This is a genomic window from Polaromonas sp., assembly GCF_039932935.1.
Classification (GTDB): Bacteria; Pseudomonadota; Gammaproteobacteria; order Burkholderiales; family Burkholderiaceae_C; genus Polaromonas.
Window position 1 is genome coordinate 56,994 of the sequence record NZ_JBDTPB010000050.1, and the last position, 44,515, is coordinate 101,508.

The 44,515-nt window shown below is 61.3% G+C and carries 46 protein-coding genes and 3 tRNA genes (1 of these 49 running past the window's edge); 27 read left to right on the forward strand and 22 right to left on the reverse strand.

Annotated features, from left to right (window positions below):
• Positions 1-660: the 3' portion of an I78 family peptidase inhibitor gene (locus ABI546_RS09710; RefSeq protein WP_348046388.1), read on the forward strand. 627 nt of this gene lie to the left of the window's left edge; the window shows 660 of its 1,287 coding nt (coding positions 628-1,287); its start codon lies beyond the left edge, outside the window; its stop codon occupies positions 658-660.
• Between the two features lie 18 nt (positions 661-678).
• On the opposite strand, the gene ABI546_RS09715 is transcribed toward ABI546_RS09710, so the two are convergent.
• The 6 genes from ABI546_RS09715 to ABI546_RS09740 all read right to left on the reverse strand — a co-directional run bounded on the left by ABI546_RS09715 (position 679) and on the right by ABI546_RS09740 (position 5,527).
• Positions 679-906, reverse strand: coding sequence for a hypothetical protein (locus ABI546_RS09715; protein WP_348046389.1), 228 nt, complete (start codon positions 904-906; stop codon positions 679-681).
• 21 nt (positions 907-927) lie between these two features.
• A complete protein-coding gene (gene hemW / locus ABI546_RS09720) occupies positions 928-2,118 on the reverse strand; it encodes a radical SAM family heme chaperone HemW (protein ID WP_348046390.1) in 1,191 nt (396 codons plus the stop codon).
• Between the two features lie 13 nt (positions 2,119-2,131).
• On the reverse strand, positions 2,132-2,740 hold the full coding sequence (rdgB, locus tag ABI546_RS09725; protein ID WP_348046391.1) for an RdgB/HAM1 family non-canonical purine NTP pyrophosphatase: 609 nt from the start codon (positions 2,738-2,740) through the stop codon (positions 2,132-2,134).
• Positions 2,741-2,785: 45 nt separating this feature from the next.
• Positions 2,786-3,514 (reverse strand): ribonuclease PH, encoded by a 729-nt coding sequence (gene rph, locus ABI546_RS09730; protein WP_348046392.1) that lies wholly within the window; start codon positions 3,512-3,514, stop codon positions 2,786-2,788.
• Positions 3,515-3,620: 106 nt separating this feature from the next.
• Positions 3,621-4,523: a PP2C family serine/threonine-protein phosphatase gene (locus ABI546_RS09735; protein ID WP_348046393.1), complete on the reverse strand. Its 903-nt coding sequence runs from the start codon at positions 4,521-4,523 to the stop codon at positions 3,621-3,623.
• Positions 4,520-5,527, reverse strand: coding sequence for a serine/threonine-protein kinase (locus tag ABI546_RS09740; protein WP_348046394.1), 1,008 nt, complete (start codon positions 5,525-5,527; stop codon positions 4,520-4,522). The genes ABI546_RS09735 and ABI546_RS09740 overlap by 4 nt, the downstream gene beginning before the upstream one ends.
• 69 nt (positions 5,528-5,596) lie before the next feature.
• Between ABI546_RS09740 and ABI546_RS09745 the strand changes: the two genes are divergently transcribed.
• From ABI546_RS09745 to ABI546_RS09760, 4 genes are all read left to right on the forward strand, one after another.
• On the forward strand, positions 5,597-6,514 hold the full coding sequence (locus ABI546_RS09745) for a YicC/YloC family endoribonuclease (protein WP_348046435.1): 918 nt from the start codon (positions 5,597-5,599) through the stop codon (positions 6,512-6,514).
• Positions 6,515-6,559: 45 nt separating this feature from the next.
• Positions 6,560-7,180, forward strand: coding sequence for a guanylate kinase (gmk, locus tag ABI546_RS09750; RefSeq protein WP_348046395.1), 621 nt, complete (start codon positions 6,560-6,562; stop codon positions 7,178-7,180).
• 39 nt (positions 7,181-7,219) lie between these two features.
• Positions 7,220-7,423, forward strand: a complete 204-nt coding sequence (rpoZ, locus tag ABI546_RS09755) for a DNA-directed RNA polymerase subunit omega (protein WP_348046396.1) — start codon at positions 7,220-7,222, stop codon at positions 7,421-7,423.
• A gap of 109 nt (positions 7,424-7,532) precedes the next feature.
• Positions 7,533-9,779: a bifunctional (p)ppGpp synthetase/guanosine-3',5'-bis(diphosphate) 3'-pyrophosphohydrolase gene (locus ABI546_RS09760; protein ID WP_348046397.1), complete on the forward strand. Its 2,247-nt coding sequence runs from the start codon at positions 7,533-7,535 to the stop codon at positions 9,777-9,779.
• Here the strand turns inward: ABI546_RS09760 and greB are convergent.
• The 3 genes from greB to ABI546_RS09775 form a co-directional block, all read right to left on the reverse strand.
• Positions 9,776-10,342, reverse strand: coding sequence for a transcription elongation factor GreB (greB, locus tag ABI546_RS09765; protein ID WP_348046398.1), 567 nt, complete (start codon positions 10,340-10,342; stop codon positions 9,776-9,778). The genes ABI546_RS09760 and greB overlap by 4 nt on opposite strands.
• Positions 10,343-10,386: 44 nt before the next feature.
• The gene (locus ABI546_RS09770; protein ID WP_348046399.1) at positions 10,387-10,641 is read right to left on the reverse strand and encodes a hypothetical protein; all 255 of its coding nucleotides are present in this window, start codon (positions 10,639-10,641) and stop codon (positions 10,387-10,389) included.
• A 198-nt stretch (positions 10,642-10,839) separates the two neighbouring features.
• Positions 10,840-10,916 (reverse strand) — tRNA-Arg (locus tag ABI546_RS09775).
• Between the two features lie 162 nt (positions 10,917-11,078).
• Here ABI546_RS09775 and ABI546_RS09780 point away from each other — a divergent pair.
• The 9 genes from ABI546_RS09780 to ABI546_RS09820 all read left to right on the forward strand — a co-directional run bounded on the left by ABI546_RS09780 (position 11,079) and on the right by ABI546_RS09820 (position 19,122).
• Positions 11,079-11,789: a FadR/GntR family transcriptional regulator gene (locus ABI546_RS09780; protein ID WP_348046400.1), complete on the forward strand. Its 711-nt coding sequence runs from the start codon at positions 11,079-11,081 to the stop codon at positions 11,787-11,789.
• A gap of 222 nt (positions 11,790-12,011) precedes the next feature.
• The gene (locus ABI546_RS09785; protein WP_348046401.1) at positions 12,012-13,589 is read left to right on the forward strand and encodes a sugar ABC transporter ATP-binding protein; all 1,578 of its coding nucleotides are present in this window, start codon (positions 12,012-12,014) and stop codon (positions 13,587-13,589) included.
• Entirely contained in the window at positions 13,586-14,569 is a 984-nt protein-coding gene (locus ABI546_RS09790; protein WP_348046402.1) for an ABC transporter permease, read from the forward strand. The genes ABI546_RS09785 and ABI546_RS09790 overlap by 4 nt, the downstream gene beginning before the upstream one ends.
• Positions 14,570-14,628: 59 nt before the next feature.
• Positions 14,629-15,573, forward strand: a complete 945-nt coding sequence (locus ABI546_RS09795; RefSeq protein WP_348046403.1) for an ABC transporter substrate-binding protein — start codon at positions 14,629-14,631, stop codon at positions 15,571-15,573.
• A gap of 51 nt (positions 15,574-15,624) precedes the next feature.
• Positions 15,625-15,765, forward strand: coding sequence for a hypothetical protein (locus tag ABI546_RS09800; protein WP_348046404.1), 141 nt, complete (start codon positions 15,625-15,627; stop codon positions 15,763-15,765).
• Positions 15,766-15,772: 7 nt separating this feature from the next.
• Positions 15,773-16,609 carry an amidohydrolase family protein gene (locus tag ABI546_RS09805; RefSeq protein WP_348046405.1) on the forward strand — a complete coding sequence of 279 codons (837 nt, stop codon included), beginning with the start codon at positions 15,773-15,775 and terminating at the stop codon, positions 16,607-16,609.
• Positions 16,610-16,628: 19 nt separating this feature from the next.
• Positions 16,629-16,958, forward strand: coding sequence for an L-rhamnose mutarotase (locus ABI546_RS09810; protein WP_348046406.1), 330 nt, complete (start codon positions 16,629-16,631; stop codon positions 16,956-16,958).
• A 21-nt stretch (positions 16,959-16,979) separates the two neighbouring features.
• Positions 16,980-17,990: a zinc-binding alcohol dehydrogenase family protein gene (locus tag ABI546_RS09815; RefSeq protein WP_348046407.1), complete on the forward strand. Its 1,011-nt coding sequence runs from the start codon at positions 16,980-16,982 to the stop codon at positions 17,988-17,990.
• Positions 17,991-18,003: 13 nt separating this feature from the next.
• Positions 18,004-19,122, forward strand: a complete 1,119-nt coding sequence (locus ABI546_RS09820) for a mannitol dehydrogenase family protein (protein ID WP_348046408.1) — start codon at positions 18,004-18,006, stop codon at positions 19,120-19,122.
• A 135-nt stretch (positions 19,123-19,257) separates the two neighbouring features.
• Here the strand turns inward: ABI546_RS09820 and ABI546_RS09825 are convergent.
• Positions 19,258-19,334, reverse strand: a tRNA-Ile gene (locus ABI546_RS09825).
• Between the two features lie 34 nt (positions 19,335-19,368).
• Complete coding sequence (gene hrcA, locus ABI546_RS09830; RefSeq protein WP_348046409.1) at positions 19,369-20,388, reverse strand: heat-inducible transcriptional repressor HrcA; 1,020 nt, start codon at positions 20,386-20,388, stop codon at positions 19,369-19,371.
• A gap of 49 nt (positions 20,389-20,437) precedes the next feature.
• Between hrcA and ABI546_RS09835 the strand changes: the two genes are divergently transcribed.
• Genes ABI546_RS09835 through rapZ form a run of 3 tightly spaced genes read left to right on the forward strand, consistent with a single transcriptional unit; the run spans position 20,438 to position 23,841 of the window.
• Positions 20,438-21,313: an NAD kinase gene (locus ABI546_RS09835; protein ID WP_348046410.1), complete on the forward strand. Its 876-nt coding sequence runs from the start codon at positions 20,438-20,440 to the stop codon at positions 21,311-21,313.
• Positions 21,314-21,331: 18 nt separating this feature from the next.
• Positions 21,332-22,975 (forward strand): DNA repair protein RecN, encoded by a 1,644-nt coding sequence (gene recN / locus ABI546_RS09840; protein ID WP_348046411.1) that lies wholly within the window; start codon positions 21,332-21,334, stop codon positions 22,973-22,975.
• The gene (gene rapZ / locus ABI546_RS09845) at positions 22,975-23,841 is read left to right on the forward strand and encodes an RNase adapter RapZ (protein ID WP_348046412.1); all 867 of its coding nucleotides are present in this window, start codon (positions 22,975-22,977) and stop codon (positions 23,839-23,841) included. The genes recN and rapZ overlap by 1 nt, the downstream gene beginning before the upstream one ends.
• A gap of 44 nt (positions 23,842-23,885) precedes the next feature.
• Here the strand turns inward: rapZ and mutY are convergent, their stop codons facing one another.
• From mutY to mutM, 3 genes are all read right to left on the reverse strand, one after another.
• On the reverse strand, positions 23,886-24,965 hold the full coding sequence (mutY, locus tag ABI546_RS09850) for an A/G-specific adenine glycosylase (protein ID WP_348046413.1): 1,080 nt from the start codon (positions 24,963-24,965) through the stop codon (positions 23,886-23,888).
• A gap of 50 nt (positions 24,966-25,015) precedes the next feature.
• On the reverse strand, positions 25,016-26,989 hold the full coding sequence (locus ABI546_RS09855; protein ID WP_348046414.1) for a dynamin family protein: 1,974 nt from the start codon (positions 26,987-26,989) through the stop codon (positions 25,016-25,018).
• Positions 26,990-27,060: 71 nt separating this feature from the next.
• Entirely contained in the window at positions 27,061-27,876 is an 816-nt protein-coding gene (gene mutM / locus ABI546_RS09860) for a bifunctional DNA-formamidopyrimidine glycosylase/DNA-(apurinic or apyrimidinic site) lyase (protein WP_348046415.1), read from the reverse strand.
• A gap of 129 nt (positions 27,877-28,005) precedes the next feature.
• On the opposite strand from mutM, the gene ABI546_RS09865 reads away from it, so the two are divergent.
• From ABI546_RS09865 to pth, 7 genes are all read left to right on the forward strand, one after another.
• Positions 28,006-29,778 (forward strand): tetratricopeptide repeat protein, encoded by a 1,773-nt coding sequence (locus ABI546_RS09865; RefSeq protein ID WP_348046416.1) that lies wholly within the window; start codon positions 28,006-28,008, stop codon positions 29,776-29,778.
• 146 nt (positions 29,779-29,924) lie between these two features.
• Complete coding sequence (locus tag ABI546_RS09870) at positions 29,925-30,329, forward strand: outer membrane lipoprotein LolB (protein WP_348046417.1); 405 nt, start codon at positions 29,925-29,927, stop codon at positions 30,327-30,329.
• Positions 30,330-30,413: 84 nt separating this feature from the next.
• Positions 30,414-31,349, forward strand: a complete 936-nt coding sequence (ispE, locus tag ABI546_RS09875) for a 4-(cytidine 5'-diphospho)-2-C-methyl-D-erythritol kinase (protein WP_348046418.1) — start codon at positions 30,414-30,416, stop codon at positions 31,347-31,349.
• A gap of 86 nt (positions 31,350-31,435) precedes the next feature.
• Positions 31,436-31,512 (forward strand) — tRNA-Gln (locus ABI546_RS09880).
• Positions 31,513-31,739: 227 nt separating this feature from the next.
• The gene (locus tag ABI546_RS09885; protein WP_348046419.1) at positions 31,740-32,714 is read left to right on the forward strand and encodes a ribose-phosphate pyrophosphokinase; all 975 of its coding nucleotides are present in this window, start codon (positions 31,740-31,742) and stop codon (positions 32,712-32,714) included.
• Between the two features lie 125 nt (positions 32,715-32,839).
• A complete protein-coding gene (locus ABI546_RS09890) occupies positions 32,840-33,535 on the forward strand; it encodes a 50S ribosomal protein L25/general stress protein Ctc (protein WP_348046420.1) in 696 nt (231 codons plus the stop codon).
• A 156-nt stretch (positions 33,536-33,691) separates the two neighbouring features.
• Positions 33,692-34,306, forward strand: a complete 615-nt coding sequence (pth, locus tag ABI546_RS09895) for an aminoacyl-tRNA hydrolase (protein WP_348046421.1) — start codon at positions 33,692-33,694, stop codon at positions 34,304-34,306.
• Positions 34,307-34,464: 158 nt separating this feature from the next.
• Here the strand turns inward: pth and ABI546_RS09900 are convergent, their stop codons facing one another.
• From ABI546_RS09900 to ABI546_RS09920, 5 genes are all read right to left on the reverse strand, one after another.
• Positions 34,465-34,734, reverse strand: coding sequence for a YfhL family 4Fe-4S dicluster ferredoxin (locus ABI546_RS09900; protein WP_348046422.1), 270 nt, complete (start codon positions 34,732-34,734; stop codon positions 34,465-34,467).
• 1 nt (position 34,735) lies between these two features.
• Positions 34,736-35,245: a pantetheine-phosphate adenylyltransferase gene (gene coaD, locus ABI546_RS09905; RefSeq protein ID WP_348046423.1), complete on the reverse strand. Its 510-nt coding sequence runs from the start codon at positions 35,243-35,245 to the stop codon at positions 34,736-34,738.
• 90 nt (positions 35,246-35,335) lie between these two features.
• On the reverse strand, positions 35,336-35,992 hold the full coding sequence (gene rsmD, locus ABI546_RS09910; RefSeq protein WP_348046424.1) for a 16S rRNA (guanine(966)-N(2))-methyltransferase RsmD: 657 nt from the start codon (positions 35,990-35,992) through the stop codon (positions 35,336-35,338).
• Positions 35,989-37,350 carry a pitrilysin family protein gene (locus ABI546_RS09915; protein WP_348046425.1) on the reverse strand — a complete coding sequence of 454 codons (1,362 nt, stop codon included), beginning with the start codon at positions 37,348-37,350 and terminating at the stop codon, positions 35,989-35,991. Before ABI546_RS09915 ends, rsmD begins: the two co-directional genes overlap by 4 nt.
• Before the next feature lie 35 nt (positions 37,351-37,385).
• Positions 37,386-38,756 (reverse strand): pitrilysin family protein, encoded by a 1,371-nt coding sequence (locus ABI546_RS09920; protein WP_348046426.1) that lies wholly within the window; start codon positions 38,754-38,756, stop codon positions 37,386-37,388.
• A gap of 174 nt (positions 38,757-38,930) precedes the next feature.
• Here ABI546_RS09920 and ftsY point away from each other — a divergent pair, with 174 nt between their 5' ends.
• Positions 38,931-40,061, forward strand: coding sequence for a signal recognition particle-docking protein FtsY (gene ftsY / locus ABI546_RS09925; protein ID WP_348046427.1), 1,131 nt, complete (start codon positions 38,931-38,933; stop codon positions 40,059-40,061).
• Positions 40,062-40,095: 34 nt separating this feature from the next.
• On the opposite strand, the gene ABI546_RS09930 is transcribed toward ftsY, so the two are convergent.
• Genes ABI546_RS09930 through ABI546_RS09940 form a run of 3 tightly spaced genes read right to left on the reverse strand, consistent with a single transcriptional unit; the run spans position 40,096 to position 42,708 of the window.
• Positions 40,096-41,109 carry a putative sulfate exporter family transporter gene (locus ABI546_RS09930; RefSeq protein WP_348046428.1) on the reverse strand — a complete coding sequence of 338 codons (1,014 nt, stop codon included), beginning with the start codon at positions 41,107-41,109 and terminating at the stop codon, positions 40,096-40,098.
• A 7-nt stretch (positions 41,110-41,116) separates the two neighbouring features.
• Entirely contained in the window at positions 41,117-41,953 is an 837-nt protein-coding gene (locus tag ABI546_RS09935; RefSeq protein WP_348046429.1) for an inositol monophosphatase family protein, read from the reverse strand.
• Between the two features lie 2 nt (positions 41,954-41,955).
• Entirely contained in the window at positions 41,956-42,708 is a 753-nt protein-coding gene (locus ABI546_RS09940) for a GntR family transcriptional regulator (protein WP_348046430.1), read from the reverse strand.
• Positions 42,709-42,867: 159 nt separating this feature from the next.
• On the opposite strand from ABI546_RS09940, the gene ABI546_RS09945 reads away from it, so the two are divergent.
• The gene (locus ABI546_RS09945) at positions 42,868-43,149 is read left to right on the forward strand and encodes a UxaA family hydrolase (protein WP_348046431.1); all 282 of its coding nucleotides are present in this window, start codon (positions 42,868-42,870) and stop codon (positions 43,147-43,149) included.
• Between the two features lie 104 nt (positions 43,150-43,253).
• Entirely contained in the window at positions 43,254-44,429 is a 1,176-nt protein-coding gene (locus ABI546_RS09950; protein WP_348046432.1) for a UxaA family hydrolase, read from the forward strand.
• Positions 44,430-44,515: the final 86 nt, after the last annotated feature.

Below are 44,515 nucleotides of genomic sequence, written 5' to 3' on the forward strand. Positions count from 1 at the left end.
CCTATGTGGGGTGGCAGCATGGAAGAAATTCGGGATTTCGCCAAAAATGCTGTAAAGCGAACTGCCTCGACAGAAGGCAAGGGAATGTACGCACGTATTTACTGGGCCATGTCGCACCGTATAGCACCGGCTCAGTTCCTCGCAGGATCTGGTGAGAGTGCTACTTGGGCTGACATGCGAGCTGGATTTAGAGATGTGATCAAAAGTTATCCCAGCGATTTCAATAAGAATGCGTTCGCGCAATACGCATGCCGATTCGGCGACGTGGATACATTTTTAGCTGTATTCAATAGCTTCCAAGGCCGACTTGACGACGTTATATGGACCGGCAACACCTTTCAAGAATGCAAAGAGTGGGCTGCAAAGCTGCGACCAAACCGGCTGCTTACCTCTACAGGAGAGAGAGACCTCGCAGGAATTGCTGCCGTATCAGAACCAGCACCTTCGCCGTCAAGCGGGCGTTGCAACGCCGCACCTGCTCAATTTACGTTAGGCCGCAATGCCAACGCAGCACTTGAAGACGAAGCGCGAACACGTGCTGGCGCTAAAACCGTCCGGGTGCTCAAGCCCGGGCAGATCGTGACCATGGAGTTCAATGCCGAGCGGCTGAGCTTGACTGTGGATGATGCTGGCCGCGTGACGCGCGTCAGCTGCGGCTAAAACCGCAGTGAAGGCCCGTCAGCGTTTGCGGCCTTGGGCTTCTTCTTTTTCAAGCTGCTGAAGCTGGCGCTTGCGCTTGGCCTTGTTGAGGGACTCGGGCTCTGGGGGACGGTTGCGCAACGCTTCGGCTTCACGCGCTTGGGACTTTTCTTTGCGCTTTTTGTCGCGGAAGTGCACAAACAGCCGGCCCAGCCCGAAGCTGACGGCGCAGCTGATCACCAGAAAAATAATGCCTGAAGTTTCCATAAGATCGTGTGGGCGTTTTCGCTAGTCTGCCAAGAACAATGATTGGAGGTCGTTCAAAAAATCGAAGCCTCGCTCGGTTGGCTTGACGCTTACGAAGTCGCGTTCGATCAGGCCTTTTCGCTCGGCTTCTTCCAGGCCACGCTGGATGGCTGTAATCGGTAGGCCGGTTTTTTCGGTGAAGTCTTGCAGCTTGAAGCCGTCGCGCAGGCGCAAGGTGTTGAGCATGAATTCGAACGGCAAGTCAACGCGGCTGACTTCGCTTTCCTGCGTGATGGCATCACCGGCCAGGGCCTTTTCCATATACAGCTTTGGCTCGCGGTAACGCACCTGGCGGACCACGCGGTGCGCGAAACTGAGCTTGCTGTGGGCGCCGGCGCCTATGCCGAGGTAGTCGCCAAACTGCCAGTAGTTAAGGTTGTGAAAACAACGGTGGCCGGGCCTGGCGTAGGCCGACACTTCATAGCGCTGCAACCCGGCGGCCTGCGTGATCTCGGTGATTTTGTCGAGCATGGCGTAGGCGGTGTCTTCTTCGGGGACCACGGGCGGAAATTTGGCGAAGTAAGTATTGGGTTCGATGGTCAGGTGGTAAATCGAGATGTGGGGCGGCTGTAGCGCCAGCGCCTGCCGCATGTCCTGCTCCAGGCCTTCCATGGTCTGGCCTGGCAGTGCGTACATGATGTCGAGGTTGAAGGTGTCGAAGGCTTGCGCGGCTTCTTCGACCGCGGCGATGGCCTGGGTGCGGTCGTGCACGCGGCCAAGGGTTTTGAGGTGCTTGTCGTCAAAGCTCTGCACACCGACGGACAGGCGCGTGACGCCGGCACTGCGAAAGGCCTTGAAGCGGTCTTTCTCAAAGGTGCCGGGGTTGGCTTCGAGCGTGATTTCGCAATCGGCTTCGAGCCTGAGGCGCGCACGGATATCGGCCAGTAGACGGTCTATGGCCTGCGGCGAGAACAAGCTGGGCGTGCCGCCGCCAATGAAAATGCTGTGCACCATGCGGCCCCAGATCAGGGGCAGCGCTGCCTCGAGGTCGGCCACCACGGCGTCGATGTAGCGTTGTTCGGGCATCTCGCCGGCAACCTCGTGCGAATTGAAGTCGCAATAGGGGCATTTCTTGAGGCACCAGGGTAAGTGCACATACAGAGACAGCGGCGGCAACGCGGCGAGCTGCAGTGTGCCGCTGCGCATGTAGTGCTGGATGTCTTGCTGAGCCATGAGGGAAGAGTGGTTACAGCCAACGCTCGCGCATGAGCTCGATCATCTGGCGTGCGGCTTTACCGCGATGGCTGTTGGCGTTTTTGACTTCAGTGGGCAACTGCGCGAAGGTCTTGCCGAACTCGGGGATGTACATCACCGGGTCAAACCCAAAGCCGTTGCTGCCGACGGGTGCGGGCGCGATTTCTCCGGCAACGCGGCCGGAGGCGATCAAGGGCTCCGGGTCTTCAGCAGACCGTACCGCCACCAGCGTGCTGACCAGCGCCGCGCGCCGCTGGGCGGGCTGCGTCAGGCCGGCCATTTGCTCCAGCAAGGCTTTGACGTTGTTGTCGTCGCCCTTGGCATAGCCAAACTGGGTTGCGTAAAACGCGGTGTCGACGCCGGGCAGGCCGCCAAAAGCATCGACGCACAAACCGGCGTCATCTGCGAGCGCGGGCAGGCCACTGAGGCGTGACGCTTGGCGGGCCTTGGCCAGTGCGTTTTCTACAAAGGTACGAAAGGGCTCTTCCGCTTCCGGCAGGTTCAGCTCGGCCTGGCTTACCAGCGCCAAGCCCAGGGGTGCGAGCATGGCGCGGAGTTCGGCGAGTTTGCCCTTGTTATTGGATGCGAGTACGATTTTCATAAACAAAAAGCGCTCTAGCCCAATAAGGACGAGCGCGAGCAGCTATTAATTTGATAGCGATTGTTTTTGCATCGCGACCAGTTCCACAATGCCTTTTTCGGCCAGCACCAGCAACGCGTCCATTTCCTTGCGTGAAAATGCCGCGCCTTCGGCGGTACCCTGCACTTCCACGTAATTGCCGGCGCCGGTCATGACGACGTTCATGTCGGTGTCGCAGGCGGAGTCTTCGGTGTATTCGAGGTCCAGCAGTGGCACGCCCCGCACGATGCCGACCGAAATCGCCGCCACGTGGTCGATGATGGGGCTTTGCTGCAGTTTGCCGCTGGCGAGCAGGGTGTTCACTGCGTCTTGCGCGGCCACAAATGCGCCGGTGATGCTGGCGGTGCGGGTACCGCCGTCAGCCTGGATCACGTCGCAATCAAGATGGATGGTGCGCTCGCCGAGTTTCTTCAGGTCAAACACCGACCGCATCGACCGGCCGATGAGGCGCTGGATTTCCTGGGTGCGGCCGCTTTGTTTGCCTCGGGCGGCTTCGCGGTCTCCGCGGGTGTGCGTGGCGCGGGGCAGCATGCCGTATTCGGCCGTGACCCAGCCTTCGCCGCTGCCCTTTTTGTGGCCCGGGACTTTTTCTTCAACGGAGGCGGTACACAAAACCTTGGTGCCACCAAATTCGATCAACACCGAGCCTTCAGCATATGCGGTGTAGTGGCGGGTAATGCGCACGGGACGCAAGGCGTCGGCAGCGCGTGCGCTGCTTCGTTCAAACTGACTCATGATGAATGGCTTTCTGGCGGGCGGCCGCATTGAGCGGCGATGATGAATAGATGTGAAAAGGGGCAAGCGGCACCGAAGGCGCCAGCTGCCCCAAGCGGAATCGGCGTCAGGCTTTTCTTGCGGCCGAGCGGCGTATGGCTTCGTTGATTTCGGCGATAGATCGTTCAATCGTCGCCTCATCGAGGTCGTCAACCACCGTGTCCAGCACGCCGGCCTGGATGGTCGACGCGAAGACGCCATCCATGATGCTGTCGGTGGACACCCCTCGGGTGGACTCGAAAGCATCAGGGGTTTCCCACTCCATGGCCAGCACGGTGACGTTGTCGCTGTGTTCGCCGCCAACACGCAGGGCATTTTCGACGAGGTCGGGAACGGCGTCGGATACGCCCTTACCGGCCAGATGGCGAACGATCTCTTCATCGCTCAGGCTGCCCCACAGACCGTCAGAGCACAACAGCAGCTTGTCGCCCTGCTGCAGGGTGACGGGGCCCGTTATGTCAAAGACCGGCTTTGTTGGCGAGCCCAGGCAGGTGAAAAGAATGTTGCGGTTGATGCGTTCAAGCTTGATGACGCCCGCGCTCTGCTGCTCCAGGTACGAATGGTCGCGGGTGCGCGTGAGCAATTCGCCATCGCGCACAACATAGAGGCGCGAATCACCGCAGTGAACCCACGTAGCGCCCGTGCCCTGCAAAATTGCCGCCACAAGCGTGGTGCGTGGCGTGTCGAGCATGCCTTTTTCACTCGCGTAGCGAATGATCTGGTGGTGAGCCGCCATCAGCGCGGTTGAAAGAAATTCAGTGGTGTCTTCGATGACCGGGCGCGCTTCCTTCTGGTACAGCGCGGAAATGGTCTGCAGCGCGAGCTGTGCTGCCACCTCGCCCTCAGGATGGCCGCCCATGCCATCGGCCAGCACAAAGAGGCCCGACTCGCGCGTGTAGCAATAGCCCATGCGGTCTTCGTTTTTCTCGCGCCCGCCTTTTCGGCTTACCTGAAAGACTGAGAATTTCATTTGAATTTCGTCGCATAGCCCGTGGCCTTGCGCGCGGTTTTTTTCGTGTCAGACACCATGTTGTCAAACTGAAGGCGAACCTTTTCGCTGACGGTGAGTTTGGTGTAACGACGCTCACCTTCCCTGCTCAATTCTTTTTGTAGCGCAAATACCGACTGAGGCCGCGACAGCGGATCAAGGGACATACACCACTCTACAACCTCGATCAGGTTGTCGGAATACACGCCACGCAGACGGGACAGTGCAAGCGACAGACGGTCTTTTTCAAGGCGCTGCGGCGCATCGTTGGGAGGGTAGCCCTGCATGGTGGCGTAAATACACGCGCCAATGGCGTAGATGTCGGTCCAGGGTCCCATGGAAGAGTCTCTGCGGTACATCTCGGGTGCAGCAAAACCTGGCGTGTACATCGGGCGGATGAAATTGCCTTCCTTGCTCAGCACTTCACGGGCAGCGCCGAAGTCAATCATCACGGCTCGGTTGTCGTCGGTGATGAAAATATTGGCGGGCTTGATGTCCAGGTGGAGCATCTTGTGCTGGTGCACGATGCGCAAGCCGCGCAGGATTTCGTCGAACAACGAGCGGATGGTCGACTCGCGAAACACTTTCTGTTTTTTGAGTTCACGGGCCGTGATGATGAAATCCTGCAGGGTTCCACCCTCCAGGTAATTCATGACCATGTAAACGGTCTCGTTTTCGCGGAAGAAATTCAGCACGCTCACCACGGAGCCGTGCGAAATCTGGGCCAGCGAACGGCCTTCTTCAAAGAAACTTTTGAGCCCGAGGCGGTAAAGCGAGAGTTTTTCGGCTTGGACCTGGGGGAGCAGCTCGCCCGGTGAACGGCTGGCGAGGGAGGACGGCAGGTACTCCTTGATAGCGACTTGTTGACCCTCGTTGTCGACGGCCAAGTAAACTACGCCAAATCCACCGGCTGAAAGCTTTCGCACAACACGATAGCCACCAATCACGGTGTCGGGCGGCAACGGTGCGGGCTTGACCTTTGACATAATTTGGGATGCGCCAGAATGACATTGACATTCTGGTCTTGTTCTCTCTCTAGTAAAGCGTATTTACAAATGTCAGTTTACAGCATGACGGGTTATGCAGCCGTGCAATCGAGCACGGCGCAATCCGCCCCGGAAACTGAATCGGGCGTGGATGCCAATTCCCGGCTGGGCGTCGAAATACGATCCGTCAACAGCCGGTTTCTTGATCTGGCCTTTCGCCTACCCGACGAATTGAGGCAGGCCGAACCTGCATTGCGCGAATTGCTCACCGGCAAACTCAAGCGAGGCAAGGTGGAAGTAAGGGTTTCTCTGGAAAGCACTTCTTCCAGCAGCTTGCGAGCGCCGTCATCGGCTACCTTGCAAAGGCTCGGGTCACTGGAAGACAGCATCAAGTCCTGGCTGCCGCAGGCACCTGCGCTCAGCGTCGCGGATATTCTGCGGATAGCCACCAATGAGGACAAAAAGCCACACGATTACAGCGACGAGTTGCTCAAATTGGCGAAAAAAGCATTGAAAGAGCTGATGGCCGCCCGCGAACGCGAGGGAGCACGGCTGGCCGAGATGCTGCTTGACCGCACGGCGCAGCTGCGTGCGCTGGCAGCTCTGGCGGTCCCCCTCGTACCCAAACTGGTGGAGCTGCAGAAAACCCGCTTTCTGGAACGCTGGAAGGAGGCCATGGCCCTGTCCGACGGTGCCGCACTGCCGGAAGTCGCGCAGGACAGGGCATTGACAGAGGCTACCGCCTTTGCCATCCGTATTGATGTCGCGGAAGAAATCACCAGACTGTCGTCTCATTTAGACGAAATTGACCGCCTTCTGGCGAACGGCGGCGAACTGGGCAAGCGCCTGGATTTCCTGATCCAGGAACTGCATCGGGAAGCCAATACACTGGGGTCCAAATCGGCGTCGCTCGAGCTGACACGCATTTCTGTGGACATGAAAGTACTGATCGAACAGATCCGCGAGCAGGTCCAGAACATTGAATAGGCCCACCAGCCTTCCCAAAAACACCAAAAATTTCGCCCAGGACGCATGGACTACCCCGGAAACCTCTTTGTTGTTGCCGCCCCCAGTGGGGCAGGTAAATCCAGCTTGGTCAAAGCCCTTCTGGAGCTCGATTCACGCATCCAGCCAGCGGTGTCACACACCACCCGCCCCCCCCGCGGGCAGGAAAAACACGGCAGGGAATACTTCTTTCTCTCGCCCGAGGATTTTGACGGCATGGTGTTGCGCGACTCTTTCCTGGAATGGGCGCATGTGCACGGCCACCGGTACGGCACCTCGCGGCAGACCATAGAAGAACGCATTGCCACCGGCGCCGACGTGATCCTGGAGATTGATTTTCAGGGCGCCATCAATATCAAGCGGATTTTTGCCAATGCGGTACTGATTTTCATCCTGCCGCCGAGCTGGGAAGAACTGCGCTCCCGCCTGCAGCGACGTGGCGAAGACACAGCTGAAGTCATCGAACTAAGGCTCAAAAACGCTGCCAGCGAGATGGCCCAAGCCCGGGAATTCGACTTCGTTATAATCAACGAGTTGTTTGAGCGGGCAGTTTTCGACCTGAAAACCATAGTGCATGCCCAGCGGCTCAAGTTTTCGGCCCAGCGGCGAGCCCGCGCCGAGACCTTTCAGGCCCTTCAAATTCCCTGATTCACTGCTTTCACGTTACCGATCACACCGGAGATCACCATGGCCCGCATTACCGTTGAAGACTGCCTCGAAAAAATCCCGAACCGATTCCAGCTGGTTCTGGCTGCTACTTATCGTGCACGCATGCTCAGCCAGGGGCACGCTCCAAAGATTGAAAGCAAGAACAAGCCTGGCGTCACTGCCTTGCGCGAAATTGCCGACGGCAAGATCGGCCTGGAAATGCTGAAAAAAGTGCCTTCCTGAGCCCGACCCGACCCCGCAAAAAAGCACCGCCATGCGGTGCTTTTTGCATTTCCGGCTGTATAAAGTCCATGTTTTTCACGATTTATTCATGCCGCGATACATTTAAGGCATGAGCGCCCTGCTTTCGCCCGTTGTTTTGGGCAAATCAACCCCCGCCGCCGCCAACGCTGCGGCCGCGAGTTTTGCCGCGCTCACAGCCAAGCTCGACTACATGAGCGCCGGCGACATCGACAATGTCCGCCGCGCCTATCGCTTTGCCGATGAGGCCCATTTGGGCCAGCTGCGCAACAGCGGCGAGCCCTACATTACCCACCCGATAGCCGTTGCACAGCAATGTGCCGAATGGAAGCTCGACGCCCAGGCGCTGATGGCGGCCTTGCTGCACGATGCGATCGAAGACTGCGGCGTCACCAAGCCGGAGCTGATAGAGCGGTTTGGCGCTCCCGTGGCTGAGCTGGTGGACGGGCTGACCAAGCTGGAAAAACTGGAATTCAACACCCGGGAAGAAAACCAGGCGGAATCCTTTCGGAAAATGCTGCTGGCGATGGCCCGCGACGTTCGGGTCATTTTGATCAAGCTGGCCGACCGGACCCACAACATGCGCACGCTGGGCGATGTCCCGCGTACCAAATGGACCCGCATTTCAAGCGAAACCCTGGATATTTATGCCCCCATTGCGCACCGACTGGGGCTAAACACCACTTATCGCGAATTGCAGGACCTGTCATTCCAGCATTTGCACCCTTGGCGCTACGCCACCTTGACCAAGGCCCTGCAGCGCGCGCGCGGGCGCAGGCGCGACGTGATCAAGCGGGTGCAGGCGGAAGTCGAGTCGGCATTCACCAACGCCCGCGTGCCGGTGATGATCTCGGGGCGTGAAAAGACGCTGTATTCCATCTACCGAAAGATGGATGAAAAGCACCTGTCGTTTGCCCAGGTGACCGACCTCTACGGGTTTCGGGTGATCGTGCAGGATCTCACGGCGTGCTACACCGCCATGGGGGTCTTGCACCAGCTCTACAAGCCCCTGCCGGGCAAGTTCAAAGACTACATTGCCATCCCGAAGATCAACGGCTACCAGTCCTTGCACACCACGCTGGTCGGCCCTTTCGGCACCAATATCGAGTTTCAGATGCGCACCGAGGCCATGCATGTCGTGGCGGAATCCGGCGTAGCGGCCCACTGGCTTTACAAGGCAACGGACCCCGACAGTGATGCTTCTCAACGACTGGGAACGCAATGGTTGCAGTCGCTGCTCGACATCCAGCAGGAAACACGTGACGCCGCTGAATTTTGGGATCACGTCAAGATTGACCTGTTTCCCGAGGCGGTTTATGTCTTTACGCCGAAAAGCCAGATCATGGCCATGCCGCGTGGTGCGACGATCGTGGATTTTGCCTATGCCATCCACAGCGACGTGGGGCATCGCGCGGTGGCGGCCAAAGTCAACGGCGAGCAGGTTCCGTTGCGTTCCGAATTGCACAACGGCGATGTGATCGAAATCATCACGGCCTCCGTCTCCAGCCCCAATCCGGGTTGGCTTGGATTTGTCCGCACGGGGAAGGCCCGCTCCAAGATCCGTCACCACCTGAAAACCATGGCGCTTTCGGAGTCGCAGGACCTCGGGGAAAAAATGCTCGCCCAGGCACTGCGCGCAGAGGGCATAGAGCGAGACCGTCTCCCCGAGGACGACGAAGCCCATCACGCCATCTGGGAAAAAATCCTGCGCTTCACCGGAAATCGCTCGCGAGCGGACCTGCTGACCGATATCGGGCTGGGCAAGCGAATTGCCAGCATGGTGGCCAAGCGTATCGTAACCCTGCTCGCCGAGACGGGTGAAAAACCCAATGCCTTGCTGATGAGCCGTGAGCGTTACACCGCTCATGAGTCCGTGTCGCAAGGCGGCCTCGTCATCGATGGCAGCGAAGGTGCGTCGGTGCAATTTGCGCCCTGCTGCCGGCCCATTCCGGGCGACGACATCGTGGGCTATCTGGGTCGGGGCGAAGGCCTGGTGATCCATACTGACGACTGCGCCGTCGCCAAGCGGCTGCAGCACCGCGACAGCGAGCGCTTCATCGCAGTGGACTGGTCGGACGAGCCGGTGCGCACCTTTGAGACAAACCTCTTGGTCACTGTTTCGAACGGAAAAGGTGTACTGGCACGCGTGGCGGCGGCACTGGCCAGCGCCGAGGCGGACATCACTCACGTGGACATGGGGCAGGAGCCTTCGCATGACGCCACGGATCTCCGCTTTGGTGTGGCGGTGCGAGACCGCATACATCTGGCATCGGCCTTGCGCAGTGTGAAACGCACGCCCTCAGTACTTCGGGTGCAACGCGCCAAATCGTCCGGCTAAGCGGCTGGCGGTTTCTCAGGCGCCGGATAGTCCACATTCAGAACCTCGAGCGTCTGGACACCCTGCGGCGTGACAAGGTTCACCTCATCGCCCACTCGTGATTTAAGCAAAGCCCTTGCAACAGGCGATATCCAGCTGATTTGTCCCATGGCACTGTTGGCTTCGTCAATGCCCAAAATGGTCACGGTCCGTTCGACGCCCTGACCATCAACAAATCCCACTGTTGCGCCGAAAAAAACCTGGTCACTGCCATGGTGTATCGATGGGTCGCTGATTTCCGCAATTTCCAGTCTTTGGGTCAAAAACCGGATACGCCGGTCAATCTCTCGCAGGCGTTTTTTGCCGTAATGGTAGTCGCCATTTTCCGAACGATCCCCGTTGCTGGCGGCCCAGTGGACCACTTCCACCATTTTGGGGCGCTCGTTGTCGATCAAGTCCAGCAACTCGCTGCGCAGCCGCTCGTAGCCTTCTGGCGTGATGTAGTTTTTCCCACCAACGGGCAGCGGCGCGAGGGCCGGCTCATCGTCTTCCGGCTCGGTTTCTTTGGTAAAGGCTTTGTTCATGCGCGGGCCACCTTAGCACGCATGGCCAATGGTTGCGAATGCCTCTAGAAATCTTCCATGTTCAGCACCAGGGGATTGTCAGCCGTGTAGCTCACACCTGGAACGACAAGGTCGGCAGCCCGGGCTTGAATCATTTCGGCATCGCGTGCATAGGCTTTTTTCAGAGACTCCGGCTCCTGAACGGCGCCAAAGTATTCCTCCATCGCCTCGCGCGAAATCCTGACTGGAATGGTAGTGCCCGCGTGCGGCAGGCCAAACCCCAGCCAATCACCATGGTCTTCGACATCCTGTGATTCCATGCTTATTTCTCCTCCGCAATGAGCTTCCAGAATAACGGAGCTCGCGGCGGGCGTACAGCCCGTCCGGCGTCATACCAGCCTAGGAAAAACCACTACCGCCCGGAAACACCAAGGACCAGGGGCTCTTAAAAGAGCCCCACAAAGAAAAATAGCCTAGAGGGGTGAGCCTCTAGGCTATTGAAATACATCAGAAATGTATGGTGCGGCTGGCAGGAATTGAACCCACGACCCCTTGGTTCGTAGCCAAGTACTCTATCCAACTGAGCTACAGCCGCTAAGCCTCAAATTATAGCTCATTTGGATGGACGGGGATAAAAAGCCTCCGCTGGAAAATCGGTAAGGCCAATGTAGCAAAAAGGCAAATTGGCCTGACCTTTTGGCGCGCATTGCCATGTCTTATGCCACGGTCGCGTAAACTGCAGTCACGCGGAGGACTCATGCTGGACCAACTCAAGCAAGTCGATAACCGTCGGCTATACCAACAAATTGCCGACCAGATACGCACCTTCATAGACAAAGGCAACTACACCGCCGGCATGCGCCTGCCGCCTGAGCGCGACCTGGCCCAGCAGCTGGGCGTATCACGCCCCTCGGTGCGCGAGGCCCTGATTGCCCTGGAAATTGAAGGCAGTGTAGAAGTCCGCATGGGCGCTGGCGTGTACGTGTGTAACGCAGCGCAACGCAAGCCCCAAGCCTTGGCCACCATGGGCGAAAGCCCCATCGAACTCATGCGGGCGCGGGCCGCCATTGAGGGCACAGTCGTGCAACTGGCCTGTGCAAAGGCTACACCCCAGGCCCTGGCAGCACTGCGCCAGATCCTGGACAACATGCTCGCGGCCGTGGCGCAAGATCGATCCCCTTTGGTGTTTGACCGCCAGTTTCACGAGACCATTGCCGCCATGACGGATAACGCCGTGCTGGAGCGCATTGTGGGTGAGCTGTTTGACGAGCGGCACAGCCCGATCGCCACGCGGGTGAGTGCACACTCTGAAACGGGCCAAACCTGGGCCGTCGCGTTGCTGGAGCACGAGGCCATTTTGCGTGCACTGGAAAACCGCGACGTGCTGGCAGCGCAAACGGCGCTGCGCATGCACCTGCTGGCCTCTGAACAGCGCTGGGTGGAAAACAACAGCCGCGAATGGTCTTGAGCTAAGCCCCACGCTTCTAACGCCCACTGGTCAGGCCTGTGCCCTGCACAGGCTTTTTTTCGCCGTTTCGGCCTGGTTTTAGCTCAACATTGCGGGTAAATCCCAGTGCACATCAGCATCTTGGTAAGGCCAAATACGCCAATCGCGTCAGGTGGCCTTACCAATTTGCAATCCAGCAAATACCTCCTTCCGCCGTCCTTGACCGCCAACAGGAGCCCTGCATTGTTGCCATCCGTGTCCGATCGCGTGCATTCCGAAGCACCCAGCCCCTCGGCCGTGCTGCTACGGTTGGAAGGTATTACCAAACGCTTCCCCGGAGTGCTGGCGCTGGACGGGGTGAGCTTTGAGGTGCTGCGCGGAGAGGTTCATGCGGTGTGCGGCGAAAACGGTGCCGGCAAATCCACCCTGATGAAGGTCGTCAGCGGGCAGTACCAGCCAGACGCGGGCGCCCTGCACTACCGCGGCGAGGTCTGCACCTTTCACTCCACCGCCGAGTCCGAGGCCGTGGGCATTGCCATCATTCACCAGGAGCTGAATCTGGTGCCCCACCTGTCGGTGGCCGAAAACATATTCCTGGCACGCGAACCGCGCAAGGGCTGGCTGATCGACCGCGCTGCGCTGCGCCGCAATGCCCAGCAGTGCCTGGACCGGCTGGGCCTGGACATCGCGCCGGATGTGCTGGTCAAGACCCTGTCGGTGGCGCAGCAGCAGATGGTGGAGATTGCCAAGGCCCTGTCGCTCGACGCACAGGTGCTCATCATGGACGAGCCCACCTCGTCGCTGACCGAATCGGAAACCGAAAAGCTCTTCGCCATCATCCACGAGCTCAAGCGCGCGGGCGTGGGCATTGTCTACATCTCGCACCGGCTCGATGAGTTGGCCCAGATCGTGGACCGCGTCACTGTACTGCGCGACGGACGCTATGTGAGTACCGACCGCTTTGTCGACACCAGCGTGGAGCAGATCGTGGCCAAAATGGTGGGGCGATCGCTGGACGATGTGTTCCCCAAGCGCAACTCGGCGCCCACACCGGAAGTGTTGCTGCGCGCGCAGGGGCTGACACGCCAAGGCGTGTTCCACGACGTGAGCTTCGAGCTGCGGCGTGGCGAGATTCTGGGTTTTGCCGGCCTCATGGGCGCAGGCCGCACCGAGGTGGCGCGCGCCATCTTTGGTGCCGACCCGCTGGACGCCGGCGAAGTGCTGCTGGGCGAACAACGGCTTGTCATCCGCTCGCCACGCGATGCGGTGCGCCACGGCCTGGCCTACCTGTCGGAAGACCGCAAACACGACGGCCTGGCGCTGAAGATGACGGTGGCGCAGAACATTACGCTGGCCAATATGGACGCGGTGTCCAACCGTGCCGGTATGATCCGCTTCGACCAGGAGCAGGCCGCCGCCGCCCGCTACATCGAGGCTCTGGGCATCCGCACCCCCAGCAGCAGCCAGATCGTGCGCCTGCTCTCGGGTGGCAACCAGCAAAAGCTGGTGATCAGCAAATGGCTGTTCCGCGAATCGCGCATTTTGTTTTTCGACGAGCCCACGCGCGGCATTGACGTGGGTGCCAAGTACGCGATTTACCAACTGCTGGACCAGCTCGCGGACCAGGGCATCGGCGTCGTGATGATCAGCTCGGAGCTGCCCGAAATCATGGGCATGACCGACCGCGTGGCGGTATTCCACGAAGGGAGCCTGGTCACCACGCTTACCACCCGCGAGACCAGCCAGGAGGAAGTCATGCACTACGCCTCGGGCCGCAGCATTCCATCCAATCCTGAGTTCTCTCCCCGCACCGACCTATGACTGAACAACAAAAAGACCTGCTCCAGAAATTTACCGCGCTGGCCAGCCTGCTGGGCCTGATCGTGATTTTCTCGTTCACTAGCAACGCCTTCTTCAGCGTGGGCAACGGCATGACCGTGGCGTTGCAGGTCACTTCCATCGCCTACCTGGGCATTGCGGCCACTTGCGTGATCATCACCGGCGGCATTGACCTGTCGGTGGGCGCCATCCTGGCGTTGGCGGGGGTGGTTGCCGCCATGGCCGTGAAGGCCGGCGCACCCGTGCCGCTGGCCATGCTGGCAGGCTTGCTGGTGGGTGCGGGCTGCGGCCTCATCAACGGACTGTGCGTGACGGTGCTGAAGCTGCCGCCCTTTATTGCCACGCTGGGCATGATGCTGGTCGCCCGCGGCGTGGCGCTGCAGATCACCGATGCCAAGGCCATTGGCGGCCTGGGCGACAGCTTTGCCGAGCTGGGTAACGGCTCGCTGTGGCGCGTGGTGAAGATGGGGGCGGACGGTTTCCCGGACGTGGTGTTCGTCGGCATTCCCTACCCCGTGCTGCTGATGATCGTGCTCGCGGTGGCCGTGTCCATCCTGCTCAATCGTGCCACGCTGGGCCGCCATCTGTATGCGGTGGGCTCCAACCTGGAGGCCGCACGCCTCTCGGGCGTGAACGTGCAGCGCGTCACACTGTTTGCCTATGTGTTCTCGGGCCTGCTGGCCGGCCTGACAGGTTGCGTGCTGATGTCGCGCCTGGTCACCGCGCAGCCCAGCGAAGGCCTGATGTACGAACTCGACGCCATTGCGGCCGCCGTCATCGGCGGGACCTCGCTCACCGGTGGTGTGGGCACGATCTCCGGCACCGTGATTGGTGCCTTTGTGATCGGCATCCTGCGCAACGGTTTGAACATGGCCGGCGTCTCCGCCTTCACCCAACAAATTCTGATTGGCCTGGTCATCCTGCTCGCGGTATGGATAGACCAGATGCGCCATCGCAAGTGATCCCTACCGGCAGGGCTTACCGGGACATTCACAACAACCCATCGACAAAGAGGAATGACATGAAACAACTGCTGAGTACCCTGATTGCGTCGGCCCTGGTGGCCGCATCGTCCCTGGCCATGGCGGCTGACAAGGAAATTGCAGTGATCGTGAAGACGACCAACTCCGACTTCTGGCAAAACGTGAAGAAAGGCTCGAACGACGCCGCTGGCAAGTCCAAAGGCTATACCGCGACCTTCCAGGGCGCGGCATCTGACACCGACCTGGCCGGCCAGGTGGCGCTGGTGGAAAACGCCGTGAATCGCAAGGTGGCCGGCATTGTGTTGGCCCCGTCCGACCCCGACGCGCTGATCCCCGCCATGAAGAAAGCCTGGGAAGCCAAGATTCCCGTGGTGCTGATTGACTCCGCCGCCTCCGACGCCGGCAAAGCCTACTACCAGTCCTTCCTGGCAACCGACAACAAGGTCGCGGGAGAAATGTCGGCCAAGACCCTGATCGAAAAAATCGGCACCACCGGCAAGATCGCCGTGATGTCCTATACCGCCGGTTCGGGCTCTGAAATCGGACGTGTGGGTGGTTTCATCGACTATGTGAAGGCGCACTCCAAGCTGCAGATCGTCGGCCCCTTCTATTCCAACTCGCAAATGGGTACAGCACTGAACCAGACCACCGACGTGCTGGCTGCCAACCCTGATCTGAAGGGCATCTTCGGCGCCAACGAACCCACCGCCATCGGCATGGGCCGTGCGCTGTCGCAAGCAGGCAAGTCCGGCAAGGTCGTGGCTATCGGTTTTGACGGCAACGCTGATCTGCAAGGCTTTGTGAAGGACGGCACGATTGAAGCGATTGCCGTGCAAAGCGCCTACGAGATGGGCAACCTGGGCGTGAAGACCGTGGTGGAACTGGTGGAGGGCAAGAAGGTTCCCCGCTTCCGTGACACCGGTGTGTTGATGGTGAACAAGAAAAACATCGACAGCCCCGCTGCCAAGAACGTTCTCTACTAAATCCCCCTTCTCCTGAAGCACCCCTCCGGCGCCACGCCGGAGGATGGCCTTATGCACACCACGGATCTCAAAAAATCTCCCGCGTTGACATGCAACTCACGGCCCTGGCTGCAGCAGCCCCTTCCCGCCGCCCTGTGGCAAACCCTGCGCACACGCGGGCTGCCGCACCCGGACGCGCCGGTCCCCGCCTGAGGCTGCCATGCTGATCGACGCCCATCAACACTTCTGGCGCCTGGCCGACCGCGTGGGCCACTGGCCACCGCCCGCGCTGGTGCCCATCCACCGGGACTTTGACCACGCCGACCTGGAGCCGCTGCTGGCGCAATGCGGTGTCACCGGCACAGTGCTGGTGCAGTCGCTGCCTACGGTGGCCGACACCCTGCAACTGCTTCAACTGGCCACCCAGCACCCCGTGGTGAAGGGCGTGGTGGGCTGGGTGGATTTGCTGGCGACGGACGCACCCGCGCAGATTACGGCGCTGGCCCACCACCGAAAGCTCAAGGGCCTGCGCCCCATGCTGCAGGACCTGCCCGACACTTACTGGATTGCCCAGGCCGCGCTCACCCCCGCCATCACCGCCATGCAGGCGCACGGCCTGGTGTTTGACGCGCTGGTGCTGCCCCAACACCTGGGCGCCCTGCTGGCCTTTGCGCAGCGGCATCCCGATCTTTCCATCGTCATCGACCACGCGGCCAAGCCGGAAATCGCGCTGGGTCGGCTGGATCCCTGGCGCCAGGACATGGCGGCCCTGGCCGCCCTGCCCCAGGTGCAATGCAAGCTATCGGCTCTGCTGACCGAAGCCGGCGTACACGCCCGGGCCTCGGCGCTGGAGCCCTACGTCGCGCACCTGTTTGCCACCTTTGGCGCAGAGCGCCTGATCTGGGGCAGCGACTGGCCGGTACTGAACCTGGCCGCCGGATACGCCGACTGGTTGGCCATGGCACAGGCGCTGTGCAAGGGCCAGCCCGGCATGGATGACACACGCATCGACGCCATTTTTGGCGGCAACGCGCGGCGCATTTACCGCCTTGACTAGAACGCATCGGGAGATTGTCATGCAACGAATGGGCTGGGTCATCGGCATAGACCCTCAACACATCGCCGAGTACATGCGTCTGCATGCGGCCGTCTGGCCCGCCGTGCTGCAACGCATCCACCAATCACAGATGCGCAACTACAGCACCTTCCTGCGCGAACCCGAAAACCTGCTGTTTGGCTACTGGGAGTACCACGGCCAGAACTTCGACGCAGACATGGCCGCCATCGCTGCTGATCCGCAAACCCAGCGCTGGTGGTCCCTGTGCGGCCCCTGCCAGCGCCCTCTGGAATCCCGCAGCCCGGGGGAGCACTGGGCAGCCATGAAATCCATATTCCACACCGATTAACCCTACTCCCCAAGGAACACTATGTTGACAGTTATTTGCGAAACCCCCGGCGTACTGCGGGCACAGGAGAACCCCCGCCCCACGCGCCAGGCCAACGAGGTGCTGATACGCGTGCGGCGTGTGGGCGTGTGCGGCACGGACCTGCACATTTTCACCGGCAATCAGCCCTACCTGGCCTACCCGCGCGTCATGGGTCATGAGATCTCCGGTACCGTGGAAGAAGCGCCAGAGGGCAGCAAGCTTACCGCTGGTGACCCGGTGTTTGTCATGCCCTACCTGTCCTGCGGCGACTGCATTGCCTGCCGCCAGGGTAAGACCAATTGCTGCGTCAACATCCAGGTGCTGGGCGTGCACCGCGACGGCGCCTTTACCGAGTACCTGTGTGTGCCTGCGGCCTTTGTGCACAAGGCCGAGGGCGTGAGCCTGGACCAGGCCGCCATGGTGGAGTTCCTGTCCATCGGCGCCCATGCGGTGCGCCGCGCCGAGGTAAAGCCCGGCCAGCGCGTGCTGGTGGTGGGCACGGGGCCCATTGGCATGGCAGCCCTGTTGTTTGCGGGCCTGCGTGGCGCGCAGGTGACGGCACTGGACACACGCACCGAACGCGTGGAATTTTGCACACGGCACCTGGGTGCACACGCGGGCGTGCTCATCGGCCCCAAGGACGTGGAGGAACTGAGCGCCCTGACGCAGGGTGAGTTCTATGACGTGGTGTTTGACGCCACCGGCAATGCGCGTGCCATGGAGCGCGGCTTTCAGTTCATCGCCCATGGAGGCAAGTACGTCATGGTGTCAGTGGTGCGGGACAACATCACCTTCTCGGACCCCGAGTTCCACAAGCGCGAGACCACGCTGCTAGGCAGCCGCAATGCCACCATGGAAGACTTCGAGACCGTGCTGACTGCCATGCGTGCTGGCAAGATCCCCACGGATGCGCTCAACACCCACCGCATTCCACTGGCCGAAGTGCCCGCCAGCTTCGAGACCCTGCTGGACCCCACGCAGGGCGTGGTCAAGGCACTCATCGAATGCTGAAGTGGGGGCGCGTGTGAGCCATTCCATTCTGCAGTTCGGCACGGGCCGGTTTTTGCAGGCGCATGTGGATCTGTTTGTGTCCGACGCGCTACGCCAGGGCCAGGCGCTGGGCCGCATAACCGTAGTGCAAAGCACGGGCAGCCCGCAGAGCAGCGCGCGCGCTGCCGTACTGGCACATGGCTACCGGGTGGAGGTGCGCGGCATGCAGCAAGGCCGGCCCCTGCAGACCACGGTGGAGGTGAATTCCATTGAAACGGTATGGCACGCAGACCGCGACTGGGCACTGCTGTGCGATGCCATGGCGAACGGTGTGCAAGTCATAGTCTCCAACACCGCGGACGCGGGCTATGTGCTGGACGCGGCCGACACCTCCACGCTGCTGCACGCGCCCCAGGCCACACCACGCAGCTACCCCGCCAAGCTGCTGGTGCTGCTGCACCACCGCTGGCAGCGCCGGCCCGAGGCACCGCTGACGCTGTACCCCTGCGAGCTGGTGAGCCGCAATGGCGAGACGCTGCGCGCCATCGTGCGTGATCTGGCGCTGGACTGGGGCGCCCCGCCCGCCTTCATCCATTACCTGCAAACGCATTGCGTGTGGGTGAACTCCCTGGTGGACCGCATCGTTTCATCTCCGCTGCAGCCCGCAGGTGCTGTAGCCGAGCCGTATGCACTGTGGGCGCTGGAACAACAAGACCGCATGGTGCTGCCCTGCAACCACCCGGCCATCGTGCTGACTGACGACCTTGCCATCTTTGAACAACGAAAGCTCTGGCTGCTGAATCTGGGCCACACCTTTCTAGCCGAGCGCTGGCAGCTGCTGGGCGGCCCGGCCGACATGACGGTGATGCAGGCCATGCACACGTCGGCACTGCGCAACCCGCTGGAAACCGTGTGGGCGGACGAGGTGCTGCCGGTGCTGGACGCCGAGGGGCGCGGCGCCGCAGCCCGCCTCTACCTGGAAGAGCTGCGCGACCGGTTGCTCAACCCGTTTCTGGAACACCGCCTGGCCGACATCGCCAAGAACCACGGCGAGAAAAAGCAACGGCGCCTGGCGCCGGTGGTACAGCGCGCTGAGGAACTGGTGTTGCCTCTTGCGCAGCTGCAACTACGCAGTGCATTGTCTAGAAAATAGGATGTTGAATTCCGTCGTCCGCCCCCTCCAGCGCAACAAAAAGAGCACTGACTGGCGGCAAACTGGCAATGAAGCGTTTCGGCGGCACCGGCAGAATCCGAAAACCACCTAAGCCATTGTCAACGTTAAAGAAAATGGTAGGGCGTGAGTGACTTGAACACTCGACCAAAGGATTATGAGTCCTCTGCTCTAACCAACTGAGCTAACGCCCCACACAAGAGGGGGATTGTAATGGTCTCGGAGACCCTACTTGCTGTGGCTGAGGGCCGTGCTGACCAGTTTGGAGGTGATATCGACAATCTGGATCATTTTTTCATAGGGCATGCGCATGGGGCCAATGACGCCCAGCGTGCCCACCACCTGGCCGTCTACCTCGTAGGGTGCGGTCACCACCGAGAGCTCCTGGTAGGGAATGACCTGGCTTTCGCCGCCTATGTAGATGCGTACGCCCTCGGCGCGGCTGGACACGTCGAGCAAACGCATCAACTGCGCTTTTTGCTCGAAAAGGTCGAAGAGCTTGCGCAGATTGCCCATGTCGCCGGAAAAATCGCTGACGGCCAGCAGGTTGCGCTCACCGGAGATCACGACCTCATCGCGCGATTCGATGGCTTCGGAGCTGACCTTGACGGCGGCCTGCATCAGCGTGGCGATTTCGCCGCGCAGCGCCTCGACCTCGTTTTTCAGGCGCTCACGCACTTCCTCGATGGCCATGCCGGCATAGTGCGAGTTGAGAAAATTAGCGGCCTCCACCAGCTGCGACTGGGTGTAGTCGGCCTCGGTGAAGATGACCCGGTTTTGCACATCGCCGTCCGGCGAGACAATGATCACCAGAAAACGTTTTTCGGACAGGCGCAGGAACTCGATGTGGCGAAACACCGAAGTCCGGCGTGGCGCCATGACGACACCCACAAATTGCGAAAGGCTCGACAGCATGTGCGCCGCATTGCTGAGCACTTTTTGGGGTTGATCGGGCGCCAGGCGAGGCGTGCCCATGTGACCTGATGCCGACAACGTGTCACGTTGCGTGGTCAGCATGGTGTCGACAAAGAGCCGGTACCCCCGCGCTGTGGGGATGCGGCCGGCCGAGGTGTGCGGGCTGACAATCAGGCCGAGCTCCTCCAGATCACTCATTACATTGCGTATGGTGGCTGGAGACAACTCGAGACCTGAGGCCTTTGAGAGCGTGCGTGAACCTACCGGCTGCCCATCGGCAATGTAGCGTTCAACGAGTGCTTTCAGCAGCAACCGGGCACGATCATCAAGCATGGAGCCATTCTACGAAGCTTCGGTCGCTGTGTTGTGATGTAATTTGCCGATGAAGTCGCAATTTCGCCATGTCGCACTGATCGGCAAGTACCACGCACAGGGTTCCCGGTCCGCCCTGGAGGAAATTGCTCACTTTTTGGGCACTCAAGGCTGCGAGGTCGCGATCGAGGCAGACACCGCAAGCAACACCGGCTTGACCCAATTCCCGACCCTGGACGCAGCCGGCATTGGCGCCCAGTGTGATCTTGCACTGGTTGTCGGTGGCGACGGCACCATGCTTGGCATTGGCCGATTGCTGGCCCAGTTCGGCATTCCTCTCGTAGGCATTAACCAGGGTCGGCTTGGATTCATCACCGACATCGCTTTTGAGGACTACCAAAACACGCTGATCCCCATGCTACGGGGTGAATACGAAGAGGATCGCCGCTGGATGATGCAGGCCAAAGTCGTGCGTGACGGCCGGTGCGTTTTCAGCGCCACCGCCATGAATGACGTCGTCGTCAACCGCGGAGCAACGGCCGGCATGGTGGAGCTGCGCGTGGAAGTGGATGGGCGCTTTGTGGCCAACCAGCGCGCTGACGGCCTCATCATCGCTTCGCCGACCGGTTCCACAGCTTATGCGCTTTCAGCGGGCGGCCCCTTGTTGCACCCCTCCATCGCCGGTTGGGTACTCGCGCCGATTGCACCGCATACCTTGTCCAACAGGCCGATCGTGTTGTCGGACTCCGGCGAAATCACCATCGAAATCGTTTCTGGCCGCGACGCCAGTGCCAACTTCGACATGCAGTCGTTGGCCAGCCTGTTGCACGGGGACCGCATTTCCGTTCGGCGCTCCGAACATCAAATGCGTTTCCTGCACCCGAAAGGCTGGAGCTATTTCGACACGCTGCGGAAAAAACTGCACTGGAATGAAGGCGTGGCCTGATCGGGCGGAATACAAGTTATGAGCCTTAAAACCATATCACTTCGCGACTTTGTCATCGTCCACGAGCTTGAACTGGACCTGGCCGAAGGTTTCTCGGTGCTTACCGGTGAAACCGGGGCCGGCAAATCCATTCTGATCGACGCATTGCAGCTCGCGCTGGGTGCCAGAGCCGATGCCGGAGTGGTTCGCGAAGGCGCCGCCCGGTGTGAAATCAGTGCGGAGTTTGACAGCACCGCCGGCCTGGCGTCCTGGCTTGAACAGGCCGGTTTCGGCAGCAGCGACACCTTGCTGCTGCGGCGCACCGTAGATGCGCAGGGCAAGAGCAGGGCCTGGATCAATGGCAGCGCAGCGACAGCCACTCAACTCAAGGACATCGCAGACCGGCTGGTGGACATTCATGGCCAGCATGCGTGGCAAAGTTTGACCCGGCCCGACGCCGTGCGCGGCCTGCTGGATTCCTATGCGGACGTGTCTACCGCGCAATTGTCCCGGCTGTGGCAGCAGTGGCGGCTTGCCCAGAAAACGCTGAATGATGCACGCGAGGCACAAGACAGTCTGCAGCGCGAACGCGAGCGGCTGGCATGGCAAATCGGTGAGCTGGACAAACTGGCTCCGGGACCTGGCGAATGGGATGAACTGAATTCGCAGCATGGGCGACTGTCAAACGCACAGGCACTCCGCGATGCCGTGCAGTCGGCCGTGAACGCGTTGCAGGAGTCCGACGAAAACGCTACAGCCTTGCTCGGACGCGCCATCACCTCGCTGCAAGACCAGCAACACATCGAGCCCGAGTTTCAGGGAATCCTCGAGGTGCTAAATGGCGCGATGGCCCAGATGGAAGATGCGGTGCACTCGCTCAACGGCTACGCCAGGCATGCCGAGCTCGAGCCCCAGCGGCTCGCTGAACTCGACGAGCGCCTGTCGCTGTGGGTCAGTCTGGCTCGGCGCTACAAGCGCACGCCGGCCGAACTGCCTGAGTTGCTGGCCTCCTGGCGGGCAGAACTGCATAAGCTTGACGAAGCCGCTGATCTGGTTCAGCTCGAGAAAAGCGAAGGCCAGGCCAAATCAGCCTACCTGGACGAAGCTGGTCAAGTATCGAAGGCTCGCAGCAAGGCGGCCCCCAAACTCGCCAAAGCCATCACACAGGCCATGCAAGGCCTGGGCATGCAGGGCGGAAAATTCGACGTGGCGCTTTCCAGGCTCGACCAACCGGCGCAGCACGGGTTGGAGCAAGCCGAATTCCTGGTGGCAGGCCATAGCGGAAGCACGCCGCGTCCCGTGGGCAAGGTCGCTTCGGGCGGCGAGTTGTCGCGCATCGCCTTGGCCATTGCCGTCACCACCAGCCAGTTGGGCCAGGCGCAGACTCTTATATTTGACGAAGTGGATTCAGGCGTGGGTGGTGCTGTGGCCGAAACCGTCGGGCGCTTGATGAAGCAGCTGGGCAAGGATCGGCAAGTCATGGCAGTCACCCATCTGCCCCAGGTGGCGGCCTGCGCCGACCAACACCTGCTGGTGGCCAAGCGCGCCGAAAACGGCACCACTATCAGCACCGTAGACCATGTAAACGGCGAGCAGCGTGTGGCTGAGATTGCCCGCATGCTGGGCGGTGAACGGCTTTCGGGCACGACGCTGGCGCATGCCAAGGAAATGCTGGGACAGTGATGGCTACGCTGGAAATGGTTCTTATCACCGGCATGTCGGGCTCCGGAAAGTCGGTTGCTCTTCATGCGCTCGAAGACGCAGGTTATTACTGCGTGGACAACTTGCCGCCTGAGTTGCTGACGCCCTTCGTAGCGCTTGAGCAGCAGCATGGCGCCCAGAAAGTCGCCATTGCCATGGATGTGCGAAGCGCCGTCTCGTTACCCCTGGTCCCACAGCAGCTGCGCCAGTTGCGTGCGTCAGGGGTCACGGTGCAGTCCCTTTTCCTGGATGCCAATACCGAGACACTGGTGCGCCGCTTCTCCGAAACGCGCAGGCTTCATCCGCTGTCACGTATCGATGCGTCCGATCAGCACCGGGCGTTGGTAGATGCCATAGAACTGGAGCGCGAGCTGCTAGGTGAAATGCGCGAGCAGGCCCACGTGCTCGACACCAGCATGATCCGCTCATCGCAGTTGCAAGGCTACGTGAAGTCGCTGATCTCCGCTCCCAGCACCCAGCTCACGCTGGTGTTCGAATCTTTCGCCTTCAAGCGGGGCGTACCGCTGGACGCTGACTATGTGTTTGACGTGCGCATGCTCCCCAACCCACACTATGAGTCAGGACTGCGCCACCTGACCGGGCGCGATGAGCCCGTGGCAAGTTATTTGAAGGCACACCCGGAAGTCGCCGACATGTTTCGCCATATTGAACAATTTCTCAGCCACTGGCTGCATGCCTTGGTGCGCGACCACCGCAGTTATGTGACAGTGGCCATTGGCTGCACGGGTGGCCAGCATCGTTCGGTCTACCTGGTCGAAGAGTTGGCCGCCGCATTTGGCCAGCAGTGGCGAACGCTGAAGCGGCACCGCGAGCTGGACGCCGCTTGAACTCAATGAAGCCAGTCAGGCTTCATCAGCACCGCGAATAAAGCCTAAGCGTCCTGCTCCAGCAGTTTACGTATCGGCGCAGGCAGGCCCAATGCAGACCATTCAGCGGGGCCGAACCAGGCACCCGGCCGCTCGGGCGAAACCACAGCTTTCGGCATGGATTGCTCCGCGCGAAAGCCCGCGATCCACGGCGACAGGTGCAAATCCTTGTGGGTCAATACGTGCACAAAAGCCGGTAAAGGGTCCAGCCTTTCCCGCAAAGAAGGCGGCAAATCCGCAGTCAGCGCGTCATCGCTCTCAAACACTGGCAGGCAATAAAGTCCACCCCAGATCCCCTTGCTGGACCGCTTTTCCAGCCAGACCGAACCATCAGGCTTTCGCGCCCACAACAAGCTCAGCGCTTGTGCGGTGCGTTTGAGCTTTCTTGTCTTGACCGGATAGGTGCATGGATTTCCCTCTGCAAAACCGCGGCACAGCTTTTGCACCGGGCATAACAAGCATTGCGGCTGGCGGCCGGCGCAGATCGTGGCGCCAAGGTCCATCAAACCCTGGGTGTAGCGCGGCATGGTGTCGGGCAGATCCTGGTCGGGCAACAACGCCACAGCTTGGGCCCACAGCGCCCGTTCATTGGCGCTTTGCGCCAGGTCAGCGGAAAAACCCAGCACCCGCGTCAGCACCCGCTTGACATTGCCGTCCAGAATGGCCACGCGTTCACCAAAACAAAACGAGGCGATGGCTGCGGCCGTCGATCGACCTATGCCGGGCAAGGTCTGAAGCTGCTCAGCCGTGCCAGGAAACCGCCCGCCGTGCAGTGCCATCACGTCCTGGGCGCACTTGTGCAGATTGCGTGCACGACTGTAATAGCCCAACCCGCTCCATAACCCCAGCACCTCGTCTTCGCTGGCTGCTGCGAGTTCCTTTACTGTCGGGAAGCGTTGAAGGAAGCGTGCGTAGTAGTCCAGAACCGTCGCGACCTGGGTCTGCTGAAGCATGATTTCAGACAGCCACACGCGGTAAGGATCACGCGTGTTTTGCCAGGGCAGGCTATTACGCCCGTGCGACGCTTGCCAGCGCACGATTTCCCCGGAAAACGCCTGCAGCGACCTGGAAGGCTTTTCTTTCACAGCCAGTGCCCCTTCGGCAGAGCCCCGCAAACGGGCGACCGCATCAACGTTCAGGCAGCCTCAGGCACGGCGGAATCTTCCGCGGCAGTGGCGCCATCAGGTGCTTTGGGCGCTGGCGCACTCATCAGGTGAGATGTCAGCTCCGTGAGCTTGTTATCCAGCTCATCAAGCACGCGTTCCTGGATATCAATTTCAGCGATTCGCTCATCGAGGCCGGACGCTGCCTGCTGGATGCGTTCGATGGCTTCAAGCCTGCGGCCAAAATTGCGGCGTCTTTCGCGCAGCTGCGCATCCAGCTGCGATGCGGCGGACTTGTTCCAGAGTTCGACCTCGCCAAGGGCTGATTCGTAGACCACCCGTAGCCGTGTGGCCAGGGCACGAACCAGCCGCTCGGAAAACTCCGGCTGGGAAAGTTTCAGGACATTGCTAACGCCGAGGTATTGCAGATGGCTGCGTTCGATCTGTTCCAGGTCGCGTTCGTAACGGACGAACTCCGGCTCTTTGGGCGCCTGCAATGAAAAACTGAATTCTGCATTTAGCTGTCGAAAGGAAGCGGTCAACATGGACTGGATTTCGCTGCTCATGACCTGCGACTTTTGCAATCCCTCACGCAGGCGAGAAAAAGTCTGGCCATAGGCCTTTTTGACGCCAAGCTTGATGCCCGGCTGCTTGAGTGCATGGGTCAGCTCCGCCAGTTCGGCCTTGAGTGTCGGGGTGCTGAGCAGGTTAAACACTTCCCGCAGCAATTTAAGGTGCACCGAGCGCACGGCGTGAATCTTTGAGCCGCTGGTGTCGAACTCGGCTTGCTCCTGCTCGATACGGCTGCGCATGTGCTTGATGACCGAAACATTTTTGCCGCGCAGTCCGCGCAACTCGATCATCTGCTCGGCCAGATCGCGCCGGCGGATGTGCATGGCTCGCCCCGCTTCGGTCCGGAGTTCGCTGATACCGCCGCCCACCGCGGTGCGCAGGATTTTCTGGCGCTGTCCCATCACGCCCTGTGCCAATGCCAGTTCCAGCGTTGGCAAGTGGCTGGCTTCCAGCAAGGCCTTGTCGCGCGTCACCTTGGCAACCAGCCCCTTTTGGGCCGAGACGGGGATGACCTGGCTCTCCGGCAGGCCCAGGATTTCGGCTGAGGTTGCCCGCTGCCTGTCGATCTGCGCCTTGACCTGCTCCGGCGTGCTTAAAGCATCCCAGAGGGTGTCGATCTTGTTCAGCACCACCAGGCGTGCGTCGGAGCCTTCGCCTTCGGTGATCAGGTGCTCACGCCAGATTGCCAGATCGGACTTCGTGACGCCGGTGTCGGCCGCCAGAATGAACACCACGGCATGGGCCTGCGGGATCAGGCTCACGGTCAGCTCGGGCTCGGCACCGATGGCATTGAGGCCGGGCGTGTCCAGGATAACCAGTCCCTGCTTGAGCAGCGGATGCGCAATGTTGATGAGGGCATGGCGCCATTTGGGCACCTCGACCAGTCCGTCAGACCTGGCCAGCGGATTGTCTTCGGGGCTGGTGTCATGCCAGAAGCCGAGCGCACGGGCTTCGTCCTTGGTGACATGCCGGACTTCGGCGACTTTTTCCAGCGCCTGGGCGAGCTGCGCCGGGTCATTCACGTCGAGGTCGACCCGCGTCCATTTTTCGGGCACTGCGCGCCATTCCATGAGGGCCTGCTTCTGCAGGCGCGTCTCGATGGGCAGGAGGCGCAGGCATGGCGGTACATCTGCGTCATAGCCCAGTTCGGTCGGGCACATGGTGGTGCGGCCAGCGCTTGCCGGCATGATGCGGCGGCCATAGCCGGCAAAAAAGATCGCGTTGATCAGCTCGGACTTGCCGCGCGAGAATTCCGCCACAAAGGCCACCATGACTTTGTCGGAACGTACCTGCGACTCGAGCCGCTGCAAGCGTTCCTCGACCGCGGCGTCCAGCAGGTCATGGTCTTTCATCCACTCTGCAAGCAGCTTCAGGCGCAAGGCAAACTCGCGCCGCCACGTGCCGTGCTGGTCAAATTGTTCGTTAAAAGACATCGGTCTTCCGTAAAGTGTGTCGGTCAATATAGCATCGCCAACCCGAAAGAACCATTGGCGCGTCTACGGAATCAAGGTTTCTGGCAATTCGCACAGTAAAAAGTGGATCGCTGCCCCTGGCGGATGGTTTTCACGGGGGTGGCGCAGACCCGGCATGGCAACCCCGCGCGGTCGTAAACCATGGCTTCGAGCTGGAAATAGCCCGACTCCCCCTGCGCGTTGGAAAAATCCCTCAAGGTACTGCCACCCTTTGTAACCGCCTGCGCCAATACCTGGCGAATCGCCCCGTGTAGCAGGGCCGCGCGTGGTTTACTCACTCGGCTCGCGAGGGTGGTGGGCCGGATCCCCGCCAGGAATAGGGCTTCAGACGCATAAATATTGCCTACACCCACCACGGCCTCACCGCCCAGCAGCACCTGCTTGATCGCGGTTTGCCGCAGTTTCAGCGCCTGGTGGAAGCTTGCCGCATCAAAAGCATCGCTCAGCGGCTCGACGCCCAACCGGCCCAGCAGTTTCTGGGCCACCGGGTCGTTTTCATGGCTGGCATACACCACCGCACCAAATCGGCGCGGGTCATTCAAACGCAAGGTGCCAAGGCTGGTGACCATCTCGAAGTGGTCGTGTTTGCCGGGCGGGGCAAGGCCGTTACCAAAGCTGACACTGCCCGACATTCCGAGGTGAATCATCAACAAACCGCTGCTCAGGTCCACCAAAAGGTATTTTCCGCGGCGACGGACCGCCAGCACCTTCAGGTCGACCAGCCGGTTCGGCAGGCAGCCCAGCGGCCAACGTAAGGGCTTGCCCATCTGTACATGTTCAATGCTGGCGCCGGCAATTCGGTCCGCAAAGCTCAGGCGGGTGACTTCAACTTCTGGCAGTTCAGGCATAGGTTTACAGATAAGGGCGCTGGCGTTTTGCGCAAGAAGACAGCCGAGGCCGCGCCACAACGGACACATATGTCAGGGACTGCGGGTAAAGCGGCAGCGCGGCCCTGGGGCTTCAATTATCATGGTTCGATGAAGAAAAAAATTGGCCTTGCCATCAGCGGCCTCTGTCTCGCTGCTCCCCTGGTCCTGGCACAGACCACCGAGCCACTGCTGGCCGCGCCTTCGACGCTCGTTGAGGCCAAAGCCGCGCAGGAAGCCACACCGTCCTCCTCTCTGGACGGGGCGCTTTTCTACCAGCTGTTGGTGGGAGAAATGACACTGCAGGAAGGAGAGCCTGCGGCGGGCTTTGCCCTCATGCTGGACGCTGCCCGCAAGACCGGCGATGCGCAGCTTTACCAACGTGCCACAGACATCGCCCTGCAGTCCCGCTCCGGGGATGCAGCATTGCAGGCAGCCCGCGCCTGGAAGGCCGAACAACCCGCCTCGCGCGAAGCCAACCGCTATGTCCTGCAGATCCTGGTGGCACTCAACCAGATTTCCGGCACAGTCGATCCCCTCCAGAGCGAAGTCCGGCTGGCGCCAGAGGAGGAACGCGCCTCGGTACTGACCGCAATACCCCGGATTTATGCCCGCGTACCCGACAAAAAACTCGCCAGCACGGTGGTGGAAGATGCGCTGGCGGTCTACCTGAACACTCCGGCGACGGCCAGTCCTGCCTGGACCACCGTGGGGCGCATGCGCCTGGCTGCCGGTGACAGCAACGGCGCGCTGGCGGCCGCCAAACGCGCACAGGCGGCGAGCCCATTTTCCGAGGGCCCGGCCCTTGTCGCGCTCGAATTGATGGACCCCAAACAGCCCGAGGCTGAAACCCTGGTTCGCAAGTACTTTGACGGCAACGCCAAAGCCTTGCCCGAAGTCCGAATGGCCTATGCGCGCGCGTTGCTGGATGCCCAGCGCTACGCTGAAGCTGCCGCGCAGCTGCAGGTGGTCACGCGCGAAAAGCCTGAGCTTCCGGAGGGGTGGTTGGTGCTGGGTTCCCTGCAGCTCCAGGACAACCAGCTGGCGCAGGCACAGACCTCGCTGGAACGCTACGTCGCCCTGGCACAGCGGCAAACCGCTGAAGGCGAACGCAACCGCGGCCTGGCCCAGGCCTACCTTTCCCTCTCGCAGCTGGCAGAAAAACGCAAAGACTACGCAGCGGCGGAAAGCTGGCTCGCCAAGATTGAAAGCTCTGCCGACCTGACGCAGGCACAAACCCGGCGCGCCTCCATTCTGGCCAGCCAGGGCAAGCTCGAAGAAGGCCGCCAACTGATCCGCAAGTTGCCCGAACGCAATGCCGCAGATGCGAGGCTGAAACTGAACGCTGAAGTGGGCCTGCTGCGCGACTTCAAGCAATACCAGTTGGCCCATGACCTGCTGGCACAGGCACTGGCGAAAACCCCCGACGAAACCGAGCTCCTGTACGACCAGGCCATGATGGCGGAAAAGCTTGGTGCCATGGACGAAATGGAGCGTCTGCTGCGGCGCGTCATCCAGCTCAAGCCCGACTACCACCATGCCTATAACGCTTTGGGCTATTCATTCGCGGATCGCAGCGTGCGCCTGCCGGAGGCGCGCGACCTGATCCGCAAGGCGCTTGAGTACGCCCCGTCCGACCCCTTCATCAAGGACAGCCTGGGATGGGTCGAGTTCCGCATGGGCAACAACACCGAAGCCATCCAGATCTTTGAAGCCGCTTACAAGGCCAAGCCTGATGCTGAAATTGCAGCGCACTTCGGCGAGGTACTCTGGAGCGCGGGTCAACGCGAGCGCGCGGTGGCCATCTGGAAAGAAGGCCGCCTGCTGAACCCCGAGAACGAAACCCTGCTCGAAACGCTGAAGCGCCTGCGCGTGAAACTGTGACAAGCATGCTGATTCTGCCGCTGGCCCTGCGCCAGCACTTGGCCAGGCTGCGCCTGGCGCGTCTGGGCCTCATTCTCACGTGCATTTTTGCTCCTTTTTTGATAGCTGGTTGCGCACAGCCATCAAGGGCTACAGGCATAAATGACATGCAAACTGGCCTGCGGACCGGCCGCATCAGCCTGCAGGTTCAAAGCGAGCCCGTGCAGTCTTTTTCGGCCAGCTTTGAACTCAAAGGCACCCCAGAGCGAGGCGAACTTTCGCTGATCAGCCCCCTGGGCAGCGTGCTGGGCGTGCTTCGCTGGTCACCCGGTGAAGCGGTACTGGATTCAGGCGGCGGCAAGGTCCAGCGGTTTTCGTCGGTGGACGAGCTGATGGCCCAGGCCACAGGCGCGGCCGTTCCGGTCACCGCGCTGTTTGCCTGGCTGCAGGGTGATAACGCCAGCGTCAGCGGCTGGACGGCAGATCTCTCGCGTTACGCCGAAGGCCGCATCACGGCCAGGCGGGTACAGCCTGCGCCACCAGCCGACCTGCGCGTGGTGCTGGACCAATAAAAACCAGGGGCTCGTCCGGATCGCCGGCCCTCATGTACAACCCTCTTCCTTTCTAACGCCTTTTGCGCCACGGGCGCCTCAGCCATGACGACGCATCCTGCCCCCGCTTCGAACGCCGCGCAGCCGCTCAAGGCCCTGTATGACGTGTCGGCGCCCGCCAAACTGAATCTCTTCCTGCACATTACCGGGCGCCGGCCTGATGGTTTTCATCTGCTGCAATCGGTGTTCATGCTCATCGACTGGTGCGACACGCTGCACTTCGAGCTGCGCGCCGATGGCCGGATCACCCGGGAAGATCTCTGCGAAGGCGATACCCGCAGCAGTGGTGAATCCGAGATGTTGCCCGCCGAGGACCTTTGCGTGCGCGCCGCCCGGGCGCTGCAGGCAGCCTGCGGCACACCGTTGGGCGTTCACATCGGCCTGAAAAAAAGCATTCCCGCGCAAGCCGGCATGGGCGGAGGGTCGTCCGACGCGGCCAGTTGCCTGCTGGCATTGCAGCGGCTTTGGGGCGTACGCCTGCCCGCCTCCACCCTGCAGGCCCTTGCGTTGTCGCTGGGGGCCGATGTGCCCTTTTTCTTGTCTGGCGGCCACGCCTGGGTAGAAGGCGTCGGTGAAAAAATCACGCCCCTGGCCTTGCCGCCAGCACGTTTTGTGGTGGTCAAGCCCCCCGCCGGGGTCTCAACACCGGGAATTTTCAGCGCGCCCGGGCTCAAACGCGACACAGAAACTGCTACAATCCAAGGCTTTGCTGCAAATGCTGAAGGCCCTTTGAGATCGGTTGATTTCGGATTCGGCCGCAACGACTTGCAGCCGGTAGCGCAGGAGATGTGTCCGCAAATTGGCCAATCGCTCGATTGGCTGAAAACGAAACATCTTCAAGGGCGCATGACCGGCTCCGGAAGTGCTGTATTTGCGCAATTGCCGCATGGCACGGATTTGACGGATCTTTCAGGCTTGCCTGATGGCTGGAAAGTTCGAACATGCAGCAATTTGGAGGCGCATCCTCTGGCCGGTTGGTAAAATAGCCGCTCTTTGAAATGCGTTTTCAAGCGACCTAAATGAAAAAGTTTATAGGTCTGTTGTTGGCAACAACAACTGTCCTGTGTAGGGGTGTCGCCAAGCTGGTTAAGGCACCGGATTTTGATTCCGGCATTCGCAGGTTCGAATCCTTCCACCCCTGCCAAATTTCACGCCGAGGGCTCTAGCCCCGGCGTTGCGGACCCGCCCGGCGCGGGCCCGTGTGACTCCTGACAGACCCGTGTGATGTGTATCAGCGGGTCTGTGTGTTTTTGGAAACACGGCAAGCAAGCGGCGCTCACTGCCAAGCCCCCGTTGCAACGTGTTGTCCCTGTGCGTATTTTGCTTCGATAAAAATTTCAGCCACGTCAAGTCCTTGCAGCTGGGCCCCACATGCAAACGCACCATCCCGATTTCATGGTTTTCACCGGCAATGCCAATCCGAGCATGGCCTCCGAGATCGCCCAGCACCTGGGCATTTCACTGGGTGCAGCCCATGTCGGCCGCTTTTCGGATGGCGAAGTCACCGTCGAGATCCAGCAGAACGTCCGGGCGCGTGATGTGTTTGTGGTGCAGTCAACCTGCGCACCGACCAACGACAACCTGATGGAACTGCTCATCATGGTCGATGCGCTGAAACGGGCTTCGGCCGAGCGCATCGCCGCGGTGATCCCGTATTTCGGCTATGCCCGGCAAGACCGCCGCCCGCGTTCGGCGCGGGTGCCGATCACGGCCAAGGTGGTGGCCAACATGCTGCAGGCCGTGGGCGTGTCGCGTGTTTTGACGATGGATCTGCATGCCGACCAGATTCAGGGCTTTTTTGACATTCCGGTCGACAACATTTATGCGTCGCCGGTGCTGCTGGGTGATTTGCGCCAGAAGAATTACGCCGACCTGATGGTCGTGTCGCCCGATGTGGGCGGCGTGGTGCGTGCCCGGGCGCTGGCCAAGCAGCTGGGCTGCGACATGGCCATCATCGACAAACGCCGCCCCAAAGCGAACGTGTCGGAAGTGATGCACGTGATCGGCGACATCGAAGGCCGCAACTGCGTGATCATGGACGACATGATCGACACGGCAGGAACGCTGGTGAAGGCGGCTGAAGTGCTGAAAGAGCGCGGCGCCAAGAAAGTTTACGCATATTGCACCCACCCGATTTTTTCGGGCCCGGCCATTGACCGCATTGCCCAGGGCGATGCACTCGATGAGGTGGTGATTACCAACACCATTCCGTTGAGCCCCAATGCCGTGGGTTGCACAAAAATTCGCCAGCTCTCCGTGGCGCCGCTGATCGCTGAAACCATTCAGCGCATCGCCAAGGGAGAGTCGGTCATGAGTTTGTTTTCGGACCAGGACAACCTGTTCTGATCTGAAACAAAAAGGGTGCTGCCCTCGTTTCGTGGTGTCCGCCACGAGGCAAAAGCAGCCATTCAAGGCAACAGCCTTAAACCAGAACGAGACTGGTCGCGGTCCGTTCTTTATTGGAGTTAATTATGAAATTCGTCGCTTTTGAGCGCGCAAAGCAGGGCACGGGTGCGAGCCGCCGTCTCCGCATCACCGGCCGTACGCCCGGTATTGTTTATGGTGGTACCGGCCAACCCTTGTTGATCGAACTCGATCACAACGCGTTGTTTCACGCCATCAAGAAAGAAGCTTTCCATGCTTCCATCCTCGAGATGGAACTGGCCGGCAAAGAACACAAGGTTCTGCTGCGCGACCTGCAAATGCACCCGTACAAACAGCAGATCCTGCACATCGACTTCCAGCGCGTGGAAGCCAAGACCAAGATGACCGTGAAAGTGCCTGTGCACTACAGCGGTGAAGAAGAGTCGCCGGCCGTCAAGACCGAAAACTGCCTGGTCAACCACGTGATCACCGAGCTGACCGTTTCGTGCTTCCCGTCCGACATCCCCGAATTCATCGCCGTCGACCTGACTGGCCTGAAAAAGGGCTCGCCGCTGCACATCAAGGACATCACGCTGCCAAAGGGTGTGAAGTTTGTCGCCAAGGGCCAGGAAAATCCTGTGCTGGTGTCCGTGTCCGCCGTGTCCGAAGAAGCCGAGGCCGATGCCGCAGCAGCTGCAGCAGCAGCCGCACCGGTGGATCCGAAAGCCGCTAAAGCCGCCGCCGCCAAGGAAGCCAAAGCCGGTGCCAAGGCCGACGCTGCCAAGCCTGCCGCCAAGAAGTAATTCACTTCCCGCGCAGGCCTGAAAAGGCTCACGGCCCTTGTCCTCCTGCAGGACAAGGGCCGTTTTTCTTGGTGGGCCCATACCGGCCCCGAACCGCGGGCCTGCAAAAGCCCAAGACCCCGCGCCCCCCTAGAATTGGGCGATGGAAATTTCCAAATGATCAAACTTTTTGTTGGCCTGGGCAATCCCGGCCCCGAATACGAAGCCACACGCCACAACGCCGGCTTCTGGTGGATTGACGCCCTATCGCGCGAACTCAAGGCCCCGCTGAGCCTGGACAAGAGCTACCACGGCCAGGTGGCCCGCCTCACGGTGAACGGCCAGAACGTCTGGCTGCTCAAGCCGCTGACCTTCATGAACGTGTCGGGCAAGTCCGTGGCCGCCTTGGCGCGCTTTTTCAAGGTGGCACCGGAAGAGGTGCTGGTGGCGCACGATGAAATGGACATCGTGCCCGGTCAGGTCAAGCTCAAGTTCAGCGGCAGCCACGCCGGGCACAACGGTCTGCGCGACATCCACGCGCAATTGGGCACGCCCGATTACTGGCGGCTGCGCATCGGCGTGGGCCATCCGGGCGTCAAGGCCGAGGTCATCAACTGGGTGCTGAAAAAGCCGTCGCAAGAACACCGCGTGGCGATTGAAGATTGCATCACGCGCTGTATCAAGGCTGTGCCGGAACTGCTCAAGGGTGAAATGGAAAAAGCCACGATGATGATTCACACCAGCACGCCGCCGCGGCCCAAACCGCCGCGCAAGGTGGATACCGAAGACTGACATCCAGCCACTCCGGGCACAGCGCGCGCAAGACGCAGCGCTATTATTTTTATAGCAGCTTGCGCCCGTCCCTGTTGGCCTGCGAACCCGTTTGACTATCAATTTTGGCTATCGGGACCGCGCCAGGCCCGAAAAACCACATCCCCGATGGGATCAATTCACCGGGCCGTGACGACCGGGATGATGGCTTGCAGCCGCTGGTATTTTTCCCACAGTGTTTCCCGCGTTTCGATGTACTGCGGGTTCAGCGGAATGCAGGCCACCGGGCAGACCTGCACGCACTGCGGCTCATCGAAATGGCCCACGCATTCGGTGCATTTGTGCGGGTCGATTTCGTAGATTTCCTTGCCCAGGTAGATTGCCTGGTTGGGGCATTCAGGCTCGCAGACGTCGCAGTTGATGCATTCGTCGGTGATCATCAGGGCCATGTCAGCTCCCCTTGACCGTCTTGGCGGCGTGATGCGCCGCCGCCAGGGCAGCCGCCACGGCCGGGCTCACCATCTGGCCGACGTCGCCGCCCAGCTTGCTGATTTCGCGCACCAGCGTGCTGCTGATGCATTGCACCGGCGCATCGGGCAGCAGGAACACGGTTTCCACCTCAGGGCGTAGCTTGCGATTCATGGCCGCCATCTGCGCTTCGTAGTCAAAGTCGGTGATATTGCGGATGCCGCGCACCACGGCCGAGGCCCTTTGCGCGGCGCAAAAATCCATGATCAGGCCGTCAAACGGTAGCACCGTGACGCCGGCGATGCCATGGGTGGCGACTTGCACCTGTGCCACACGCGCTTCCAGCGAAAACAGCGTTTTCTTGTGGTGAGCGGTAGCTACCGCTATGACGACCTGATCAAAGAGCGCCCCGGCACGGCGCACCACGTCGTCGTGGCCCAGCGTGAACGGGTCAAACGTGCCGGAATAAACAGCGATGCGCGGGGTGGCCATAGAGGGAATTATGCCCGCCCTGACCTTTTTGCCGTCGTGGGTGCCGCTGTACCCACGAGGCAGGCAAGGCTGGCGAAGGCCAGAGGCTCTTCAGTCCGCCAAGGTGCCCAGCCCGGCCAGCAAATGAAAATGCACGGCGCCGGCCTTGCCACTGCGGTGCACCTGCAGGCCCAGCGGCGCCAATTCTTCGTCGCTCCAAGGCTTGGGGGCTTCCAGGTAGACCACGCCGGTCGGGCCGATGGCCTGGGCCGCGGCTTTGAGGGTGGACTCAAACAGGGTCGACTCAAACGGCGGGTCCAGCAGCACCAGCTGCAGGCTGCCGGGCGCAACGCGCTTCAGGGCGCTCAGCCCGTCGCCCCGCTCGATGCGGCACATGTCGGCCTTGAGTTTGGCCTGCACGGTCTTGAGCTGCAGCGCCAGCGATGGGTCCTGCTCGCACAGCAGCACGTCGGCGGCGCCGCGTGAGGCGGCCTCAAAGCCCAGCGCGCCGGTGCCGGCAAACACGTCGATGCAGCGCCAGCCCGTCAGGTCCTGGCCGAGCCAGTTGAAAAGGGTTTCGCGGACGCGGTCAGGCGTAGGCCGCAGGCCCGGCTTGTTGGGCACCGGCAGCTTGGTGCGTTTGTACAAGCCGCCGATGATGCGGATTTCACCTGGCGGTACGGTCTTGCGACCAACCACCTTGCCGCTTTTGGCTCGCGGTTTTGGGGTGGCAGCCGGATTGGGGGTGGGAGCAGGTGTGTACTTCATGGTGCGGCGCCAAGGATAACCGTAACCATTTTTTCAGGCTGGAGCTTGCGCGCAAAAGCCGCCTTGATGTCTGCCACCGTGACTTTGTCGACCTGCTGCGTCCAGGTGTCCAGATAGTTGAGTGGCAGGTCGTTCCAGGCGATGCTCGATACGTTGTCAAGGAGCTTGCGGTTGCTGTCAATGCGCAGGGCAAAGCCGCCGACCAGGTTGTCTTTCGCCGCTTTGAGCTCGGTCTCAAGCGGACCATTGGCGACAAAGTCAGCCACCACCTTGCGCACCAGGTCCACGGCCTGCGCAGCCTGGTCGGGCCGGGTCTGCATGCTGATGGTGAAGGCGCCCGCATGCAAGGCGGGTGAGAAATAACTCGACACGCCATACGTCAGGCCGCGCTTTTCACGCACTTCGTTTGCCAGGCGCGACACGAAACCGCCGCCCCCCAGGATGTAATTGCCCACCGTCAGGGCAAAGTAGTCCGGGTCCGCGCGTTTGTAGCCCGGCTGGCCGATCAGTACCTGCGCCTGCGCGGAGGCAAAGGGGATGCGCTTTTCAACCGGCCCTGTCAGCGGCTCCACCTCGGCAACGGCTGGCAGCGGCGGCAGGCTGGCGCAAGCGACCTGCGGCAGGCGCGCCAGCAATTTCGCGGCGATGGCATCGGCCTGCGCGCGCGTCACCGCGCCCACCATGCTGATGCGCGCACGGCAAGCCGTCACACCGGTGGCGTGCGCGGCGCGCATGTCACCCACACTGATACGCGCCAGGCTTTCTTCCGTGACTTCATAGCCGTAGGGATGCGTGCCGTACACCGCCGGCGTGTAGGCGCGGCCGGCCACGCTGGCCGGGCGGGTGTAGGACTCGCGGATCGAGGCCTGCAGGCGCGCGCGTTCGCGTTGCCACACGGCTTCGGGAAAAGCCGGCTCGGCGATCTCGCGGGCGGCCAGCGCCGCGGCTTTGTCGAGCAGCGCCGGGTCGGTCAGGGTGCGCAGCGAAAAGCTCAGGCGGTCAGAGGTGGTGCCGGCGCCGAACTGCGCGCCCAGATCGGCCCAGGCTTCGCTGAGGGCGTTTTCGTCAAGCGCCGGGGCGCCATTTTTAGCAGCGACACCCTTCTCCAGCAAGCCGGCCATCATGCTGGCCAGCCCGGCCTTGTCGGCAGGATCGCGCCGGTTGCCGGCGTCCAGGTCGATCTGCACGTCCAGCATGGCAATTGCCGGGCTTTCAACCAGGTAGACCTTGGCGCCATTGGGCTGCGTCCAGTGCTGGATCGGCAGGGCGGCCAGCGCCAGCGAGTGAAAAAACAAGCCAAAAAGGCCTGCAGCCCCCGCCTTATGAGCGCAAGCAGCTATCGTTTTTATAGCAATCATGGGTACAACATCATTTCCGGATACAGGGTTACAGCTCAATGCTGCAGGTCGCCGGCGGGCATATTGCCCTGGCGCGGCTTGCGGTTCGGGTCCAGCGGCTGCGGCAGCAGCGTCGCCATCGTCATCTGGTCGTCGCCAAAATATTTCGCGGCTACCGCCTGCACCTCGGGGCCGGTGATGCTGCGCAGGGCAGCAATGATGCGTTCGCTGGCATCCAGCGGCAGGCCCTGCACCCACTGGGAACCGAGCTCGCGCGCCTGGTTGAAGACCGAGTCGAGCTTGTAGGTCTCGCTGGCCACCCACTGCGTCTTGACGCGGTTCAGCTCAGCCTCGCTCACGCCTTCGCGTGCCACCTTGGCCACCTGCTCGCGCAGCGCGTCGGCCACCTGCTGCGCCGTTTTGCCGTCAGCGGGCACACCGTCGAGCGAAAAGAGCTGCGGGCCCCGGCCCATCAAACCATTGGATGCACCAGCGCTGTCGGCCACCCGGGACTGCTGCACCAGCGCGCGGTCCAGCCTGGCACCGCTGTAGCCGTCCAGCACGGCAGCCAGCACCGTCAGGGCCAGCGCGTCGCGGCTGGCGCCGGCGGCTGGTGCGGCCAGGTCTGCCGGTTCCAGTTTGGGCACCTTGAAGACCATGCTGACGTACGCCTGGCTGGCCGGCGCCTTGAAGTCCATGCGGCGCGCACCGGCTTGCACGGGCTCGGCGCGCGGCTTGCGCACCGGGACGGCGCGCGCCGCAATGCCGCCATAGTATTTTTCAGCCAGTTTTTTGACCTGGGCAACGTCCACATCACCGGCAATCACCACGGCGGCATTGGCAGGCACATACCAGCGGCGGTAAAAATCGCGCGCATCGGCAGGCGTCATGGCCTCAATGTCGCTCATCCAGCCAACCACCGGGCGCCGGTAGGGCGAGGCGGTAAACGTCATCGCGGTCATCTGTTCGTACAGCATGGCGCGCGGCGAATCTTCGGTACGCAGGCGGCGCTCTTCCTTGACGACCTCGATCTCGCGCTTGAATTCATCGTCTGCCCACTGATTGCCCGCGAAACGGTCAGCCTCCAGGCGCATGACGTCCTCAAGCTTGCCGGCCGGGATCTGCTGGTGGTAGGCCGTGTTGTCGCGGCCGGTGAACGCATTGTCGCGCCCGCCCAGGGCAGCGATGCGCTTTGAAAACTCGCCCGGTTTGACCTTCGCCGTTCCCTTGAACATCATGTGCTCCAGCACATGGGCCACGCCCGACGTGCCGTCGACCTCGTCCATGGAACCCACGCGCACCCACAGCATGTGGGCCACGGTGGGCGCGCGGTGGTCCGGCTTGACGATGACCGTGAGGCCGTTGGCCAAGGTGAACTGCTCAACCGGCGCAGGCACGGGGGTCTGCGCAAGGGCGGCCGTGCCCATGCACAGTGCCAGCACTGCGGCAGGCCACCGCCACCAGGCCGTAAAGATTGTGGATGTGAGGGGTACTGAGGGCGTCAAAAGGGCTGGCTTGGGGTGTTTCATAGAATAGCTGTGTGGCGCTGCACGCCGTCCGGCAGCTGTGTAACTGCCCACTAGGACTCACAAGCATACCGAATGTTCAGTTTTTTCAAGAAAAAATCCCCTCCTCCTGCCCCACCGGCGCCTTCTGCACCCGATGCGTCTTCCGCAGCCGGCGCATCCGCCCCGGCCCCGGTGATTCCCACGCCCGCGCCGGTTCCTGCTGGCGGTGGATTGATTGGCAGTGCGCTGGTCACCCCGATCGCCATGCCGGTTCCTGGCGCAGTGGCGCCGGAACGCGAACGCTGGATCAACAAGCTGCAAGCGGGCCTGCGCAAGACGGGCTCCAGCATCTCGACGGTTTTTACCGGCAGCCGCATCGACGATGCACTTTACGAGGACCTGGAAACCGCGCTGCTGATGGCCGACGCCGGCAGCAAGGCCACCGAACACCTGCTGGCCGACGTCAAGCGCCGGGTACGCGAAGGCGGCATGACGCATCCCGTGGCGGTCAAGAACGCACTGGTGGAATCGATCACGCAACTGCTCAAGCCGCTGGAGCAGCCTCTCGTGATCGGCCAATACCAGCCCACCGTGATCATGGTGACCGGCGTCAACGGCGCCGGCAAGACCACCTCCATCGGAAAGCTTACGCGGCATTTGGCCACCGAAGGCGCTTCAGTGCTGCTGGCGGCGGCTGACACCTTTCGCGCCGCAGCGCGCGAGCAGCTTAGCGTCTGGGCAGACCGCAACACGGTCGAGATCGTCAGCCAGGAAGGTGGCGATCCCGCCGCAGTGAGCTTCGATGCCGTGAGCGCCGGCAAGGCGCGCGGCAAGGACGTGGTGCTGGTCGACACAGCCGGCCGCCTGCCGACGCAGCTGCACCTGATGGAGGAGTTGCGCAAGATCAAGCGCGTGGTGCAGAAGGCAGATGCCACGGCACCGCACGAGGTGCTGCTGGTCATTGACGGCAACACCGGGCAAAACGCATTGGCCCAGGTCAAGGCCTTTGACGACACATTGCAGCTGACCGGCCTCATCGTGACCAAGCTGGACGGCACGGCCAAAGGTGGCGTTCTGGCGGCCATTGCGCTGTGGGCCCGTGAACGTGCCCTGGCCGCACCCACGCTGCGCCCGGTGTCGGTTTATTTCATCGGCGTAGGCGAGCAGCTGGAAGACCTGGAAACCTTCAACGCGCGTGAATTTGCGCAGGCTTTACTGGGTTGAGTTGGGTTGAGCCAGCGGGTTCGCCGCTTGCCGCTCAGGGCACTCCGAGCTTCAGCATCAGCACCGAGATCACCACAAAGGCCACGATAAAAACGGTCTCCACCAGCAACAGGGCCACGGGCTTCCAGCCCAGCTTGAGCAAGTCTTCAAAGCTGGTTTTCACGCCTGCAGCGGCAATCGCCGTTACCAGCATCCATCGCGACGCATCACTGGCCAGTTGAACCACGGGCGCCGCAATAAGTCCGGCACTGGCCAACATGACCAGCACCACAAACGCGATCAGGAAGCCCGGCACCAGCGGCACTTCTGTTTCCGGCACCTTGACGGCCGGGTGGTTGCGGTAGAGCACGGCGACCAGCAGCACGATGGGCATCAGCATCATGACGCGAAACAGCTTGACCACCGTGGCCGTGTCGCCCGCCTGCGGACCGAGCATCATGCCGGCCGCCACCACCTGCGCCACATCATGGATCGAGCCTCCCAGCACAATACCGGCCTGCCCCGGCAGCAGCCCGATCGCCTGCAGGCTGAAAGGGTAGACCACCATCGCCAGCGTCGACAGCACGGTGACGCCGACCACGGCCAGTAGCGTGAAGCGTTCGTTTTCTTTCGTCTGGGGCAGCACGGAAGACACGGCCAGCGCCGCCGACGCCCCACAAATGGCCACGGCGCTGCCCGACAGCAGGCCTTCATCGCGCGAGCATTTCAGCCAGCGCGCCAGCAGCACGCCCAGCAAAATCGTCAACACCACGGCCAGCACAATGACCACCGCGGTTTCAGCACCCAACTGGGCGACTTGTGCAAACGTGATGCGGGCGCCCAGCAATGCCACACCCACGCGCAGCACCACACGGCCGCAAAAGCCGATGCCTTTGGCCGCCTTGGGATGGCTGTTGAGAAAATGAAATGCCAGGCCGATCAGCAAGGCATAGAGCAACTGGGGACCGCCATAGTGCTCGGAAATAAAAGTCGCGGCCAGCGCAATCACCATGCACACGAGCACACCGGGAAAGTGGGAAACCAGCGCCAGGCGCCATTTGAGAATCATGGAGGTATCAGACAGAAATAGGGGACGAATGGGGCGAAGAATCTTGACCGCCGGGGTGATGGCTGAGGACTTTTTCCAGCAATGCCGCGCCGGTGGGGCTTCCCGCCACCAGCATCTGGCTTTGCAGCAGAGGCAACCCGTCCACGGCCTGCATCGTGGCACCGGCCTCGCGCAGCAGCACCGCCCCGGCCGCCGCGTCCCATGCGCCCATGCCGCGCTCCCAGAAGGCATCGGCCCTGCCCGCAGCCACATAGGCCAGTTCCAGCGCCATGGAGCCGCTTCTTCGAACCTGCCCGTAGGTCTTCAGCACGCGGCCAAATTCACGGAGGTAATCGTCCATGAAGGGCGCATCCGGTTTGGGAAACACCGTCGAAACCAGGCATTGCCCTGCAGGGCGCGCGGCGGCGCATGCCAGGCGCTCCCCATTCAGGCGGGCACCCAGGCCCAATGCCGCGGTAAAAATTTCTTGACGTGACGGATCCACAATCACACCCAGCACCGGCTGCCGGTCTACACACAGTGCTATCGATACCGCGAACTGGGGATAGCCGCGGGCAAAGTTTGCCGTGCCATCAATCGGGTCGACCAGCCAGGTGGGCTTCTCCGTCAATTCGCCGCCGCCTTCTTCGCCGACAAAGCTGCTGTGCGGCAAGGCTTGCAGCAATGCGCTGCGCAAGCCTTCTTCCACTTCACGGTCAAAGCGCGTGACCCAGTCACCCGGTGCCTTCTGGCGGACATCTGCAGGTTGCAATTCAGCCTGCGCTTTCCGGATGCGGGCGGCAGCCTCCATGCCTGCGAGCCGCGTTTTCTCCAGCACCGCATTCAAGTCCAGATCAAGGTCCATGTTCAGGCCTTCTTGGACAGCACGCTGACATAGTCGTGTGCCTGGGTGTTGATGGTGGAGAGCCGGTATTCCACGGGCTTGTCCCCGAACGTCAGTGCCAGCCGATGCACCTCCATCACCGGAGAGCCCACTGCCAGCCCGAGCAGGCGCGCATGGGTCCGGTCGGCCGCTGCGGCGCGTGCGCGCTCCTGTGCCCGCAGCACGGTGATGCCAAAGTCGGTCTGGTAGAGCGCATAGATCGTGCCGGGCCGTTCCACAAAACGCTTTTCGGTGAGATTGCGAAAGAGCGCCGCCGGAATCGACAGCTGGTCATGCATGACAACGCGGCCCTGCAGGGCGAGGCGGTTTTCCGCCCTGAACACGGGCTCACCCGGCTTGATGCGCAACGCGGCGGCTTCATGCTCCGTGGCCCGCTCACGCCCAAAAGCAACGCAGTCAATTTCCGGGTAGTCGCGGTCGCGCGCTGCATCGTCGTCACCGAAATTCCAGTGCGGCTCCACATGGAAAAACTGGAACATGAAGCGGGCATTGTTGTGCGGCGCGACAAAGGTTCCCTTGCCTTGCCGCCGCACCAGCACGTGCTCGTGTACCAGCTCGTCAACGGCATGGCGCAGGGTGCCTATGCTGACCCGCAGGCCCGCCGCAATATCCGCTTCGCTGGGCAGGGGTTTACCCGGGCCATAGTGCCCGGCTTCGATGAGTTTTTGCAACTCGCGCTTGACCTGGCGATAAAGCGGCATGGCCTCTTCACTCATCAAGGGACGCAATGAAGCCGATGTGTTTTTGACATTCACGGCCGCCATTGAAACACCGATAGGGCAGTCGTACAAGTCATATATATGAGTTGATTGACAAGGTGTTGCCGGCCCCTAAAACTGGCAACTCGATTTAACTCAGGCCACTCGGAGATCCCCATGATTCATTTTGTATTGCATGACGCCAAAGACACCGTGGCCGTCGTGGTGGTGGAAGGTGTGAAAGCGGGAACCGCCATGACCGGCTGGATCATGGACGAAGACCGCATGATCAATGTGCAGGCGCAGCAGGACATCCCGATCGGCCACAAGGTGGCCCTCAAGGACATGGCTGTCGGCGACACGGTGCTGAAGTACGGCATCGATATGGGCAAGGTCGTTGCCAGCATCAAGGCCGGCCAGCACGCCCATGTGCACAACATTAAAACCAAACGCTGGTAACCCCCCGAAGCGACCTGCAGCCGCCCCCCAGGGGGCATCGCCTGTGGCCTGGCAAAGCCAGATCCACGCCGATTGCTGGAAAATAATCTCTCTAGGAACACATCATGTCAGTCATCGATAAAGACACCACATTTTTGGGCTACCGCCGGGAAAACGGCCGCGTCGGCGTGCGCAACCACGTCATCATCCTTCCGCTGGACGACCTGTCCAATGCCGCCGCCGAAGCAGTGGCACACAACATCAAGGGCTGCATGGCGATCCCGCACCCCTATGGCCGGCTGCAGTTTGGCGCCGACCTGGAACTGCACTTTCGCACCCTGATCGGTGCCGGCTGCAATCCCAATGTCGCCGCCGTCGTGGTCATCGGCATTGAGGACAGCTGGACCAAGAAAGTGGTCGACGGCATCGCCAAAACCGGCAAACCGGTGGTGGGCTTCGGCATTGAAGGCCACGGCGACCATGAGACCATCATGAAGGCGTCCAAGGCGGCGCGTGAATATGTGCAGTGGGCCAGCGAGAAGCAGCGCGAGGTCTGCGGCATCTCTGAACTCTGGGTGTCGACCAAGTGCGGCGAGTCCGACACCACGTCCGGCTGCGGTGCCAACCCTACCGTGGGGAATGCCTTTGACAAGTTGCACCCGCTGGGCAACTACCTGTGCTTCGGCGAGACGTCCGAAATCACAGGTGGCGAAAAAATCGTGGCAGACCGCTGCGCCACGGACGCAGTGCGCGACCAGTTCATGTTCATGTTCAACCGCTACCAGGACATGATCAACCGCCACAAAACCAGCGACCTGTCGGACTCGCAGCCCACCAAGGGAAACATCGCTGGCGGCCTCACGACGATCGAGGAAAAAGCCCTGGGCAATATCCAGAAGATCGGCAAGGTTTGCACGGTTGACGGCGTGATTGACAAGGCCGAGATGCCGACGCACCCGGGCCTGTGGTTCATGGACTCGTCCAGCGCCGCTGCTGAAATGGTGACGCTGTGCGCGGCCTCAGGTTATGCCGTGCATTTCTTTCCCACCGGCCAGGGCAATGTGATCGGCAATGCGATTGTTCCCGTGATCAAGATCTGCTCAAACCCGCGCACCGTGCGCCTGATGAGCGAACACATCGACGTGGACACATCCGGACTGCTGCAGCGCGAGATCACGCTGGACCAGGCCGGCGACAAGCTGCTGGAGAACATGCTGCGCACGGCCAACGGCCGCTTGACCGCCGCAGAGGCGCTCGGCCACCGCGAGTTCGTGCTAACGCGCCTTTTCGAATCTGCTTAGAGAGGATATATGGCCCCCACGCTTTTCACTTCGTGTAATGCGCTGCCCCCCGAGGGGGCTAATTTTCCTTGGGGCGGCCCGGCGGA

Excerpts from the sequence above, each read along its gene's own strand:
- ABI546_RS09715 (WP_348046389.1), bottom strand. The coding sequence starts at position 906 with ATGGAAACTTCAGGCATTATTTTTCTGGTGATCAGCTGCGCCGTCAGC.
- hemW (WP_348046390.1), bottom strand. The coding sequence starts at position 2,118 with ATGGCTCAGCAAGACATCCAGCACTACATGCGCAGCGGCACACTGCAG.
- rdgB (WP_348046391.1), bottom strand. The coding sequence starts at position 2,740 with ATGAAAATCGTACTCGCATCCAATAACAAGGGCAAACTCGCCGAACTC.
- rph (WP_348046392.1), bottom strand. The coding sequence starts at position 3,514 with ATGAGTCAGTTTGAACGAAGCAGCGCACGCGCTGCCGACGCCTTGCGT.
- ABI546_RS09735 (WP_348046393.1), bottom strand. The coding sequence starts at position 4,523 with ATGAAATTCTCAGTCTTTCAGGTAAGCCGAAAAGGCGGGCGCGAGAAA.
- ABI546_RS09740 (WP_348046394.1), bottom strand. The coding sequence starts at position 5,527 with ATGTCAAAGGTCAAGCCCGCACCGTTGCCGCCCGACACCGTGATTGGT.
- ABI546_RS09745 (WP_348046435.1), top strand. The coding sequence starts at position 5,597 with ATGTCAGTTTACAGCATGACGGGTTATGCAGCCGTGCAATCGAGCACG.
- gmk (WP_348046395.1), top strand. The coding sequence starts at position 6,560 with ATGGACTACCCCGGAAACCTCTTTGTTGTTGCCGCCCCCAGTGGGGCA.
- rpoZ (WP_348046396.1), top strand. The coding sequence starts at position 7,220 with ATGGCCCGCATTACCGTTGAAGACTGCCTCGAAAAAATCCCGAACCGA.
- ABI546_RS09760 (WP_348046397.1), top strand. The coding sequence starts at position 7,533 with ATGAGCGCCCTGCTTTCGCCCGTTGTTTTGGGCAAATCAACCCCCGCC.
- greB (WP_348046398.1), bottom strand. The coding sequence starts at position 10,342 with ATGAACAAAGCCTTTACCAAAGAAACCGAGCCGGAAGACGATGAGCCG.
- ABI546_RS09770 (WP_348046399.1), bottom strand. The coding sequence starts at position 10,641 with ATGGAATCACAGGATGTCGAAGACCATGGTGATTGGCTGGGGTTTGGC.
- ABI546_RS09780 (WP_348046400.1), top strand. The coding sequence starts at position 11,079 with ATGCTGGACCAACTCAAGCAAGTCGATAACCGTCGGCTATACCAACAA.
- ABI546_RS09790 (WP_348046402.1), top strand. The coding sequence starts at position 13,586 with ATGACTGAACAACAAAAAGACCTGCTCCAGAAATTTACCGCGCTGGCC.
- ABI546_RS09795 (WP_348046403.1), top strand. The coding sequence starts at position 14,629 with ATGAAACAACTGCTGAGTACCCTGATTGCGTCGGCCCTGGTGGCCGCA.
- ABI546_RS09800 (WP_348046404.1), top strand. The coding sequence starts at position 15,625 with ATGCACACCACGGATCTCAAAAAATCTCCCGCGTTGACATGCAACTCA.
- ABI546_RS09805 (WP_348046405.1), top strand. The coding sequence starts at position 15,773 with ATGCTGATCGACGCCCATCAACACTTCTGGCGCCTGGCCGACCGCGTG.
- ABI546_RS09810 (WP_348046406.1), top strand. The coding sequence starts at position 16,629 with ATGCAACGAATGGGCTGGGTCATCGGCATAGACCCTCAACACATCGCC.
- ABI546_RS09815 (WP_348046407.1), top strand. The coding sequence starts at position 16,980 with ATGTTGACAGTTATTTGCGAAACCCCCGGCGTACTGCGGGCACAGGAG.
- hrcA (WP_348046409.1), bottom strand. The coding sequence starts at position 20,388 with ATGCTTGATGATCGTGCCCGGTTGCTGCTGAAAGCACTCGTTGAACGC.
- ABI546_RS09835 (WP_348046410.1), top strand. The coding sequence starts at position 20,438 with ATGAAGTCGCAATTTCGCCATGTCGCACTGATCGGCAAGTACCACGCA.
- recN (WP_348046411.1), top strand. The coding sequence starts at position 21,332 with ATGAGCCTTAAAACCATATCACTTCGCGACTTTGTCATCGTCCACGAG.
- rapZ (WP_348046412.1), top strand. The coding sequence starts at position 22,975 with ATGGCTACGCTGGAAATGGTTCTTATCACCGGCATGTCGGGCTCCGGA.
- ABI546_RS09855 (WP_348046414.1), bottom strand. The coding sequence starts at position 26,989 with ATGTCTTTTAACGAACAATTTGACCAGCACGGCACGTGGCGGCGCGAG.
- mutM (WP_348046415.1), bottom strand. The coding sequence starts at position 27,876 with ATGCCTGAACTGCCAGAAGTTGAAGTCACCCGCCTGAGCTTTGCGGAC.
- ABI546_RS09865 (WP_348046416.1), top strand. The coding sequence starts at position 28,006 with ATGAAGAAAAAAATTGGCCTTGCCATCAGCGGCCTCTGTCTCGCTGCT.
- ABI546_RS09870 (WP_348046417.1), top strand. The coding sequence starts at position 29,925 with ATGCAAACTGGCCTGCGGACCGGCCGCATCAGCCTGCAGGTTCAAAGC.
- ispE (WP_348046418.1), top strand. The coding sequence starts at position 30,414 with ATGACGACGCATCCTGCCCCCGCTTCGAACGCCGCGCAGCCGCTCAAG.
- ABI546_RS09885 (WP_348046419.1), top strand. The coding sequence starts at position 31,740 with ATGCAAACGCACCATCCCGATTTCATGGTTTTCACCGGCAATGCCAAT.
- ABI546_RS09890 (WP_348046420.1), top strand. The coding sequence starts at position 32,840 with ATGAAATTCGTCGCTTTTGAGCGCGCAAAGCAGGGCACGGGTGCGAGC.
- pth (WP_348046421.1), top strand. The coding sequence starts at position 33,692 with ATGATCAAACTTTTTGTTGGCCTGGGCAATCCCGGCCCCGAATACGAA.
- ABI546_RS09900 (WP_348046422.1), bottom strand. The coding sequence starts at position 34,734 with ATGGCCCTGATGATCACCGACGAATGCATCAACTGCGACGTCTGCGAG.
- coaD (WP_348046423.1), bottom strand. The coding sequence starts at position 35,245 with ATGGCCACCCCGCGCATCGCTGTTTATTCCGGCACGTTTGACCCGTTC.
- rsmD (WP_348046424.1), bottom strand. The coding sequence starts at position 35,992 with ATGAAGTACACACCTGCTCCCACCCCCAATCCGGCTGCCACCCCAAAA.
- ABI546_RS09915 (WP_348046425.1), bottom strand. The coding sequence starts at position 37,350 with ATGATTGCTATAAAAACGATAGCTGCTTGCGCTCATAAGGCGGGGGCT.
- ABI546_RS09920 (WP_348046426.1), bottom strand. The coding sequence starts at position 38,756 with ATGGGCACGGCCGCCCTTGCGCAGACCCCCGTGCCTGCGCCGGTTGAG.
- ftsY (WP_348046427.1), top strand. The coding sequence starts at position 38,931 with ATGTTCAGTTTTTTCAAGAAAAAATCCCCTCCTCCTGCCCCACCGGCG.
- ABI546_RS09930 (WP_348046428.1), bottom strand. The coding sequence starts at position 41,109 with ATGATTCTCAAATGGCGCCTGGCGCTGGTTTCCCACTTTCCCGGTGTG.
- ABI546_RS09935 (WP_348046429.1), bottom strand. The coding sequence starts at position 41,953 with ATGGACCTTGATCTGGACTTGAATGCGGTGCTGGAGAAAACGCGGCTC.
- ABI546_RS09940 (WP_348046430.1), bottom strand. The coding sequence starts at position 42,708 with ATGAGTGAAGAGGCCATGCCGCTTTATCGCCAGGTCAAGCGCGAGTTG.
- ABI546_RS09945 (WP_348046431.1), top strand. The coding sequence starts at position 42,868 with ATGATTCATTTTGTATTGCATGACGCCAAAGACACCGTGGCCGTCGTG.
- ABI546_RS09950 (WP_348046432.1), top strand. The coding sequence starts at position 43,254 with ATGTCAGTCATCGATAAAGACACCACATTTTTGGGCTACCGCCGGGAA.